The 48,443-nt window shown below is 72.6% G+C and carries 41 protein-coding genes; 28 read left to right on the top strand and 13 right to left on the bottom strand.

Annotation, left to right across the window (positions count from 1 at the left end):
* Window positions 1–39: 39 nt before the first annotated feature.
* Both greA and ACZ6ZR_RS29720 read right to left on the bottom strand, forming a co-directional pair.
* Window positions 40–540, bottom strand: a complete 501-nt coding sequence (gene greA, locus ACZ6ZR_RS29725) for a transcription elongation factor GreA (RefSeq protein WP_465647526.1) — start codon at window positions 538–540, stop codon at window positions 40–42.
* A 151-nt stretch (window positions 541–691) separates the two neighbouring features.
* Window positions 692–1,135, bottom strand: coding sequence for a DUF4307 domain-containing protein (locus ACZ6ZR_RS29720; RefSeq protein ID WP_465647524.1), 444 nt, complete (start codon window positions 1,133–1,135; stop codon window positions 692–694).
* Window positions 1,136–1,285: 150 nt separating this feature from the next.
* On the opposite strand from ACZ6ZR_RS29720, the gene mca reads away from it, so the two are divergent.
* Together mca and ACZ6ZR_RS29710 are read left to right on the top strand one after the other, a co-directional pair.
* Window positions 1,286–2,176, top strand: coding sequence for a mycothiol conjugate amidase Mca (mca, locus tag ACZ6ZR_RS29715; protein ID WP_465647522.1), 891 nt, complete (start codon window positions 1,286–1,288; stop codon window positions 2,174–2,176).
* 61 nt (window positions 2,177–2,237) lie between these two features.
* Complete coding sequence (locus tag ACZ6ZR_RS29710) at window positions 2,238–2,471, top strand: hypothetical protein (protein ID WP_465647520.1); 234 nt, start codon at window positions 2,238–2,240, stop codon at window positions 2,469–2,471.
* A 7-nt stretch (window positions 2,472–2,478) separates the two neighbouring features.
* Here ACZ6ZR_RS29710 and ACZ6ZR_RS29705 read toward each other — a convergent pair whose 3' ends face one another.
* Entirely contained in the window at window positions 2,479–3,519 is a 1,041-nt protein-coding gene (locus ACZ6ZR_RS29705) for an FAD-dependent oxidoreductase (RefSeq protein WP_465647518.1), read from the bottom strand.
* A gap of 97 nt (window positions 3,520–3,616) precedes the next feature.
* On the opposite strand from ACZ6ZR_RS29705, the gene ACZ6ZR_RS29700 reads away from it, so the two are divergent.
* The 11 genes from ACZ6ZR_RS29700 (at window position 3,617) to ACZ6ZR_RS29650 (ending at window position 18,719) form a co-directional block, all read left to right on the top strand.
* Window positions 3,617–4,198, top strand: a complete 582-nt coding sequence (locus tag ACZ6ZR_RS29700) for a TetR/AcrR family transcriptional regulator (RefSeq protein ID WP_465647516.1) — start codon at window positions 3,617–3,619, stop codon at window positions 4,196–4,198.
* 427 nt (window positions 4,199–4,625) lie between these two features.
* Window positions 4,626–5,819: a sedoheptulose 7-phosphate cyclase gene (locus ACZ6ZR_RS29695; RefSeq protein WP_465647514.1), complete on the top strand. Its 1,194-nt coding sequence runs from the start codon at window positions 4,626–4,628 to the stop codon at window positions 5,817–5,819.
* Window positions 5,816–6,634, top strand: a complete 819-nt coding sequence (locus tag ACZ6ZR_RS29690; RefSeq protein ID WP_465647512.1) for an SDR family NAD(P)-dependent oxidoreductase — start codon at window positions 5,816–5,818, stop codon at window positions 6,632–6,634. The genes ACZ6ZR_RS29695 and ACZ6ZR_RS29690 overlap by 4 nt, the downstream gene beginning before the upstream one ends.
* Window positions 6,635–6,681: 47 nt before the next feature.
* The gene (locus ACZ6ZR_RS29685) at window positions 6,682–8,214 is read left to right on the top strand and encodes a GMC family oxidoreductase (RefSeq protein WP_465647510.1); all 1,533 of its coding nucleotides are present in this window, start codon (window positions 6,682–6,684) and stop codon (window positions 8,212–8,214) included.
* The gene (locus ACZ6ZR_RS29680) at window positions 8,211–9,278 is read left to right on the top strand and encodes a Gfo/Idh/MocA family protein (RefSeq protein WP_465647508.1); all 1,068 of its coding nucleotides are present in this window, start codon (window positions 8,211–8,213) and stop codon (window positions 9,276–9,278) included. The genes ACZ6ZR_RS29685 and ACZ6ZR_RS29680 overlap by 4 nt, the downstream gene beginning before the upstream one ends.
* A complete protein-coding gene (locus tag ACZ6ZR_RS29675; RefSeq protein ID WP_465647506.1) occupies window positions 9,275–10,657 on the top strand; it encodes a sugar porter family MFS transporter in 1,383 nt (460 codons plus the stop codon). Before ACZ6ZR_RS29680 ends, ACZ6ZR_RS29675 begins: the two co-directional genes overlap by 4 nt.
* A gap of 46 nt (window positions 10,658–10,703) precedes the next feature.
* Window positions 10,704–11,306, top strand: a complete 603-nt coding sequence (locus ACZ6ZR_RS29670) for an HAD family hydrolase (RefSeq protein WP_465647504.1) — start codon at window positions 10,704–10,706, stop codon at window positions 11,304–11,306.
* Window positions 11,307–11,433: 127 nt separating this feature from the next.
* Window positions 11,434–12,996, top strand: a complete 1,563-nt coding sequence (locus ACZ6ZR_RS29665; protein ID WP_465647502.1) for a sigma-70 family RNA polymerase sigma factor — start codon at window positions 11,434–11,436, stop codon at window positions 12,994–12,996.
* Between the two features lie 213 nt (window positions 12,997–13,209).
* A complete protein-coding gene (locus ACZ6ZR_RS29660; RefSeq protein ID WP_465647500.1) occupies window positions 13,210–15,675 on the top strand; it encodes a non-reducing end alpha-L-arabinofuranosidase family hydrolase in 2,466 nt (821 codons plus the stop codon).
* Between the two features lie 98 nt (window positions 15,676–15,773).
* A complete protein-coding gene (locus ACZ6ZR_RS29655; RefSeq protein ID WP_465647498.1) occupies window positions 15,774–17,837 on the top strand; it encodes a thioredoxin domain-containing protein in 2,064 nt (687 codons plus the stop codon).
* A gap of 27 nt (window positions 17,838–17,864) precedes the next feature.
* Window positions 17,865–18,719, top strand: coding sequence for a GNAT family N-acetyltransferase (locus tag ACZ6ZR_RS29650; RefSeq protein WP_465647496.1), 855 nt, complete (start codon window positions 17,865–17,867; stop codon window positions 18,717–18,719).
* Window positions 18,720–18,919: 200 nt separating this feature from the next.
* On the opposite strand, the gene ACZ6ZR_RS29645 is transcribed toward ACZ6ZR_RS29650, so the two are convergent.
* Window positions 18,920–19,849, bottom strand: coding sequence for a hypothetical protein (locus ACZ6ZR_RS29645; RefSeq protein WP_465647494.1), 930 nt, complete (start codon window positions 19,847–19,849; stop codon window positions 18,920–18,922).
* A gap of 251 nt (window positions 19,850–20,100) precedes the next feature.
* Between ACZ6ZR_RS29645 and ACZ6ZR_RS29640 the strand changes: the two genes are divergently transcribed.
* From ACZ6ZR_RS29640 to ACZ6ZR_RS29630, 3 genes are all read left to right on the top strand, one after another.
* Entirely contained in the window at window positions 20,101–20,754 is a 654-nt protein-coding gene (locus tag ACZ6ZR_RS29640; RefSeq protein ID WP_465647492.1) for a papain-like cysteine protease family protein, read from the top strand.
* Window positions 20,755–20,764: 10 nt separating this feature from the next.
* On the top strand, window positions 20,765–21,607 hold the full coding sequence (locus ACZ6ZR_RS29635) for a hypothetical protein (protein WP_465647490.1): 843 nt from the start codon (window positions 20,765–20,767) through the stop codon (window positions 21,605–21,607).
* A gap of 164 nt (window positions 21,608–21,771) precedes the next feature.
* The gene (locus ACZ6ZR_RS29630) at window positions 21,772–22,023 is read left to right on the top strand and encodes a hypothetical protein (RefSeq protein ID WP_465647489.1); all 252 of its coding nucleotides are present in this window, start codon (window positions 21,772–21,774) and stop codon (window positions 22,021–22,023) included.
* A 24-nt stretch (window positions 22,024–22,047) separates the two neighbouring features.
* On the opposite strand, the gene trhA is transcribed toward ACZ6ZR_RS29630, so the two are convergent.
* On the bottom strand, window positions 22,048–22,716 hold the full coding sequence (trhA, locus tag ACZ6ZR_RS29625; protein ID WP_465647487.1) for a PAQR family membrane homeostasis protein TrhA: 669 nt from the start codon (window positions 22,714–22,716) through the stop codon (window positions 22,048–22,050).
* A gap of 275 nt (window positions 22,717–22,991) precedes the next feature.
* On the opposite strand from trhA, the gene ACZ6ZR_RS29620 reads away from it, so the two are divergent.
* Window positions 22,992–24,821 (top strand): phosphoenolpyruvate carboxykinase (GTP), encoded by a 1,830-nt coding sequence (locus ACZ6ZR_RS29620; RefSeq protein ID WP_465647485.1) that lies wholly within the window; start codon window positions 22,992–22,994, stop codon window positions 24,819–24,821.
* A 109-nt stretch (window positions 24,822–24,930) separates the two neighbouring features.
* Here ACZ6ZR_RS29620 and ACZ6ZR_RS29615 read toward each other — a convergent pair whose 3' ends face one another.
* A complete protein-coding gene (locus tag ACZ6ZR_RS29615) occupies window positions 24,931–26,145 on the bottom strand; it encodes a pyridoxal phosphate-dependent aminotransferase (RefSeq protein ID WP_465647483.1) in 1,215 nt (404 codons plus the stop codon).
* An 82-nt stretch (window positions 26,146–26,227) separates the two neighbouring features.
* Between ACZ6ZR_RS29615 and ACZ6ZR_RS29610 the strand changes: the two genes are divergently transcribed.
* Window positions 26,228–26,839 carry a prepilin peptidase gene (locus tag ACZ6ZR_RS29610; RefSeq protein ID WP_465647481.1) on the top strand — a complete coding sequence of 204 codons (612 nt, stop codon included), beginning with the start codon at window positions 26,228–26,230 and terminating at the stop codon, window positions 26,837–26,839.
* Window positions 26,840–26,945: 106 nt separating this feature from the next.
* Here ACZ6ZR_RS29610 and ACZ6ZR_RS29605 read toward each other — a convergent pair whose 3' ends face one another.
* A complete protein-coding gene (locus ACZ6ZR_RS29605; RefSeq protein WP_465647479.1) occupies window positions 26,946–28,541 on the bottom strand; it encodes a chitinase in 1,596 nt (531 codons plus the stop codon).
* A gap of 354 nt (window positions 28,542–28,895) precedes the next feature.
* Here ACZ6ZR_RS29605 and ACZ6ZR_RS29600 point away from each other — a divergent pair, with 354 nt between their 5' ends.
* The 4 genes from ACZ6ZR_RS29600 to ACZ6ZR_RS29585 all read left to right on the top strand — a co-directional run bounded on the left by ACZ6ZR_RS29600 (window position 28,896) and on the right by ACZ6ZR_RS29585 (window position 34,033).
* Window positions 28,896–29,690 (top strand): isoprenyl transferase, encoded by a 795-nt coding sequence (locus ACZ6ZR_RS29600; RefSeq protein WP_465647477.1) that lies wholly within the window; start codon window positions 28,896–28,898, stop codon window positions 29,688–29,690.
* A 171-nt stretch (window positions 29,691–29,861) separates the two neighbouring features.
* Complete coding sequence (locus ACZ6ZR_RS29595) at window positions 29,862–31,196, top strand: PhoH family protein (RefSeq protein WP_465647475.1); 1,335 nt, start codon at window positions 29,862–29,864, stop codon at window positions 31,194–31,196.
* Between the two features lie 424 nt (window positions 31,197–31,620).
* On the top strand, window positions 31,621–32,313 hold the full coding sequence (locus ACZ6ZR_RS29590; protein ID WP_465647473.1) for an aggregation-promoting factor C-terminal-like domain-containing protein: 693 nt from the start codon (window positions 31,621–31,623) through the stop codon (window positions 32,311–32,313).
* A gap of 394 nt (window positions 32,314–32,707) precedes the next feature.
* A complete protein-coding gene (locus tag ACZ6ZR_RS29585) occupies window positions 32,708–34,033 on the top strand; it encodes an AI-2E family transporter (protein ID WP_465647471.1) in 1,326 nt (441 codons plus the stop codon).
* Between the two features lie 66 nt (window positions 34,034–34,099).
* On the opposite strand, the gene ahpD is transcribed toward ACZ6ZR_RS29585, so the two are convergent.
* On the bottom strand, window positions 34,100–34,645 hold the full coding sequence (gene ahpD / locus ACZ6ZR_RS29580; RefSeq protein WP_465647469.1) for an alkylhydroperoxidase, AhpD family: 546 nt from the start codon (window positions 34,643–34,645) through the stop codon (window positions 34,100–34,102).
* Between the two features lie 3 nt (window positions 34,646–34,648).
* Window positions 34,649–35,200, bottom strand: coding sequence for a peroxiredoxin (locus ACZ6ZR_RS29575; RefSeq protein WP_465647467.1), 552 nt, complete (start codon window positions 35,198–35,200; stop codon window positions 34,649–34,651).
* Window positions 35,201–35,329: 129 nt separating this feature from the next.
* On the opposite strand from ACZ6ZR_RS29575, the gene ACZ6ZR_RS29570 reads away from it, so the two are divergent.
* From ACZ6ZR_RS29570 to ACZ6ZR_RS29560, 3 genes are all read left to right on the top strand, one after another.
* Window positions 35,330–36,274 carry a LysR substrate-binding domain-containing protein gene (locus ACZ6ZR_RS29570; RefSeq protein WP_465647466.1) on the top strand — a complete coding sequence of 315 codons (945 nt, stop codon included), beginning with the start codon at window positions 35,330–35,332 and terminating at the stop codon, window positions 36,272–36,274.
* Window positions 36,275–36,465: 191 nt separating this feature from the next.
* A complete protein-coding gene (locus ACZ6ZR_RS29565; RefSeq protein ID WP_465647464.1) occupies window positions 36,466–37,563 on the top strand; it encodes an AAA family ATPase in 1,098 nt (365 codons plus the stop codon).
* Window positions 37,560–38,288, top strand: a complete 729-nt coding sequence (locus tag ACZ6ZR_RS29560) for an HNH endonuclease (protein WP_465647462.1) — start codon at window positions 37,560–37,562, stop codon at window positions 38,286–38,288. The genes ACZ6ZR_RS29565 and ACZ6ZR_RS29560 overlap by 4 nt, the downstream gene beginning before the upstream one ends.
* A gap of 133 nt (window positions 38,289–38,421) precedes the next feature.
* On the opposite strand, the gene ACZ6ZR_RS29555 is transcribed toward ACZ6ZR_RS29560, so the two are convergent.
* The 3 genes from ACZ6ZR_RS29555 to ACZ6ZR_RS29545 form a co-directional block, all read right to left on the bottom strand.
* Window positions 38,422–40,224: a SpoIIE family protein phosphatase gene (locus ACZ6ZR_RS29555; protein WP_465647460.1), complete on the bottom strand. Its 1,803-nt coding sequence runs from the start codon at window positions 40,222–40,224 to the stop codon at window positions 38,422–38,424.
* A gap of 169 nt (window positions 40,225–40,393) precedes the next feature.
* Window positions 40,394–41,107 carry a class I SAM-dependent methyltransferase gene (locus ACZ6ZR_RS29550; RefSeq protein WP_465647550.1) on the bottom strand — a complete coding sequence of 238 codons (714 nt, stop codon included), beginning with the start codon at window positions 41,105–41,107 and terminating at the stop codon, window positions 40,394–40,396.
* Window positions 41,108–41,791: 684 nt separating this feature from the next.
* A complete protein-coding gene (locus ACZ6ZR_RS29545) occupies window positions 41,792–44,755 on the bottom strand; it encodes an AfsR/SARP family transcriptional regulator (RefSeq protein ID WP_465647458.1) in 2,964 nt (987 codons plus the stop codon).
* A 178-nt stretch (window positions 44,756–44,933) separates the two neighbouring features.
* Here ACZ6ZR_RS29545 and ACZ6ZR_RS29540 point away from each other — a divergent pair, with 178 nt between their 5' ends.
* Entirely contained in the window at window positions 44,934–45,191 is a 258-nt protein-coding gene (locus ACZ6ZR_RS29540; RefSeq protein WP_465647456.1) for a hypothetical protein, read from the top strand.
* A 59-nt stretch (window positions 45,192–45,250) separates the two neighbouring features.
* Here ACZ6ZR_RS29540 and ACZ6ZR_RS29535 read toward each other — a convergent pair whose 3' ends face one another.
* Window positions 45,251–46,918 (bottom strand): fumarate hydratase, encoded by a 1,668-nt coding sequence (locus tag ACZ6ZR_RS29535; RefSeq protein WP_465647454.1) that lies wholly within the window; start codon window positions 46,916–46,918, stop codon window positions 45,251–45,253.
* Between the two features lie 161 nt (window positions 46,919–47,079).
* Here ACZ6ZR_RS29535 and ACZ6ZR_RS29530 point away from each other — a divergent pair, with 161 nt between their 5' ends.
* The gene (locus ACZ6ZR_RS29530; RefSeq protein ID WP_465647452.1) at window positions 47,080–47,802 is read left to right on the top strand and encodes a DUF1707 SHOCT-like domain-containing protein; all 723 of its coding nucleotides are present in this window, start codon (window positions 47,080–47,082) and stop codon (window positions 47,800–47,802) included.
* A gap of 305 nt (window positions 47,803–48,107) precedes the next feature.
* A partial coding sequence (locus ACZ6ZR_RS29525) for a WhiB family transcriptional regulator (RefSeq protein WP_465647548.1) occupies window positions 48,108–48,443 on the top strand: 336 nt, incomplete at its 3' end.

Here is a 48,443-nt window from a genome sequence, read left to right as displayed (position 1 = left end):
CAGGAGGGGGCGGCCGCTCTCGCGCGTGCTGAGGGTGCGTCAGCCGGTGTGGGCCTCGACCGCGATGATCTTCACCATGGCGCGCTTGCCGTTGGGCAGCTCGTAGTGCGCCTCGTCGCCGATCTTCTTGCCGTCGATCGCCAGGCCCAGCGGGGACTGCGGCGAGTAGACGTCGATGTCGGTGGTGCCCGCCATCTCGCGGGAGCCGATCAGGAACTTCATGGTGTCGTCCTCGTCGCCGTCGAACGCGACGGTGACCACGGTGCCGGGGGCCACGGCGTCGGTGCCGGCCGGGGCCTCGCCGACCTTGGCCCGCTCCAGCAGCTGGGTGAGCTGACGGATGCGCAGCTCGCCCTTGCCCTGGTCGTCGCGGGCGGCGTGGTAGCCCGCGTTCTCCTTGAGGTCACCCTCCTCGCGCGCGGCCTCGATCTTCTGCACGATCTCGGAACGCCAGGTGGTGGTCATGTACTCCAGCTCAGCCTGGAGCTTGTCGTAGCCGGCTTGGGTGAGCCAGGTCACGTTCTCGCTGGTCTGGGTCACGGGTGCTCCTCGCAGGTACAGGGGTAGCGCTGAGGGTTGGGTCAGCAGTCGAACGGTGTCGTACTACAAAGCAACGCCCGGCTTCCGGGCAGGCAGCGCGGAAGGGGCGAAACCACGAGCCTAACAAGTTCCGACCGCGAAGGGGAGGGCGTTACTTCGCAGGAGTGCAGCCCAGCAGTTGTGCGCTGGTGGCCCGGGCGGTGGTGCGCAGGGTGACCACCTCGTCGTAGGTCGACCCCGCGGCGGGCACCTGGAAGTCGTGCAGGCCGACCACGCCGCCGTCCTCGGCCTGGGCCCGCACGGTGCAGACCCCCGCCTTTCCGTCGCTCTTGTGCACGGAGAGCTGGAGCTGCACGGCGCTGTCGGAGACCACCTGGAAGCCGGGCAGCAGTCCGTTCATCTCCGACCCCTTGGAGACGTACGAGTAGCCCAGCCAGCCCACCAGGGCCAGCCCCAGCGCGCCGCAGACCACCCCGAGGGTCCGCAGCCTGCGGTCGGCCTCCCGGTCGGAGGTGCGGCCGTAGCGGCCCTGCGGCACGGCGGCCGCAGCGGGGGCGGAGGTGGCGTCGGGGGTGGTCGTACGTCCGGAGTCCATGGCGGCTCGGTCCTTTCGCGCAGGGGCCGCCGGTCTGCGGGGGGAATGGACGAGCCCTTCGGTCAGTCACTATAGGAGTGGTACGTCCGCGCCGGAGGCGGCGGGGGGAGCGGCCCGATGAACCGGATGAATCCCGGAAGGAACCAGGCGTTGACTGAGCAGTTGCGACTGATGGCGGTGCACGCGCACCCGGACGACGAGTCCAGCAAGGGTGCCGCCACCATGGCGATGTACGTGTCGCAGGGGGTGGACGTCCTGGTCGCCACCTGCACCGGGGGTGAGCGCGGCTCGATCCTCAACCCCAAGCTCCAGGGCGACCCGTGGATCGAGGAGAACATCCACGAGGTGCGCAGCAAGGAGATGGACGCGGCGCGGGAGATCCTCGGCGTCAAGCAGGCCTGGCTCGGCTTCGTCGACTCCGGTCTCCCGGAGGGCGACCCGCTGCCGCCGCTGCCGGAGGGCTGCTTCGGCCTCCAGGACGTGGCCGAGGCCGCCGCGCCGCTGGTCAAGCTGATCCGCGAGTTCCGCCCGCACGTGATCACCACGTACGACGAGAACGGCGGCTACCCGCACCCCGACCACATCATGACCCACAAGATCACCATGGCGGCCTGGGACGCGGCCGGTGACCCGGAGGCCTACCCGGGCCTCGGCGAGCCCTGGCAGCCCTCGAAGCTCTACTACAACGGCTTCAGCATGGGCCGGATCAAGGCCATGCACACCTACCTGACCGAGCACGGCATCGAGTCCCCGTACGGCGAGTGGATCGCCGGCTGGGAGAAGAGCGGCCGCAAGGACCGCGAGGTCACCACCCGGGTGCGCTGCGACGACTGGTTCGAGACCCGGGACCGCGCGCTGATCGCGCACGCCACCCAGATCGACCCGGACGGCCCGTGGTTCCGGGTGCCGCTGGAGATCCAGAAGACGGTCTGGCCGACCGAGGACTACGAGCTGGCCCGCTCCCTGGTCGACACCGACCTGCCGGAGGACGACCTGTTCGCCGGCCTGCGCACCCCGGCCGGCACCGCCGCCTCGGCCTGACGGCGCGACACATTCCACCCCGGTGGCCCGGTCCGTGTAGGGCCGGGCCACCATTGGAGACATGAGCACCCCGATGAGCTACACCGACCTCGCCACCGCGGCCCTCGCCTTCGACAAGGCCAAGGTCACCCCCGGCCTGCTCGGCTTCGTGGTCTTCGCCGCCCTGGGCGTGGCCACCTGGTTCCTGGTCAAGTCCATGAACAAGCAGTTCGGCAGGGTGAACTTCGTCGAGGAGCCCGAGCCCACCGCTGCTCCCGCCGCGTCGGCCGCCCCCGCCGAGCCGGCCAACGGCTGACGGCCGGTCAGCCCGGCAGCAGCCGGGCCAGACCGTCGCGGAGCCAGGTGCGCTCGGTGGAGACGAAGCGGTGCAGGGTGCGGGAGGCGAAGGCGGTGCGCTGGGCGGTGCGCCGCCGTTCGCGGTCGTAGGCGCGCAGCGCCTCCGGTACGCGTCCGGCCCCGTGCCGGACCACCGCCCGGGTCAGCGCCTCGGCGTCCAGGACGGCGGTGCAGGCGCCCTGGCCCAGGTTGGGCGTCATGGCGTGCGCGGCGTCGCCGACCAGGGCCGTCCGGTCGCCGTGGACGAAGCTCGGCAGGGCCGGGTACAGGTGCCGCATCTCGTACCGGAGCCAGCCGGCCGGGTCGGTCCCGGTGAGGATGCGGGGGATCGGGTCGTGCCAGCCTTCGAAGAGCCCGGGCAGGTTGGCGGCGGTGGTGCCCTCGGGGACGGCCGCGTACCAGTTGGTCCGGCCGGGCTCGACCGGGGTCAGACCGAAGAAGCGGCCCCGGCCCCAGGTCTCGCCGTGCAGCTCGCTCTCGAAGTCGGCGATGCCGATCCAGGCCACCGAGCCGATGTTCCGCGGGCCGCTCGCGGCGCCGAAGTCCCTGCGCACCACGCTGCGGATGCCGTCGGCGCCGACCACCAGGTCGTTGGCCGCCCGCAGCTCGGCGGTGTCGGTGACGGCCTCGCCCGCCTTGACCGGCACGTCCCCGAAGTCCTCCAGGGCGGCCAGCAGGGCGTCGATCAAGTACGGGCGGGAGAGCAGCAGTTCGGGCTTGCCCGCCTTCTTCTCGACCCGGTCCAGCGGGAGCCTGGCCAGCACCCGCCCGTCCGGGGTGCGGATCTGCGCGGAGCGGTACGGCACCGCGCGGCGGCGCACCGCCTCGCCCACCCCGAGCCGGTCGAGCGCGTCCTGCGCGGCGGGGTGGAGCGCGAAGGCGGTGCCGTACCGCTCGATCCCGGCGCGGCGCTCCAGCACCGTCACCCGCCAGCCCGCCCCGCGCAGCCCGATCGCGGTCGCCAGCCCGCCGACTCCCGCACCCACCACCACGGCCGTACCCGTCATCGCGCCCCCCGGCGTCGTGTCCGTATGACCCACCACACCTGTGGTACCACGCCTGGGGTAGTTTGGGCAACGCACCGAGGAACGAGGAGAACTGACGGTGAGTGAGAACCGCAGGGGCGCGCTGCGCGACGCCGCGATCCGGGTGCTGGCCGAGGCCGGCGGGCGCGGGCTGACGCACCGTGCGGTGGACGCCGCCGCCGGGCTGCCGCTGGGCACCGCCAAGAACTACTACCCGAGCCGGGACGCCCTGCTCCGCGCCACCGCCGAGCGGATCGTCGAGCAGTACGAGCGCACCACCGCCGAGGTGATGGCCTCCGGCGCCCGCCCCGTCGACCGCGACGGCCTGGCCGCCCTGATGGCCGGACTGCTGCGCAACGTGGCCGGGCCCGGCGCCCCCCGGATGCTCGCCTACCTGGAGCTCCAGGCCGAGGCCGCCCGCCGCCCCTGGCTGGCCGACATCCTGGCCCCGGTCGTCGCCGCCGACTTCGCCGGCTTCGAGCATGCCCAGCGGGCCGCCGGACTCCCCGTCACCCCCCGTCGCGCCGCCACCGTCACCCTCGCCCTGCACGCCGCCATCCCCCAGCTCCTCGGCGGCAATCCCCGGGCGCTGACCGCGGCCGGCCTCGATGACCTGGATCGCTTCGTCCACGGCCTGTTGGAGGCGGTCTACGGGGCCTGAGGGCGGGGCGGGGGCGCCGGGAAACGTGGTCGTTGCCCGCTGGCCACCGGCTCGAAACGGGTCAAGCGGCGCGTCATGTGAACTGTGTCACATTATTTTCTGACGCCGCGTCAGGTCACGCGCGACGCAAGGGAGTCGGTGCTCACATCCGGGCAGGTCCGGATGGTGGTGTGTCAACTCCGGCCGCGCGTCGGGGTATTTGCGGAGTGAAGTCCTCCGCAAGCGAACTCGTTGATAGTCGGCGGGCCTCGTGCCTATGTTGGCTTCACTGCTTGAGGGGCGGCGGGGACGGCCGGAGTCGTCCTCCCCGCGGGCCCCTCGCTCTCCTCCGATGACGCCCTGACCACGGCACCCCCGTGGTTCCTCCGCCGTGCCGCGGCACACCCTGCCGACCGGCGCTGCCCGCTCACCAGGTGAGGAACAAGCCTTGAACACCGAACCCATGCGCTGGACGATCCGGACCCAGCTGCCCGTCGCCTACGAGATCATCGAGACGCCCGGCCTGCTCGACCCCGCCAACCCCGAACTGCTGAGCCTGCCCGGGGGAGCCACCAGCACGGCCACCCGCCTGGTGGTGCTGGACCACTCGATCGACGAGCTGTACGGCGAGCGCATCCGCGCGTACTTCGACGCCAACGACGCACCGGTCAGCTACCTCTCGATGCCGGGCGACGAGGAGAGCAAGTCGATCGGCAACGTCCTCGACGTGGTGGCGAAGCTCAACGAAGTCGGCACCAACCGCCTGAGCAGCCCGCCGGTCGTGATCGGCGGCGGGGTGCTCGCCGACGTGGTCGGGCTGGCCGCGAGCCTGTACCGGCGGGGCATCCCGTACATCCGGGTGCCCACCACCCTGCTCGGCCAGGTCGACGTCAGCGTGGCGGCCAAGACCGGCATCAACTTCGGCGGGTACCGCAACCGGCTGGGCAGCTACAGCCCGCCGCCCCGCACGCTGATCGACCGTGAGTTCCTCGCCACCGTGCCGCACCGTCAGATCCGCAACGGCATGGGCGAGATCTTCAAGATGGCCCTGATCAAGGACCTGCGGCTGTTCGAGCTGCTCGAGGAGTACGGTGCCGACCTGGTCGGGGCGCGGTTCCAGGAGCAGGCGGCCGGCCCGCTCCCGGCGGGGGTGGCGGGCGAGGTGATCGGCCGCGCCATCGCCGGCATGGCGGAGGAGCTCCAGCCCAACCTCTGGGAGAAGGACCTGCGGCGCAGCGTCGACTACGGGCACTCCTTCTCGCCGCTGGTCGAGATGCGCGCGCTGCCCGAGCTGCTGCACGGCGAGGCGGTCGCCATGGACTGCGTCTTCTCCGCCGTGCTGGCCGAGCGGCGCGGCCTGATCGGTACCGCCGACCTGGAGCGGATCACCGCCGCCGCGCTCCGGCTCGGCCTGGCCCCGACCCACCCGCTGTTCTGCGACACCGAGTTGCTCTCCGAGGCGCTGGCCGACACCGTCCGGCACCGGGACGGGAAGCAGAACCTCCCGGCGCTGACCCGGATCGGGGCGGTGACCTTCCTCAACGACCTGACCGAGGCCGAGATCGCGGCCGCCGCCGGGTACATGGGCCGGCTGCTCGACCCGGCCTCCCGGCCCGCCACCGCTGCCGCGGTCGCCGGATGACGGAGGGCGGCGGCCCGGGGCACGACGGGGCGGGGCACGCCGGCCCGTCCGCCGCCGGCCCGGACGGCCTGGCCGGGCGGGTGGTGGTGGTCACCGGCGGCAGCACCGGCATCGGGCGGGCCGCGGGGGCGGCCTTCGCCCGGGCCGGGATGCGCGTGGTGCTGGCCTCCCGGCGCGCCGGGCCGGGCGAGGCGGCGGCGGCCGAGATCACGGCGGCGGGCGGCGAGGCGGGCTTCGTGCCCTGCGACGTCACCGACCCGGCGAGCGTCCGGGAGCTGTTCGCCACCGTCTCCGAGCGGTACGGAGCGGTCCACCACGCCTTCAACAACGCGGGGATCCCGGGCGACGGACGGCTGGTCGACCTGACGCCGGAGCAGTTCGACGCCACCTTCGCGGTCAACACCCGCGGCCTCTGGCTCTGCCTGCGCGAGGAGCTGCGGCTGATGGCGGCCCAGGGGTTCGGCAGCATCGTCAACAACGGTTCGGTGCACGGCTCCCGGACCGTCTTCCCCGGGATCGGCGCCTACGTCACCTCCAAGCACGCGGTGAACGCGCTCACCCGGGTCGCCGCCCTGGAACACGCCCGGGACGGGGTGCGGGTGAACGCGGTCGCGCCGGGCCCGATCGAGACCGAGATGCTGGCCGCCTCCGAGGCGGCGGTCGGCGGGGCCACCACCTGGCGGGGACTGATCCCGTCCGGGGTGATCGGCACCCCGGAGCAGGTCGCCGACGTGGTGCGGTGGCTGTTCTCCGACGCCTCGTCCTACGTCAACGGCCAGGTGATCGCCGTGGACGGCGGGTTCCTGGCGGTCTGACCGTCTTGCCGCCACCGACCTGACGCCGACTCAGAGGAGAGATGCTCATGCAGAATCCGGTGCGGACGTACGACTACGTGGTGGTCGGCGCGGGTGCCGCGGGGTGCGTCCTGGCGGCCCGGCTCAGTGACCGGCCCGAGCGGAGCGTGCTGCTGCTGGAGGCCGGCCCGGCCGACCACGATCCGCGCATCGCCCGGCCGGTGGCCTGGCCGGGCCTGCTCGGCGGTGACCTTGACTGGGGCTACCGCACCGTGCCGCAGGCGGCCCTGAACGACCGTCGGCTCGCCTGGCCGCGCGGACGGGTGCTGGGCGGCTCCGGCGCGATCAACGCCATGGTGCACATTCGCGGCGCCGCCTCCGACTTCGACGCCTGGAGCCGCTGGGGCGGGGCCACCTGGACCGCGGCCGCCTTCCAGCCGTACCTGGAACGGCTGGAGACCGACGCCCGGTCGCCGCGGCCCGGGGCGATCCCGGTCTCCGAGAACACCGCACCGCACCCGTTCACGGCCGACTTCGTGGCCGCCGCCCAGAAGGCGGGGCTGGCCGCCAACCGGGACTTCAACGCCGGCTCCCAGGAAGGCGTCGGCCTGTACCGCACCACCGTCACCGCCGGTGGCGAGCGGCTGCCCGCCCGGCGGGCCAACACCGCCTTCACCCACCTGCGCCCGGTGCTGGACCGGCCCAACCTGACGGTGCTGACCGGCGCCGAGGTGCTGCGGATCGAGGTGCTGGGCGGCCGGGCCCGGAGCATCCGGGTCCGGCAGGGCGGGCAGGTCCGGTCCATCGGCGCGAACACCGAAGTGGTGCTCTGCGCCGGGACGGTGGCCACCCCGCAGCTGTTGCTGCTCAGCGGCATCGGCCCGGCCGACGGCCTGGCCCGGCTGGGGATCGCCGGGACGGTCGACCTGCCGGGCGTCGGCGAGAACCTGCACGACCACGTCCAGGTGTCGCTGGCCTACGACACCGTCACCGGCCACCCGGTCGCCGACCGGTCGAACCTCGGCGAGGCCGGGGGCTTCGTCACCGTGCTGCCGGACTCGCCGGCGCCGGACATCCAGCTCTCCTTCGCCCCGATGAAGGACCTCAACAACGCGTCCCGGCTCGGCTGGGGCTTCACCATCGGCCCGGGCCTCACCCGGCCGCTCAGCCGCGGGCGGCTCACCCTCGACCCCGCCGACCTGTACGGCCATCCACTGATCGATCCCGCCTACCTGGCCGATCCCGCCGACCTGCGCACCCTGGTCCTCGGGGTGCGGCTGGCCCAGGAGATCGCCGCCACCGACCCGCTCGGCTCGCTGCGCGCCGCCCCGGTACCCGAGCCGATGGGCACCCGGGCCGAACTGGAGGAGTTCGTACGGGCCTCCGCACAGACCCAGTTCCACCCGGTCGGGACCTGTCGGTTCGGCCCGGACGACGACCGACTCGCCGTCACCGACCCGGAGTTGAGGGTGCGCGGGGTGGACGGGCTGCGGATCGCCGACGCCTCCGTCATCCCGAGCATGATCACCGGGAACATCCACGCCGCGGTCGCGGCGATCGCCGAACGCGCCGCCGAGTTCATCCAGGAGTCCGCCGCATGAGCCCGTCCGACCCGACACTGCGCTGGGGTGTGCTCGGCGCGACCGCCTACATCAGCGGCCACCTGCTCCCGGCGATCGCCGCCACCCCCGGGTGCCGGGTGGCGGCGGTCGCCAGCCGCCCGGAGCGGCACCGGGAGGCGAAGGAGGTCGCGGCCCGGTACGGCGTGACGGCCCATCAGGACTACGCCGCCCTGGTCGCCGACCCCGGGATCGACGCGGTGTACGTCGCGCTGCCCAACACGGACCACGTCGAGTGGACCGTGCGGGCGCTGGAGGCGGGCAAGCACGTCCTGGTCGAGAAGCCGATGGCGATGACCGAGGACGGGGTGCGCCGGATCGAGCGGGCCGCCGAGGCCGCCTCGCGCACCGCGATGGAGGCCTTCATGTACCGCTTCCATCCGCAGCAGCGCCGCGCCGCCGAACTGCTGGACTCCGGGGAGATCGGCGAACTCCGGCTGGTCCGGGCCGCGTTCGCCTTCGAGATCCCCACCGGCAGCGGCAACATCCGGCTGGACGCCGCGCTCGGCGGCGGCGCCACCTGGGACGTCGGCTGCTACGCGGTCGACGTGCCGCAGCTCTTCTTCGGCCGGGCGCCGGAGCGGGTCGGGGCCCGGTTCGCCGCCCGCGCCGGGCTGGCGGTGGAGACCAGCGCCACCGGCTGGATGGACTTCGGCGACGGCCGGTCCGCGGTGGTGGACTACAGCATCGACTACGGACCGCGGGCCTGGTACGAGTTGCAGGGCACCCGGGGCACCGTCACCGTCCACAACGCCTGGGCGATGGCGGGGGAGGACGGCGCGGTCACCGTGCGGACCGCCGACGGCGTGCGGACCGAGACCGTCCCGGCCGCGAACCACTACCAGCTCCAGGTCGGGGCCTTCGCCCGGGCGGTGGCCGAGGGGCGCCCGGCACCCGTGCCGCTCACGGCCTCGCGCCGGGCCGCCCGGGTCGGGGAGGCACTGGCCCGCTCGGCCGCGGCGGGCGGGCGTGAGGTGGCGACGGCCGACCTGCGCGACGCCCCCGTCCCGGCGGCTGCGGAGTCAGCGCTTGCGGGGCCGAGGTGACGGGCGCGCGCGGCCGGGTGCTCGCCGTACTGGTGCCGGCCTCCGGCGGGCTGCTCTTCGGGTACGGCACCGCCGGGATCGCCGGGGTGCTGCCGCTGGTCTCCGAGCGGTACGGGCTCTCCGCCTGGCTGCAGGGCGTGGTGGTCTCGGCGGCCTTGCTCGGCGCCGCGCTGACCGCGCCCACCAGCGGGCGCTTGGCCGACCGCTTCGGCCGCCGCCCCGTGATCACCGCGGCGGCCTCGGCGTTCGCCCTCGGCACGGTGGTCTCGGCGGGGGCGGACGGCCCGGCCGTCCTGGTGCTCGGCCGCTTCCTGGTCGGCCTCGCGCTCGGGGCGCTCTCCTTCGCGGTGCCGCTCTACCTCGCCGAGATCGCCCCGCCGGCCCGCCGGGGCGCCATGGTGACGGTCAATCAGTTGATGATCACCCTGGGGATGCTGGCCGCCTACCTGGTGCCTTACGTGCTCTCGCCCGACGGCTCCTGGTGGTTGGTGCTGGCGCTCGGGCTGGTCCCGACGGTGGTCCTGCTGGCCGGCATGACGATGGTGCCGGAGTCGCCCTCCTGGCTGGCCGCCGCCGGGCGGGCCGGACCGGCCCGGGCCGCGGCCACCGCCCTCGGCCTGCCGGTCGCCGACCTCCGCCTGCCGGCCACTGCCCTCGGCCTGACGGCCACCGACCTCCGCCTGACGGCCGCTCCGGAGCAGCCGACGGTGCGTCAGGCACCCGCCGTCGGATTCCGCGCGGCGCTCGCCGAGGCGGGGCGCCGACGGGTGGTCCTGGGCCTGGGCGTCGCCGTCCTGGTCCACCTCACCGGCCTCAACACCGCGATCTACTACGCCCCGACGATCCTGGCCGCCGGCGGGCTCACCCACTCCGGTTCGGTGCTCGGCTCGGTGCTGGTCGGCGTCTGCAACCTGGTCGCCTGCCTGGTGACGATGGCGCTGCTCGACCGCAGCGGCCGCCGGCCGCTGATGATCGGCGGGCTCGCCGTGATGGCGGCCACCGCGGCGGCGGTGGCCGCCGCCCAGCTGCTCGGCGCGGGCGGTGCCACCACCGCGCTGCTGCTGTGCGTGTTCATCCTGGCCGGTGCGGTCGGCCCCGCGCCGGTCTTCTGGGTGTTCGCCGCGGAGATCTACCCGCGGCGGGCCCGAGGGGCGCTGATGAGCCTGGCGACGGCGGCCCACTGGGCGGCCGACTTCGTCGTCGCCTCGACCTTCCTGCCGCTGGTCCGGGCGCTGTCGCTGGGCGGGGCCTTCGTCGTCTACGCCGCGGTCACGCTGACCGCGGCGCTGCTGCTGGCCCGGTGGATGCCCGAGACCAAGGGCATCAGCCTGGACGACGTCGACGACGTCGATCTGCGGGCGCAGCCGGTCCGGGTGTGACAGCGTCGGTCCTCTCGTACCGCCTCCAGGAAGGTGACCACCTCTGATGCTCGCCGAACTCCACCCGGGCGGGGCCCGCGCCCTGCTCTTCGACTGGGACGGCACCCTGGTCGACAGTCAGGAAGCCAACTACCGGGCGATGCGCGCGGCGCTGGCCCCGCAGGGGGTGACGCTGGCTCAGGACTGGTTCGACGCCCGGACCGGCCTCTCCTCCGCCGACATGATCCAGACCCTGGCGGCGGAGACCGGCGCCCGGCTCACCGTCCCGGTCGAGGACCTGGTCGCGGACCGCGACCGGCACTTCCTGGCGAACGCGGACCTGATCCGCACGCACGGCCCGGTGGCCGAGGTGGCGCTGGCCTGCCACGGCACGATCCCGTTGGCGGTGGCCTCGGGCGGCGCCCGCCGGATCATCGAGACCACCATGCGGCACCTCGCCCTGGAGCGGCTGTTCAGCACCGTGGTCACCCGTGACGAGGTCTCCCGCGGCAAGCCCGCCCCGGACATCTTCCTCCGGGCCGCCGAGGCCCTGCGGACCGCACCGGCCGACTGCCTGGTGTACGAGGACAGCGACGAGGGCATCGAGGCCGCCCACGCCGCGGGCATGCCGGTCATCGACGTCCGACCGGTGACCCGACCGCGGAGCTGAGCTCCCGCGCGTTCCCGTCCTGAGCACCGCCGGGCTTTGGCCGGGCGCCGCCGCCGACGCTAGGGTGTGGCGCCTCGGCACCGGACTCGGCGGCCGACTCCCCTGGAGCGAGGTGGGGACGGTGCTCATGGACACGGACCGCACGGAGCTGGTGGTCGCCGCGCAGACCGGGGACGGGCGGGCGCGCGAGGCGCTGGTCGCCGCCCACCTGCCGCTGGTCTACAACATCGTCGGGCGGGCGCTGAGCGGTCACGCCGACGTGGACGACGTCGTCCAGGAGACCCTGCTGCGGGTGGTGCGCGACCTGCCCGCCCTGCGCACCCCGGAGAGCTTCCGGTCCTGGCTGGTGGCGATCACGATCCGTCAGATCAGCACCCACCGGCACCGGCAGCGGGTCCTGGCCGACCGGACCGCGGTCATCGAGGAGGCGGAGCGGATACCGGACGCCGCCGCCGTCTCCGAGGACCTGACGGTCCTGCGGCTGCACGTGTCGGACGAGCGCCGCCAGGTCCTCGACGCCGCCCGGTGGCTCGACCGGGACCACCGGGTGCTGCTGGCGCTCTGGTGGCAGGAGGGCACCGGCGGGCTGAGCCGGGCCGAGCTGTCCGCCGCGACCGGGCTGACGACCGCTCACGTCGGGGTCCGCCTGCAGCGCATGCGCGAGCAGCTGGACCTGAGCCGGACGATCGTCGCCGCGCTGGACGCCGACCCGCGCTGCCCGCGGCTGGACCGGACGGTGGCCGGCTGGGACGGGCTGCCCGCGTCGGTGTGGCGCAAGCGGATCGCGCGGCACGTCCGGGACTGCCCGGTCTGCCTGCCGTCGGCGGCGGCGGAGCGGATCCCGGCCGAGCGGCTGCTGCTCGGGGTCGCGCCGCTGGTGGTCCCGGCCGGGCTGGTCACCGCGCTGGTCCTCAAGGGGCTGCTGCCGGGGGCGGCCGCGAGCGCGGCCGGGGTGGCCGCCGGGTCGGTCGTGGCGCCTGCAGCAGCAGGTGGCGGTGCGTCCGGCGTGCTGGCGGCCAAGTTCTCCGCGGTGACCGCGCATCCGCTGGTCGCCCTCGCCACCGGCGCGGTGCTGGTCACCGGGACCGCCACCACCTACGCGCTCTGGCCGGAACCGGCGCCCCCTCGCCCGCCCGTCGTCGCGGCCGCTCCTACGGTCGCCCCTACGGCCGCGCCCACGGCCGGTGCTCCGGCACCGTCCCCGGCGGGTCCGTCCGCCGCGCCGTCTACCGTGCCGTCCGCCGATCCGGCCGTCGTCCCGTTGGGCCTCCAGTCGCTGGAGTCGGCGGACGAGCCCGGCCAGTTCCTCACGTACACCGGCGACTTCGCGGCGCTCGGCCGCCCCGACGCGGCCGGCGGCGCGCAGACCCGGCAGCGCACCGCCTTCACGGTGGTGGCCGGGCTGGCCGACCGAGGGTGCGTCACCTTCCGTGCCGCCGACGGCCGTTACCTGCGCCACCGCGAGCTGCGGCTGCGGCTGAGCACCGACGACGGCAGTGAACTGTTCCGCGAGGACGCCACCTTCTGCCCGCAGCCCGGCGCGGTCCCCGGGTCGGTGACCCTGCGGGCGCACAACTACCCCGGTTCGGTCCTGCGTCACCGCGACGGCGGCGTCTGGCTCGACGGCCCCAACGGCACCCAGGCCTTCGCCGGCCAGGCCTCCTTCCTGGTGCGCGGAGCCCGGGGCTGACGGGTGCGACCGGGGCGGGAGGCCCGGCGTAACGCTTTTCCGCTGCGAGATGCGTCACCGGGAAATCCCGTGTGGGACGCCGTATTTCCGTTACGGGTCCGGTCGCGCGGACGCCTCCCAGGTGTGGGGCGCACCGCGTACCGCTCGGCAGGACGAGCCGGTGCGGCCGGTGCCCCGACTACCCCGAGGTATCCCCGGAAGAAAGCCTTTCCCATGACGCGACACACCCACGAACCCCCGGCCGAGGCGACCGCGCTCGCGGCGCCCAGCAAGGGACGGCACCGGCTCAGCCGGCGTAACCGAATCGTGGCGATAGGAACGTCCGCAGCCGCCGTGGTGGCCGGAGTCGTGGCAATCCTCCCCGAATCCGCCGGAGCCGCCGCCCTGGGCACCCAGGCGGCACCGTCCGGCCGGTACTTCGGCACCGCGGTGGCCGCCGGCCGGCTCGGCGACTCGACCTACGCCGGCATCCTCGGCCGTGAGTTCACCATGGTCACCCCGGAGAACGAGATGAAGTGGGACGCCGTCGAGCCGTCCCGCGGCAACTTCAACTTCAGCGGGGGCGACCGGATCGTCAGCCAGGCCACCGCGAACGGCCAGCGGATGCGCGGCCACACCCTGGTCTGGCACTCCCAACTCCCCAACTGGGTCAGCTCGATCCGCGACGCGAACACCCTGCGCAGTGTGATGAACAACCACATCACCACCGAGGCGGCCCACTACAAGGGCAAGATCTACGCCTGGGACGTGGTCAACGAGGCGTTCGAGGACGGCCCCAGCGGCCGGCACCGCAGCTCGGTCTTCCAGGACGTGCTGGGCGACGGCTTCATCGAGGAGGCGTTCCGGACCGCCCGGACCGCCGACCCGGCGGCCAAGCTCTGCTACAACGACTACAACATCGACAACTGGACCGACGCCAAGACCCAGGGCGTCTACCGGATGGTCAAGGACTTCAAGTCCCGTGGCGTGCCGATCGACTGCGTCGGCCTGCAGAGCCACTTCGGCGCCGGCGGCCCGCCGTCCAACTACCAGACCACCATCTCGAGCTTCGCCGAGCTCGGCGTGGACGTCCAGATCACCGAGCTGGACATCGCCCAGGCCGGCGCCAACCAGTACGCCAGTGCGGTCAACTCCTGCCTGGCGGTGGCCCGTTGCACCGGCATCACGGTCTGGGGCATCCGGGACAGCGACTCCTGGCGCGGCGGTGAGAACCCGCTGCTGTTCGACGGCAAGGGCAACCCCAAGGCCGCCCACACCGCCGTCATCAACGCCTTCAAGTCCGCCTCCGGCGCTGGTGGCGGCGGCGGCAGCACCGGCGGCACGGGCGGTGGGACCACCACCACCGGGGCGATCAAGGGCGTGGCCTCCGGGCGGTGCCTCGACATCAACGGCTCCAGCACCGCCGACAACACCCAGGCCCAGCTGTGGGACTGCCACGGGCAGACCAACCAGCGCTGGACGTACACCTCCGGCAAGCAGCTGATGGTCTACGGCAAGAAGTGCCTGGCCGCCAAGGGCAAGGGCACCGCCAACGGCACCGCGGCGGTCATCCTGGACTGCGACGGCGGCGCCGACCAGCAGTGGAACGCCAACGCCGACGGTTCGATCTCCGGCGTCCGCTCCGGGCTCTGCCTCGACGCCGTGGGCGCGGGCACCGCCAACGGCACCAAGATCCAGCTGCACGCCTGCTGGTCCGGCGGCGGCAACCAGAAGTGGACCGGCCTGGCCGGGGGTTCGACCCCGACCCCGACGCCCACCCCGACCTCGACCGGTACGTGCGCCCTCCCGTCGAGCTACCGCTGGTCCTCCAGCGGCGCGCTGGCGCAGCCGGGCAACGGCTGGGCCGCGGTGAAGGACTTCACCAGCGTCGTGGTGAACGGCAAGCACCTGGTCTACGCGTCGAACGTCAACGGGTCCAAGTACGGTTCGATGATGTTCAGCCCGTTCACCAACTGGTCGGACATGGCCTCGGCCGGCCAGAGCGGGATGAACCAGGCCGCCGTCGCCCCCACCCTGTTCTACTTCGCGCCGAAGAACATCTGGGTGCTGGCCTACCAGTGGGGTCAGTGGCCGTTCATCTACCGCACCTCCAGCGACCCGACCAACCCCAACGGCTGGTCCGCCCCGCAGCCCCTGTTCACCGGCAGCATCACCGGCTCCGGCACCGGCCCGATCGACCAGACGCTGATCGCCGACGACCAGAACATGTACCTGTTCTTCGCCGGTGACAACGGCAAGATCTACCGGGCGAGCATGCCGATCGGGAACTTCCCGGGCAACTTCGGCTCCTCCTACACCACTGTCATGAGCGACACGGACAAGAACCTGTTCGAGGCCCCGCAGGTCTACAAGGTCAAGGGCCAGAACCAGTACCTCATGATCGTCGAGGCCCAGGGTGCGAGCGGGCGTTACTTCCGCTCCTTCACCGCCACCAGCCTGAACGGCACCTGGACCCCGCAGGCCGCCACCGAGAGCAACCCCTTCGCGGGCAAGGCCAACAGCGGCGCCACCTGGACCAACGACATCAGCCACGGCGACCTGATCCGCTCCAACCCCGACCAGACCATGACCATCGACCCCTGCAACCTCCAACTCCTCTACCAGGGCAAGAACCCCTCCGCGACCGGCCCCTACGACCAACTCCCGTACCGCCCCGGCATCCTGACCCTCCAGCACTGACGCCGAGGTGACGAGCACGCGCCGCAGACCCACCGGGCCTGCGGCGCGTCGCTGCGTGCGACGGCGAGGCGGGCACCCGATGCGCGAGGATGGGCGCCATGCCGAACCGTCTCGCGGACGCGACCTCCCCGTACCTGCTGCAGCACGCCGACAACCCGGTCGACTGGTGGCCCTGGGGCCCTGAGGCCTTCGCGGAGGCGGAGCGGCGCGGGGTGCCGGTGCTGCTGAGCGTGGGGTACGCAGCCTGCCACTGGTGTCATGTGATGGCCCATGAGTCCTTCGAGGACGAGGGGGTGGCGGCGTACGCCAACGAGCACTTCGTGGCCGTGAAGGTGGACCGCGAGGAGCGGCCGGACGTGGACGCGGTGTACATGGAGGCGGTGCAGGCGGCGACCGGGCAGGGTGGGTGGCCGATGACGGTGTTCCTGACGCCGGAGAAGGATCCGTTCTACTTCGGGACGTACTTCCCGCCGCAGCCGCGGCACGGCCTGCCGGGCTTCCGGCAGGTGTTGGAGGGGGTGAACTCGGCCTGGCGGGACCGTCGGGACGAGGTCGGCGAGGTGGCCACCCGGATCAGGGCGGACCTGGCGGAGCGGGCCTCGGTGTACGGGGTCGGCAGCGGGGTGCACGAGGCGCCGGGGGCGGAGGAACTGGCGGCCGCGGTGGCCGAGTTGGGGCGGACGTACGACGGGAAGTGGGGCGGGTTCGGCGGGGCGCCGAAGTTCCCGCCGTCGATGGTGGTGGAGTTCCTGCTGCGGCACCACGCCAGGACCGGTTCGGCCGAGGCGCTGGCGATGGCGGAGCGCAGCTGCGAGGCGATGGCGCGCGGCGGGATCTACGACCAGTTGGGCGGCGGCTTCGCCCGGTACGCGGTGGACAACCGCTGGGTGGTGCCGCACTTCGAGAAGATGCTCTACGACAACGCCCTGCTGCTCCGCGCCTACCTGCACCTGTGGCGGACCACCGGCGCCGACCTGCCGCGCCGGATCGCGCTGGAGACCGCCGACTTCCTGCTGCGCGAACTGCGCACCCCCGAGGGCGGGTTCGCCTCCGCGCTGGACGCGGACAGCCTGGACGAGGAGAGCGGGAAGAGCGTTGAGGGGGCGTACTACGCCTGGACGCCGCAGCAGTTGGCCGAGGTGCTGGGGGAGCGGGACGCGGCGGTGGCCGCGACGCTCTTCGAGGTCACCGCGGCGGGCACCTTCGAGCACGGCAGCTCGGTGCTCCAGCTGCTCTCCGACCCGGTGGACGACGTCGCCCACGACCGGATCCGGACGGCGCTGTACGAGGCCCGGCTGAAGCGGCCGGCCCCGGCCCGGGACGACAAGGTGGTGGCGGCCTGGAACGGCCTGGCCGTCGCCGCGCTGGCCGAGACCGGCGCCCTGCTCGACCGCCCCGACCTGGTCGAGGCCGCCGAGCGCGCCGCCGACCTGCTGATCACCGTGCACCTCGGCGAGGACGGCCGGCTGCTGCGCACCTCCCGGGACGGCCGGGCCGGGGCCAACGCGGGCGTGCTGGAGGACTACGCGGACACCGCCGAGGGCTTCCTCGCGCTGTACGCGGTGACCGGCGGGGCCGAGTGGCTCGGGCTGGCCGGCGGGCTGCTGGAGACCGTGCTGACGCACTTCCGTGACGAGGCGTCAGGCGCGCTCTACGACACCGCCGACGACGCCGAGGAGCTGATCCGCCGCCCGCAGGACCCGACCGACAACGCCACCCCCTCCGGCTGGACGGCCGCCGCCCAGGCGCTGCTGACCTACGCCGCGTACACCGGCTCCGACCGCCACCGGACGGCGGCCGAGGGGGCGCTGGGCATCGTCGGCGCACTGGGCGGCCGGGCGCCGCGGTTCGTCGGCTGGGGCCTGGCCGCTGCCGAGGCGCTGGCCGACGGGCCGCGCGAGGTGGCCGTGGTCGGCCCGGACGGCGACGCCGGGCGCGCGCTGCTGCACCGGACGGCGCTGCTCGGTACCGCGCCGGGCGCCGTGGTCGCGGTCGGGGAGCCCGGCTCCTCCGAGGTGCCGCTGCTGGCCGGCCGGCCGCTGGTGGGCGGGGCGGCGGGGGCGTACGTCTGCCACCACTTCGTCTGCGAGGCGCCGGTGGCGGAGGCGGCCGGGCTGGCGGCGAAGGTCGGGGCGCGGACCTCCGGTAATGAGGATGCGTGAAGCCCGGTTGATCAGGCAGGATGCGGCATGACCTGGACCCTCTCCTCCTCCCTGGACGACTTCCGGACAAACGCGGGTGACTTCCTGGCGGCCCATCCCGCCGAGAACACCGTCCTGCTGACGCTGGTGCACAACCTCACCCAGAGCGGCCTGCACGTCTTCGGCGAGGCCGACCCGTGGTTCGGCTGGTGGCGGCCGGAACCGGACGCACCGGTGGCCGGCGTCTTCTGCCGGACGCCGCCGTTCCCGGTCCGGCTCAGCACCATGCCGCCCGAGGCGGCGGCCGAGCTGGCGACGGCGCTCGCCCGGGCCGGGCGGGAGGTGCCGGCCGTCGGCGGCGGGCTCGTCGCGGCGCGGGCCTTCGCCGAGGCCTGGGAGCGGGAGACCGGGATCGAGAGTCTGGTCAAGACCAACGAACGGCTGTACCGGCTGGGTGAGTTGACCGATCCCTCGCCACTGCCGCAGGGCTCCGTCCGGCTCGCCGCCCCGGACGAGACCGACCTGCTGGTGGACTGGTTCACCGCCTTCGTGGCCGAGGCCGAGGTCGGCATCCCGGGCGAGAACCACCGGCCCACCGTGGAGCGGCGGATCGCCCGCGGCGGCCTGCACGTCTGGGAGCACGAGGGCCAGGTGGTCTCCTTCGCGGGCGTCAGCGACGTCATCGCCGGGATGTCCCGGATCGGGCCCGTCTACACCCCGCCGCAGCACCGCGGCCACGGCTACGCCAGCGGCGTGGTCGCGGCCGGCTCCGCCCACGCGCTCGCCGCCGGCGCGGCGGAGGTGCTGCTCTACACGGACCTGGCCAACCCCACCAGCAACTCGATCTACCAGAAGCTCGGCTACCGCCCGGTCGAGGACTGCGTCTCCATCGACTTCGCCTGACGCGGGGCGCCCTTGGCAGGTGGCTACCCCGGGGGCGCGGGGCACTGCGCAAATCGGAAGGCGGCTCACGTGCAACTGACCCACTGTGAGCCAGTTGCAGGTGCTGCCGCTCCCCTGCGCGCCCCGCGGCGGAGCCGCAGATCAGCAGAGCCTCGCGCCCCCGGGGCGCTGCCCTGCCGGCCCGCCGCCCTGCGGGCCGGCTACTCCCAGTCCCAGCGGATGCCCAGCAGGCAGGGGCCGAGCGGGCCGGCCACCAGGTGGACGCAGTGGTGGCCGTCGAGGGTCAACTCCTCGGTTTCGTACGGTGGTTCGCCGGGTGCCCGGCTGGCGAAGCGATGGCAGCGGACGGGCAGTGCGGCCGGGTGGAAGGTGACCTGGAGGACGTACTGCCCCGCGCCGGAGTTGAAGCCGCGGACGTACTCGGTGGAGGGCACCGCCGCCGGGGCGTCGTCGAATCCGTACCCCAGCAGATGGGTGTCCCCGGTCCGCAGGCGGCGGTCCAACAGCAGTTCCGCGACCAGTAGTTCGGCCTCGGGGTCGCGCCGTACCCGCCCGGGGCGGCAGTTCTCCTCGCCCCGGACCCGCACCGCGCCGATGTCGCACCCCGGATCCCCCTGGTAGAGCGCCAGGTAGCGGTCGATCCCGTCGCGGTGCGCCCGCAGGGCGTGCTGCGAGTCGCGGCGGACCATCTGCCGGTCGGCGCCGATCCGCACCCGTTCGATGTGGGTGATGGTGTGCAGGCCGGTGTCGGGCGGCGAGGCGATGGTGGCTAGCAGGCCGTCCACGGCCAGGGCCGGTGCGATCAGGTCGCGGTACGGCCGGGTGGCGGGCCCGGCGGACTCGACGGGGGCCTGGCGGGGGCCGAGCAGCCGGGTCAGGGAGTGCTCGGGGAGTTCCAGCACCTCCTCCAACACCCGTACCGCGCGCAGGGATTCGGGCCGCTCGGGGCGGCGGCGGCCCTGTTGCCAGTAGCTCAGGCTGGTCACCCCGACCTGGACGCCGCGCTGCGCCAGGTGCAGCCGTAGGCGGTGCAGGGCGAGGCCGCGGGCGGTGATGGCGGCGCGGAGGGCGAGGTGGAACGGGCCGGTGCGGAGGGCGGTGGCGAGCTCGGGTTGGACGGTCTGCTGCACGGCGGGCTCCCGTCTGTCGGGTTGACCGTGAATATTCACACGCCGGTGGCGAGTTGTCACCGGTCCGGACGTGTTGACGTGCGGAGGGCGCCGGCCGTGTTCACAGCGCGCGGGGCCTCGTTCACAGCCCCTCCGGGGCCCTGACGAGGTGCGTTGACCGGCTCCCGTCATGGGCCGATGCTCACTGCACCGCGCCCCATCGCGGTGCCCCCACATCCCCTCTCCTGCGGGAACGCAAGGAGGAGAAGCCCATGCAGATCTCCAGTACCCGCCTGCGCCGTGCGGTCGCCGCACTCGCGCTGGGCGTCCTCGCCCCCACCCTGGTGGCCGCCACCGGCACGCCGGCCCAGGCCGCCACCACCCCGCAAGCCGCGCCCCAGGCCCGGTCGGCCACCGCCCAGGCTCCCGGTGCCGTCACGGCGCTCGGGGTGCGCAAGCTCAACCTCACCATGCAGCAACAGCAGCAGGACAACTGGTGCTGGGCGGCGAGCGGCAACACCATCGCCACCTACTTCGGCTACACCTACAGCCAGAACCAGTTCTGCAACGCCGCGTTCAACCGCTCGATCAACTCCAGCTGCCCCAACAACCAGGCCAACCTCGCGAACGTGCAGACGGCGCTGCGCTACATCGGCATCAACTCCGGTTCGTACGTGACGGGTTACCTGCGCTACAGCACGGTGCAGACCGAGATCGACGCCAACCGGCCGATCGAGACCCGCATCCAGTGGTCCTCCGGCGGCGGCCACATGCACGTGCTCTACGGCTACGACACCGGCAACAACTGGGTCTACTGGGGCGACCCGTGGCCCTCCAACTACCGCTACAACTGGGCGGACTACAACTACTACGTCAACAACAACACGTTCTCCTGGACCCACTCCCTCTACCGGATCGGCGCCTGAGGAGACGACCATGACCGACACCATCCGTAAGCAAGCCTCCCGGCTCGCGGCCGCCACCGTGCTGGCCGCCACCCTCGGCCTGGCCGCCGCCCCGCTCGCCCAGGCGGCCGATCCCGGTGCCGCTCCCGCCCAGCTCGCCCCCACCGAGCTGAGCGCGGCCCGCGGCGCGGCCCAGTCCCCGTCCGTGCTCGACCAGTTGGGCCGGTTCTTCGCCCGCAAGGGCGTCCCGCCGAACCAGTCGCTGGCGCTCTCCCCGGCCGACGAGGCCAAGGCCGCCGCCGAGGCCGCACCCCGGCTGAGCGGTGACACCGTCCCGGTCTACCTGCTGGACCCGGGCTTCGTGGCCGGCACGCCGGGCGCCCCGGTGGCCCGGGCGGAGTACACCGCCAGCAAGGCCGTGGCGGCCGACGGCCAGGTGGCCTCGGTCTGGACGGCCAAGCAGGGCGCGAACTGGCGGGTCGTCAACATCGCCACCGGCGGCGACGAGACCGACTACGCGGCCCAGGCCGTGGCGGGCGGTGGCGGCACCGCCTTCCGCGAGCCGCAGATCGATGCCTGGTACGTGCTGCGCGGGGGCAGGGTGCTCCCGCTGGACGAGGACGCCCGCAAGGCGGTCGGCGCCGGGGTCTCGCTGGCCGACTACCAGCGCCAGGTGAAGCAGCGCTACGGCGACAAGCTGCCCGGCTCGGTCTACGACCGGGACGGCAGGGGCGGCGGCTACCAGGCCGCTCCGGTGGCGGAGCCGGGCGGCCCGTCGCTGCTGACGGCGGGCACGGCGGGCGCGGCCCTGCTGGCCACCGCCCTGACCGGCCTCGGTCTGCGCAGCAGGGCACGGCGCAGGGCCCGCGGGTAGCGGGGGCCGGACGGGAACGAGGACGCGGCGCCGGGAGACCGGCACCGCGTCCTCGGTCTTTTTTGACGAAGCGTTGACCCCTCGTTCGCCTTCCTGCCGGTCCGGCATGTCACCGTGTGTGCCGTCGGAGTCCCGTTGGGTGTCAGGAGAGGAGCGGGGAGCAGATGGCGGTGAGGTACACGGGGACGCTGGTCGCGGTCGCGGCGGCGTTGGCCGTCGTGCTGGCCTACGTGCTGGGCGGACCGAGGATGGTCTGGATCGTGGCGGCGGCCGAGGTGGCGCTGGTGATGATGGACGTGGCCCGCCGGTTCAAGGTGCGGTCGATGCACCGCAGAGCGGCCGTCCGGCCGGAGGCCGACCACTGCGAGCAGTGCGCCCGGGCCCGGCGGCGGTTGGAGGGCCGCACGGCCCGTTGAGCGGACCCCGGGACTGACGGGGCCTCAGTGGGCGACGCTGTACGCGACGAGGGAGACCCCGACGTACTGCGTGATGAACGCCCCCAGGGTGAAGGCGTGGAAGACCTCGTGGAAGCCGAACCAGCGTGGTGAGGGGTTCGGCTTCTTGAGTCCGTACACCACGCCGCCCACGCTGTAGAGCACGCCGCCGACGAGCATCAGGACCAGCACCGCGACTCCGCCGGTGCGCAGGAAGTCGGGCAGGAAGAAGACCGCCGCCCACCCCAGGGCCAGGTAGCACGGGGTGTAGAGCCAGCGTGGCGCGCCGACCCAGAAGACCCGGAAGGCGATCCCGGCCAGGGCTCCGCCCCAGACCAGCCAGAGCAGCACCTGCTGCCGGCCGCCGTCCAGCAGCAGGATGGTGAACGGGGTGTACGAGCCCGCGATGATCAGGAAGATGTTCGCGTGGTCGAGCCGGCGCAGGATCGCGTCGCCGCGCGGGCCCCAGTCGAAGCGGTGGTAGACCGCGCTCACCCCGAAGAGCATCCAGGCGCTGATCGAGTACACGGTGCAGGCGATCCGGGCCGGGGTCGAGCCCGCCAGACAGATCAGCACGATGCCGGCGGCCACCGAGGCCGGGAACATCCCCGCGTGCAGCCATCCGCGCCACTTGGGCTTGATCTCGGCCAGGGCCTGGGTCAGAACGTCCGTCATGGCCAGATCGTACCTACGGTCCCGTAGGTTACCAACACGTAGGAAGTGATGATCGCCACCTTTGTACGTTCTGGAGTGTTCGAGGGTGGCACTCGAAGGTTCGAGGAGGGACGGCGGAGCCTTGTTACCCGTCAGTACTTAGACAAGGAGGCGTAAAAATTGCGCCAATGACGCCTCTGTGCCGTGTTACGGCCTTGAGGGCGGAGCTACGGTGTAGACACCCTCAACCACCGCGACGCCGTCTCCCCGACGAGATGGCGTGAAACGGAGCGATCGTGTCGAACGAGATCTCTGCGCTCAGCGCAACCGCGCCGACCCGTCACAAGCGCCTGCTCGCCTGGGTGAGCGAGATCGCGGAGCTGACCCAGCCGGACGCCGTCGTCTGGTGCGACGGCTCGGAGGAGGAGTACCAGCGCCTCGCCGACCAGCTGGTGGCCCAGGGCACCTTCACCAAGCTCAACCAGGAGAAGCGGCCCAACTCCTACTACGCCGCGTCCGACCCGACCGACGTCGCCCGGGTCGAGGACCGCACCTACATCTGCTCCGAGCAGGAGAAGGACGCCGGCCCGACCAACAACTGGAAGGCCCCCGCCGAGATGCGGGAGCTGTTCACCGGCGCCGAGGGCCTCTTCAAGGGCGCGATGAAGGGCCGCACGATGTACGTCGTGCCGTTCTCCATGGGCCCGGTCGGCTCCCCGCTGGCCGCGTACGGCGTCGAGATCACCGACTCCGCCTACGTCGCCGTCTCCATGCGCGTGATGACCCGGATGGGCCAGGCCGTGCTCGACCAGCTCGGCGAGGACGGCGAGTTCGTCAAGGCCGTGCACACCGTCGGCGCCCCGCTGGCCGAGGGCCAGGCGGACGTCCCGTGGCCGTGCAACAGCACCAAGTACATCTCGCACTTCCCGGAGACCCGCGAGATCTGGTCCTACGGCTCCGGCTACGGCGGCAACGCCCTGCTCGGCAAGAAGTGCTACGCGCTGCGGATCGCCTCCACCATGGCCCGCGACGAGGGCTGGCTGGCCGAGCACATGCTCGTCCTCAAGCTCACCCCGCCGACCGGCGCCGAGCCCAAGTACATCGCGGCCGCCTTCCCGTCCGCGTGCGGCAAGACCAACCTGGCGATGCTCCAGCCGACCATCCCGGGCTGGAAGGTCGAGACCATCGGCGACGACATCGCCTGGATGCGGTTCGGCGCCGACGGCCAGCTCTACGCCATCAACCCGGAGGCCGGCTTCTTCGGCGTCGCCCCGGGCACCGGCACCGACACCAACGCCAACGCGATCGACACCCTCTGGGGCAACACGGTCTTCACCAACGTCGCGCTGACCGACGACGGCGACGTCTGGTGGGAGGGCCTGACCGACGAGCCGCCGGCCCACCTGACCGACTGGCGCGGCAACGACTGGACCCCCGAGTCCGGCACCCCCGCCGCCCACCCCAACGCCCGCTTCGCCGTCCCGGCCGCGCAGTGCCCGACCATCGCGCCGGAGTGGGAGGACCAGGGCGGCGTGCCGATCTCGGCCATCCTGTTCGGCGGCCGCCGGGCCACCGCCGTCCCGCTGGTCACCGAGTCCTTCGACTGGCAGCACGGCGTCTTCCTGGGCGCCAACATCGCCTCCGAGAAGACCGCCGCCCAGGAGGGCACCGTCGGCGAGCTGCGCCGCGACCCGTTCGCGATGCTGCCGTTCTGCGGCTACAACATGGGCGACTACTTCGCCCACTGGCTGAAGCTCGGCGCCGAGGCCGACGCCGCGAAGCTGCCGAAGATCTACTACGTCAACTGGTTCCGCAAGAACGCCGGTGGCGACTTCGTCTGGCCCGGTTACGGCGAGAACGCCCGGGTGCTGAAGTGGATCGTCGAGCGCCTGGAGGGCACCGGCGCCGGCGTCGAGACCCCGATCGGCGTGCTGCCGACCGTCGAGGGCTTCGACCTCAAGGGCCTGGAGATCGCCGACGCCGACCTCGACCTGCTGTTCTCGGTCGACAAGGACATCTGGCGCCAGGAGGCCGCGCTGGTCCCCGCCCACCTGGAGCTGTTCGGCGAGCACACGCCGAAGGCGCTCTGGGACGAGTACGAGGCGCTGGTCGACCGCCTGGGCTGAGCCCGGGTGAGCTGACGCGGCGTCACAGAACGGCCGGAGCCCCGACCGTACGATCCCAACCCTCTGGGGATCGTCCGGTGCGGGGCTCCGGCCGTTCGGCGTACCGGGACTACGGCTGGGCGTAGCCGGAGAGGAAGTCGCCGATCCGGGTGACGGCGTCGGTGATCTCCTCCGGTCGGGGCAGGGTGACCAGCCGGAAGTGGTCCGGTTCGGGCCAGTTGAAGCCGGTGCCCTGGACGATCAGCATGTGCTTGGCCCGGAGCAGGTCCAGCACCATCTGCGCGTCGTCCTTGATCTTGTAGACCTGCGGGTCCAGCCGGGGGAAGGCGTAGAGCGCGCCCTTGGGCTTGACGCAGCTGACCCCCGGGATCTGGTTGAGCAGCTCGTACGCCGCGTCCCGGGACTCCAGCAGCCGGCCGCCGGGCAGCAGCAGGTCCTTGATCGACTGCCGGCCGCCGAGCGCCGCGGCCACCGCGTGCTGGGCGGGCATGTTGGCGCACAGCCGCATGCTGGCCAGCACGGTCAGGCCCTCGATGTAGCTGGCCGCCCGGTGCCGGTCGCCGGAGAGCACCATCCAGCCGGAGCGGAAACCGGCCACCCGGTAGGACTTGGACATGCCGTTGAAGGTCACGCAGAACAGATCCGGCGCCAGGGTGGCCAGCGGGACGTGCACCGCGTCGTCGTAGAGGATCTTGTCGTAGATCTCGTCCGCGTAGAGCACCAGCTTGTGCCGGCGGGCGATCTCGACGATCCCCTCCAGCACCTCCTGGGGGTACACCGCACCGGTCGGGTTGTTCGGGTTGATCACCACGATGGCCCTGGTCCGGTCGGTCACCTTGGCCTCGATGTCCGCCAGGTCCGGGTACCACTCGGACTGCTCGTCGCAGCGGTAGTGCACGGCCGTGCCGCCGGCCAGCGAGACCGAGGCGGTCCACAGCGGGTAATCCGGGGCGGGTACGAGCACCTCGTCGCCGTCGTCCAGCAGGGCCGTCATGGCGAGCTGGATCAGCTCCGAGACGCCGTTGCCGAGGAAGACGTCCTCCACCGTGAGGCCGTGCAGGCCGCGCTCCTCGTAGTGCATCACGATGGCGCGGCGGGCCGAGAGCAGGCCCTTGGAGTCGCCGTAGCCGTGCGCGGAGGAGAGGTTCTTCAGGATGTCCTGGAGGATCTCGGGGGGCGCCTCGAAGCCGAAGGCGGCGGGGTTGCCGGTGTTCAGCTTGAGGATGCGATGGCCCTGGTCCTCCAGTCGCATCGCCTCGTCGAGTACCGGGCCGCGGATGTCGTAACAGACATTGGCGAGCTTGCTGGACTGGATGACCTGCATGCTCGGTAATGCTACGGCCGGGAGGCCCCGGTTCCGCAGTGGCCTTGCCCACAGCGTCAGGTGTTCTGGGAGGCTGTGGCCCATGACGGCGATTCTGGGCGGGGCGCTGGCGGGGCTGGTCGCGGTGGTGTGGGTGCGGTGGGCGGTGGCCCGCTGGGCGGTGCCCTACGAGGGGGAGACGGCGCGGCCGGTGCCGCTGTGGGCGCAGGCCGCCGTGACGGTGGCGGTGGGCGCCGCGGTCGGGTACGGGTACGGGGCGCCCGGCTGGCCGGTGCTGGTCTGGCTGGCCCTGCTCGGGGTGCCGCTCGGCCTGATCGACGCCTCGGTGCACCGGCTGCCCGATGTGCTCACCCTCCCGCTGGCCCTCGGCACCGCCGCCCTGCTGGCCCTGACGGAACGTCAGTCCCTGCTCCGCTGCCTGCTCGCGGCCCTGGCCCTGGGCCTCGGCTTCGCCGTCCTGGCCCTGCTGGTCCCGATCGGCCTCGGCGACGCCAAGCTGGCCCCCAGCCTGGGCGCCCTGCTGGCCGTCACCGGCTGGTCCACCGTGCTGGCCGGGCTGCTGTACACCGTCCTGCTGGCGGGAGTCTGGGCGGTCACCCTGCTGGCCACCCGCCGGGCCGGGCGCCAGGACGACCTGGCCTTCGGCCCGCCGCTGCTGCTCGGCACGCTGCTCGCCGTCCTGCTGACCGGTTGACGGGCCGTCAGGAGCGAAATGGGAGGAGGCCCGCCACGCCTGGAGCGGCGTGACGGGCCTCGGTGGTGTGCGACCCCACCCTCATAGGGCGCGCACCGGGGAGGTGTTACGGCATGGAGTGGACGAACGGGCCCACGGTGTTGGAGAAGGCGTTGCCGTTGTTGGCGTCCCAGTTGGTCGACCAGGTCATCGCGCCGCGGATGGTCGGCCACTTGGCCGGCGGGACGAAGGAGCCGCAGTTGGTGCCGGTGGCCAGGCAGCTGAGCGCGTTGTTGACCACGCTCGGGGCCACGTAGCCGCCGCCGGCCGCCTTGGCCGAGGCCGGGACGCCGATGCCGACCTGGTCGGGCCGCAGGCCGCCCTGGATCTGGGTGCAGACCTGGGAAGTGATGAAGTCGATGGTGCCCTGGTTGTAGACCTTGCCGTCGCAGCCGTTCATGCCACCGGAGTTGTAGAACTGGGTGTTCATCACGGTGAGGATGGACTTGGTCTTGAGCGCCAGCTTGAAGTACGCGCCCTCGGTGGAGTAGACGCCGATGGTCTCCGGCGCCATGGTGAGGACGAACTTGGAGCCGACCTTCGCCTGCAGGTTGAGCAGGGCGTTGCCCAGCTGCTCCGGGTTGACCCCGTTCTCCAGGTCCACGTCGATGCCGTCGAAGCCGTAGTCCTTCAGCACCGAGTAGGCGCTGTCGGTGAACGCGGCGGCGGCGGTCGCGTCGTTGACCGTGATGGCGCCGTTCTGGCCGCCGATGGAGAGGACGACCTTCTTGCCGGCCGCCTGCTTGGCCTTCACGTCGGCGCGGAACTGCGCGTCGGTGTAGCCGCCGAGCTTGCTGGACAGGCCCGGGTCGAGCTGGAAGGTGATCGCCCCGGTCCTCGTCGGGACGGAGTCCGCGAACGACACCTCGATGATGTCGTAGGCGCTCTGCACCTCGCTCAGCTTCTGGACGGTCGCGCCGTTGTCGAAGTTGTGCCAGTAGCCGGTGAGCACGTGCTTCGGCAGGTCGGTGACCGGGCCGGTCGGGGTCGCCGTGGGGGTCGGGGTCGGAGTCGGAGTGGGCGTCGGCGTCGGGGTCGGGGTCGGGGTCGGCGTGGCCGTGGGGGTGACCGTCGGCGTGGGGGTCGGGGTCGGGGTGGGCGTCACGGTCGACGTCGGCGAGGCGGTGCCGCCCGGGCCGGTCAGGGTGAGGTCGTCCGCCTGGTAGGCGGCCTGGCCGTACCAGCCGTGCACGTACAGCGTGACGCTGTTGACGCCCGCGCCGGTGGTGAAGTTGGTGGAGAGCTGGTTCCAGCTGGACTGGCTGGACCAGACCGACGGGTCGGTGCCGCCGGTGCCGCGGACCCCGAGGTAGGTGTACGGGCCCTGCACCCAACCGGCCAGCGCGTAGCTGGTGTTGGGCAGCACGCTGACGGTCTGCTGGCACTCGGCGGTGTCCGAGCTGCTCGGCGCCGCGTTCAGCGCGTACGAGCCGGAGTGCGCCGGGGAGGCGACGGCCGAGGCGGTGCCGGTGCAGGTCCAGCCGGAGAGGTTTCCGGCCTCGAAGCCGCCGTTGGCCACCAGGTTGCCGACGGCGGCGTTGGCGCCCCCGGCGAACAGGGCCAGGCCGGTGGCGGCCAGCGCGAGCGCGGTGCCGCCGGCCGCGAGGACGGGGACGGGGCTGCGACGGCGCCGGTGGGACGGCTGCGTCAGCGTACGAGCCATGGAGACGCTCCTGTGGGGAGGAGGGAGGAGCCGCCGCGGTGGGGGGCGCGGCGGCTCCGTGTGGGGGAGGGGAGGTCCGCTGTGGTTCCGGTGAGTGCGGCGGCCGGTGGGGCGTCCGCTGCTCTCGGTCAAAAGCTGGACTAGACCAATGGCAAGCGTCAAGGAGTCGGCGGTCGGCTTACGCCATATTTAAGGAACAGGAGACCGTTCCGTGTCCGTGGTCACGGCGGCGGCGTCAGGTCGTGACACGGTCGGTACCTGCGGCTTTACCGTGCGGACCGGTGCCGGAGTAGGCTGCGCAGGGTATTTTTCGGTACCCGTCCCGGGGGCCGAGCACGGAGGGACCGAACTACATTGGGTCTGCGCGACGTCGTCGAGCGCACGCCGGGTCTCCGCACCCTGCTGGACAACGCCTACCGGCTGTACGGCCGCCGGGTCGAGGTCTACCTGGAGAACACCCCGCACCACATCGGCGTGATCCTGGACGGCAACCGCCGCTGGGCCAAGGCGACCGGTGGCACCACCGTGGACGGCCACCAGCGCGGAGCCGACAAGATCAGCGAGTTCCTGGGCTGGTGCGAGGAGACGCACGTCCAGGTGGTCACCCTCTGGATGCTCTCCACCGACAACCTCTCCCGCCCGCCGGCCGAACTGCTGCCGCTGCTCGGCATCATCGAGGACACCGTCCGCCGGCTCGCCGCCGACGGCCGCTGGAAGGTCCACCCGGTGGGCGCGCTCGACCTGCTCCCCGAGCGCACCTCCTCCACCCTCAAGGAGGCCGCCGAGGCCACCGCCCACGTCAACGGGATCACCGTCAACGTCGCGGTCGGGTACGGCGGCCGGCACGAGATCACCGACGCGGTCCGCTCGCTGCTCCAGGAGCACGCCGAGCGCGGCACCTCCATCGAGGAGCTCGCCGAACACCTCGATGTCGAGCACATCGCCGAACACCTCTACACCAAGGGCCAGCCCGACCCGGACCTGGTCATCCGCACCTCCGGCGAGCAGCGCCTGTCGGGCTTCCTGCTCTGGCAGAGCGCCCACTCGGAGTTCTACTTCTGCGAGGCGTACTGGCCGGCCTTCCGGAAGGTGGACTTCCTGCGGGCGCTGCGGGACTTCCAGTTGAGGAACCGTCGGCTGGGGCTGTAGCCCCTGGGTGTCCCGGGCGGCCAGGACCGGTGGCCCACGGACGGTCTGACGCACCGAAAGTTAACCAAGAGGATGATCTCCAGGTGGGTTCGTCAGGTCTCGGGTGAGGGAATAGACCCACCATGACCGGTACCCGGCCGCCCGGGTCGGGGGACCGGCTCTGGAGGCCTAGTGGTCAGTACCAAGAGCCGCCGGACACCAGACCGGCGCACGTACGTTCTCGACACCAGCGTGCTCCTGGCGGACCCACTCGCCATGACCCGTTTCGAGGAGCACGAGGTCGTCCTCCCCGTGGTCGTGGTCACCGAGTTGGAGGCCAAGCGGCACCACCCGGAGCTCGGCTACTTCGCCCGTCAGGCGCTGCGCCTGCTGGACGACTACCGGGTCCGCTTCGGCCGGCTCGACGAGCCGATCCCGGTGGGGGAGGTGGGCGGCTCCATCAGGGTGGAGCTCAACCACTCCGACACCTCGGTGCTCCCGGCCGGCTACCGCATCGGCGGTGGTGAGGCCGACACCCGGATCCTCGCGGTCGCGCGCAACCTCCAGGCCGAGGGGTACGACGTCACCGTCGTCTCCAAGGACCTGCCGATGCGGATCAAGGCCAGTGCGGTCGGTCTGCTCGCGGAGGAGTACCGCGCGGAGCTGGCGATCACCTCGGGCTACACCGGGATGTCCGAACTCCACGTCGCCGGCGACCAGGTGGACGCGCTGTTCGGCGCCGGCCACGACGCCGCGGTGGACGTGGAGGGCGCGGAGGAGCTCCCGGTGCACACCGGGCTGGTGCTCACCTCCGAGCGCGGCCGGGCCCTGGGCCGGGTCACCGCGGACGGCCGGGTGCGGCTGGTCCGGGGGGACCGGGAGGCCTTCGGGCTCCGCGGCCGCAGCGCCGAACAGCGGGTCGCCCTCGACCTGTTGCTCGACCAGGAGGTCGGCATCATCTCGATGGGCGGCCGGGCCGGCACCGGAAAGTCCGCGTTGGCGCTCTGCGCCGGCCTGGAGGCGGTGCTGGAGCGGAGGCAGCACCGCAAGGTGATGGTCTTCCGTCCCCTCTACGCGGTCGGCGGCCAGGAGTTGGGCTACCTGCCGGGCAGCGAGGCGGAGAAGATGGGCCCGTGGGCCCAGGCGGTCTTCGACACGCTGTCGGCGGTGACCACCCCTGACGTGATCGAGGAAGTCATCTCCCGGGGGATGCTGGAGGTGCTCCCGCTCACCCACATCCGGGGCCGTTCGCTGCACGACGCCTTCGTGATCGTGGACGAGGCCCAGTCGTTGGAGCGGAACGTCCTGCTCACCGTGCTGTCCCGGATCGGCCAGGGCTCGCGGGTGGTCCTCACCCACGACGTGGCCCAGCGGGACAACCTGCGGGTGGGCCGGTACGACGGCGTGGTCGCGGTGGTGGAGAAGCTGAAGGGCCATCCGCTGTTCGCCCACATCACGCTGACCCGCTCGGAGCGTTCGCCGATCGCGGCACTGGTGACCGAGATGCTGGAGGACGTCGGCCCGTAGCGGGTGCTCGGCGCCCGGGCATACCGGGGCACAACGGGGCAACGGGACCTGGTACGAAGTATCAGGTCCCGTTGCTGTCAGCTGATCTGACTGTCGGTCGGGCGGTGTTCAGCCAAACTCCCTGGTGGTGGAGGTTGTGACATCTGCCACGCGAAGGGGAATTGCGTTGACCCGTCCCCGTGCGGCATGGTGAGGGTTCTGTCAGGCCCCGCGTACGGCACATATCACCCGACAACTCCGGTCGCCGGGTGGACAACTGAACAACCATGAGCCGTACGCCGCCCGAACGAACCGCCGATCCGGCCTGCCGGAGAGGTGCCGGGCCCGAGTCTCCCGTGACCAGAGCACCACCATGGAGGCCAGCGACCAGGGGCATGGTGCACCCGGACGGTCACGGCTGTGGGTGCTGCTGGAAGGAAACCATGTGACTCGGATCTCGGTCCGGGGAGTTGCCGTGGCCTCCGCCACCGCCGTCACCGCTGTCGGTGCGGTCGTGGGTGTGGCCTCGGGCAGCGAGGGCAAGCCGACTCAGACGGTCGACGTCGCCGGAGCCACCCTGCTCCAGGACGTCCCGGTGGGCGCCCACGCCCAGACGGTCAGCGACCACATCGCCGCCCAGGCGACCGCTCAGCAGGCTTCGGCCGACGCCGCCGCCAAGAAGGCCGCCGAGGAGGCGGCCCGTCAGAAGGCGGCCGCCGACGCGCAGGCCAAGGCTGACGCGGAGAAGGCGGCCCAGGCCGCCGCGAAGGCCGCGGAGACCAAGCGCAAGGCCGACGAGGAGGCCGCGAACCGCGCCAAGGCGCGTTCCGTGATGGCCACCGTCAGCCCCGGCTCGGTCCAGGAGATGGCCCTCCAGATCGTCGGCAACGACTCCCAGTTCCAGTGCTTCAGCCAGATCGTGAAGCGCGAGAGCGGCTGGGACTACACCGCCAGCAACCCGAGCTCCGGCGCCTACGGCCTGGTCCAGGCGCTGCCCGGCTCCAAGATGGCCTCGGCCGGCGCGGACTGGCGGACCAACCCCGCGACCCAGATCAAGTGGGGCCTCAACTACATGAACAACCGCTACGGCTCGCCCTGCGGCGCCTGGTCGTTCTGGCAGTCCCACCACTGGTACTAGACACCACGTCAGACCACGCGCACGGCCCCGACCTGTGATCAGGCCGGGGCCGTCGTCGTTCCGGGCCGTCGGTCCGGGGCCGGCAGCGGTGGGCCGCGCCGCCCGGATGCGCTGACCGTGCGCGCGGGCGGTGCGGCCGGGTGCGGACGCGGCGGCCGGAGGGGGTCCTGGTGCCTCCGGGCCGGTCCGCGGACAGTTGGTCCGTGTACCTTCGCCCCTCCCCGCGATCGTGCCGTCCGAAACCTCCCGTTTCCGGACGGTCTGTCAGGAGCGGTCCGGGATACCCGTGGATGCCACCCGTCCCGGCCCGGTAGCGTCGTCCCCGGACGGACGGCCGGGGCGGGACCCACGGCACGAGCGGGGAGCGGTGGTCGAGGTGTCACAGGGCCTCTGGATGTCCCGGGCAGCGGCCCGGTTGAGCACGGCGCTGCGGCGGCGGGCGGAGCGGGCCGCTGCGGCCGCGCGGTCGGCGGGACCGGGGGCCACCGGCCTGCCGGCGCCGCGGGAGCCGCAGGCCGTGCCGCAGGTGCGGGTCTTCGTCGAGGCCCCGGCACCGGTGGAGCCGCTCCGGGCGGAGCCGGTCCGCGAGCCGTACCCGGCCCGCCCGGCCACCCCGGCCGAGGCGGTGCCGTGGGGGCTGCGGGTGGCGGCCGAGTCGACCTGGCGGCTGCTGCTGCTGGCCGGGGCGCTCTACCTGGTCTTCCGGGTGGTGGACATGCTCCGGCTGGTGGCCTTCGCGGTGCTGGCGGCGCTGCTGGTCTCGGCCCTGCTGGAGCCGGTGGTCTCCTGGCAGAAGCGGCACGGCGTCCCGCGTTCGCTCGCGGCGGCCAGCAGCTTCCTGGCCGGCATAGGCGGGATCGCCCTGGTCGGCTGGTTCGTGGTCTGGCAGGTGAGCACCAACCTGCACGACGTCACCGACCAGGTGCAGGCCGGGGTCGAGCGGCTCCGGGGCTGGCTGGTCACCGGGCCGCTGCACCTGACGGAGCAGCAGATCACCGACTTCGCCAAGCAGATCTCCACCGCCATCGGCACCAACTCGGAGCAGATCACCTCGGCCGGCTTCACCGGCGTGACGGTGGCGGTCGAGGTGCTGACGGGTGTGGTGCTGGCCTTCTTCACCACCTTCTTCCTGCTCTACGACGGGGCCAGGATCTGGAGCTGGCTGCTCGGCGTGCTGCCCCGGCAGTCCCGCTACGCGATGGCCGGGGCCGGCCCGAAGGCCTGGAGCACCCTGACCGCGTACGTGCGCGGCACCGTCTGCGTGGCCTTCATCGACGCGCTCTGCATCGGGATCGGCATCCAGCTGCTGGGGGTTCCGCTGGCGATGCCGCTGGCGGTGATCGTCTTCCTGGGCGCCTTCGTGCCGCTGGTCGGCGCGCTGGTGACGGGCGCCATCGCGGTGCTGATCGCGCTGGTGACGGTGGGTCCGTTCACCGCGCTGATGGTGCTGGTGGTGCTGGTCGCGGTGCAGCAGGTGGAGGGCCACCTGCTCCAGCCGCTGATCCTCGGCCGGGCGGTGCGGGTCCACCCGCTCGCGGTGGTGCTCGGGGTCGCGGCCGGCACCATCGTCGGCGGGATCGGCGGGGCGGTGGTGGCGGTGCCGCTGATCGCGGTGACCAACACGGTGGTCTCCCACCTGCGCCGACGGGCGGCGGCCGGGCAGCAGGTCTTCGAGGCGCTGGAGGCGGCCCAGGCCGCGCAGGCGGCCGAGCGGGCCTGAGCTCCGCAACGCGACGAGGGCCCCTTCCGAATCACTCGGGAGGGGCCCTCGGAGGTTGACGGACCGTCAGACCAGCGCGTCGGTGGCCAGGGCGGCCTCGGCGTCCAGCACCGAGGCGACCGCCTGCACCACGGCGGCGATCTTGATGGAGGCCTGGATGGTCTCCTGGTCGACGCCCGCCTTGCGCAGCACGCCCTCGTGCGAGTCGAGGCACTGGCCGCAGCCGTTGATCGCGGAGACCGCGAAGCACCACAGCTCGAAGTCGGCCTTCTCGACGCCCGGGGTGCCGATGATGTTCATCCGCAGACCGGCCCGCATGCCCGCGTAGTCCTTGTCGGACAGCAGGTGGGTGGTCCGGTAGTAGACGTTGTTCATGCCCATGATCGCGGCCGCGCCCTTGGCGGCGTTGTACGCCGCCGGGCTCAGCTCGGCCTTGGCCACCGGCTCCAGCTCACGCAGTACGGAGGCCGAGCGGGTCGCCATGGCGCAGGAGAGCACGGTGCCCCAGAGCTGCTGGGAGGGCAGCTCGGAGTTGCCTATCACGGCGCTCAGGTTGAGCTTCAGGTCCTTCGCGTACTCGGGAAGGGCCGCCTTCAGTTCGTCGAGCGCCACGGGTCAGCCCGCCAGCAGGGACTGGGCGTCGAGGGTGTCCTCGCCCTTGGTCCAGTTGCACGGGCACAGCTCGTCGGTCTGCAGGGCGTCCAGCACCCGCAGGACCTCCTTGGGGTTACGGCCGACGGAGCCGGCGGTCACCATGACGAACTGGATCTCGTTGTTCGGGTCCACGATGAAGACCGCGCGCTGGGCGGTGCCGTCCGCACCCTCGACGCCGCAGGCCCGCATCAGGTCGTGCTTGACGTCGGCCAGCATCGGGAAGGGCAGGTCGCGCAGGTCCTTGTGGTCCTTGCGCCAGGCGTGGTGCACGAACTCGGAGTCGCCGGAGACGCCGAGGATCTGGGCGTCGCGGTCCGCGAACTCCTCGTTCAGCTTGCCGAACGCGGCGATCTCGGTCGGGCAGACGAAGGTGAAGTCCATCGGCCAGAAGAAGACGATCTTCCACTTGCCCTCGTAGGACTTGTGGTTGATCTCGGCGAAGGCGTTCGCGGCGTCGAGGTCGACACAGGCGTTGAGTTCGAACTCCGGGAACTTGTCACCGATCGTAAGCACGTTCGCTTCTCCAGGCTTGGAAACTGAGGGATTTGTCCGGTATCCGGACAACATCCACAGTCGCACACCGGGACTGATAGGGGAAATCGTTAGACTCGATCCATCTGATCGGAGAGAGCTATCAGTTCCATGAGCACCAGGCCCCGCACCTCCCGCACGCCCACCGTCGCCCAGCTGAAGGCCTTCCTGGCCGTCGCCGAACACCGCCACTTCCGCGAGGCGGCCGCCGCCACCGGCACCAGCCAGCCCGCCCTCTCCGGGGCGGTCGCCGCCCTGGAGGAGACCCTCGGCGCGCAGCTGGTCGAGCGGACCACCCGGAAGGTCATCATCACCCCGCTGGGGGAGCGGGTCGCCGCTCACGCGCGCCGGGTGCTCGCCTCCCTGCACGCCCTCACCGAGGAGGTCGAGGCGGCCCGCCGGCCCTTCACCGGACCGCTGCACCTCGGGGTGATCCCGACCGTGGCACCGTACCTGCTGCCCGACGTGCTCCGGCTGGTCCGGGACTCCTTCCCCGACCTCGAGCTGCACGTCCACGAGGAGCGCACCCCCTCGCTGCTCGACGGGCTGGCCCTCGGGCGGCTCGACCTGCTGCTGCTCGCCCTCCCGGCGGGTGGCTCCGCGCCGACCAGGGACATCCCGCTCTTCGACGAGGACTTCGTGCTCGTGGTGCCGCCCGAGCACGAGCTCGCCGGGCGGACCGACGTGCCGCGGGACGTCCTGCTCGACCTGGACGTGCTGCTCCTGGAGGAGGGGCACTGCCTGCGGGACCAGGCGCTCGACCTCTGCCGCGAGGTGGGCGCCGACGCCGGCGGCTCCACCCGGGCGGCCGGCCTCTCCACCCTGGTCCAACTCGTCGCCGGCGGTCTCGGGGTGACCCTCCTCCCGGCCACCGCCCTCGACGTCGAGACCGGCCGCACCGACCGCCTCTCCGCCGTCCACTTCGCCGACCCCGCCCCCGGCCGCCGCATCGGCCTCGCCACCCGCCCCGGCTCCGCCCGAGCCCCGGAATACGAACGCTTCGCGGTCGCGCTGCGTGAGGTTCTGGCCGAACTCCCGGTCCACCTGGTCGCCTGAAGCCCGGCAGGGCACGTGCTCAGGGCGCGAGGACTGCGCGAATCGGAAGGCGGACCAGATTGAGATCGGGGCAAGCGAGTCAGCTGCACGTGGTGCCGTTCCCCAAGGTTCTCGTGGAGTTGCCGGTCCGGATCATGTCCTGACGGGTACTCAACTCCTAGGCTGATCGCACTGGACATGGGGGTGGGCGGATGTACGTCGCCAGGGTCGAGGTGGAGAACCTGCGCGGTTTCCGGGGCGCGAGGACGGTCGATCTCGACCTGACCAGGCCGGACGGGTCGCACGCCGGGTGGACAGTGCTGGCCGGCCCCAACGGGGCGGGGAAGACGACCCTGCTGGCCGCCGTCGCGGCGGCGCTCGGCGAGCCCACCGACCCGCTGGGCTGGCTGCCGGAGGGGGTGGAGGAGGGCGGCGTCCGGCTGGACGGCGCGCACTGGCGGGTGACCAGGGGTGAGACCGGCGGGCTGCTCTGCCGCCGCAACGGCCCGGTCGGATTCCTGGCGCACTACCCGGCCCGCCGCCACCTCACCGAGGGCGTCGCCTGGCTGACGGGCCAGCAGCTGCTGGCCCTGGAGCGCCAGCCCGGCTCCGTCGAACTGGTCGGCGGGGTGCGGGCGCTGCTCGACGACGGTCTGCTCCCCGAGGGCAGCGGCCTCGGCCGGATCGACTGCGAAGGCGTCCGGATCGTCGAGGCCGGGCGGGAGACCCCGCTCGGTGACGGCGGCACCGGCGAGCTGGTCGGGCTGGTCCTGGACCTGCTGGCCAAGGTCCACCGGGCCCACCCCGACGAGGAGTTGGTGGTGGCCGGCACCCCGCCGACGGTGCCGGTCACCGGGGTGGTGCTGATCGACGAGGCGGAGGCCCACCTCCACCCGGAGGGCCAGCAGCGCCTCGGCGAGTGGCTGGTCACGCACTTCCCGGGCCTGCAGTTCATCGTCTCCACCCACAGCCCGTACGTCTGCCAGGCCGCCGACCCGGGCGGGCTGGTGCGGGTGCCGGGCCCGGCCGAGGGCCGCGGTCCGTACGTGCTGGACGAGGACCTGCACCAGCGGGTGGTCTACGGGAGCGGCGACGACACCGCGCTGACCGAGCTGTTCGCGATGCCGAGCGTGTACTCGCCGCAGGCGGAGGCGGAGCGGCGGCTGCTGATCGGGCTGGAGCAGAAGCTGTACGCCGGGCGGGCCTCGGCCGCCGAGCTGGCCGAGTACCGGGAGCTGGGCGCCAAGTTGAACGCCTCGCTGGCGGCCCGGGTGGACGAGGCGCGGGACAGACTGGGCGGTGGGCGGTGATCCCGCTGCAGCGGCCGCCGCTGAACGACCGGCTGGCGGCCGAGCTGACGCAGCGGACGGAGGCGATCCGGCGGGCCGGGGTGACCACCGCCAGCGGGCGGGCGGCCTGGCGGACCGCCCGGCTGCCGAAGGCCCGGCTGCGCGCGCTGCTGCACGAGATGTCCCCGGGGCTGCTGCGCTGCATGTACTGCGGGGACAACCTGGGCACCGACATCGACCACTTCGAGCCGATAGCCCGGGCCCCGCTGCGCACCTTCGACTGGCACAACCACCTGCTGGCCTGTGCCTACTGCAACTCCAACCAGAAGCGCGACCGCTTCCCCTGCGACCCGGCCGGCGACCCGCTGCTGATCGACCCGGCCACCGAGGATCCGGCCGACCACCTGCTGCTCTACCTGGAGTCCGGTGCCTACCGGGGTCTGACCGCCAAGGGCGAGGCCACCATCGAGGTGTTCGCGCTCAACTCCCGCGCCGAGCTGGTCCGGGGGCGGCGGCTGGCCTTCGCGGTGGTCAAGGCGCTGCTGCGGGACTGGCTGACCCGCACCGAGGCCGGGGACCACGCCACCGCCGCCGAGGTGGCCGACGCCCTGGACCAGCTCTGGCAGGCCGACGTGGTCCGCGCCGTGCACCGGCTCGCCGCCGCCCCGCCGCTGGCCGAGGCCGTCCTCGGCCCGGAGGCGGCCGGGGCCCTGTTCAGCCTGAGCACCCGCCCGTACCGGGGCTGATGGTCCTACCCGAGCCGGCGGCCCTGCCCGAGCCGGCGGCCCTGCCCGAGCCGGCGGCCCTGCCCGAGCCGGCGGCCCTGCCCGAGCCGGCGGTCCTACCCGAGCCGGCGGCCCTGCCGGAGCTGACGGCTGCTCAGGCCACCGGCCGGGCCGCCGGGAGGCGCTGCTCGAACCAGACCACCTTGCCCGCGCCGAGCCGGGTGGCGCCCCAGCGCTCCGCGCAGCGCGCGACTATCTGCAGCCCCCGGCCGCGCTCGTCCTCGGGCCCGGCCCGGCGGGCCCGGGGGAGCAGGGCGCTGTCGTCGCCGACCTCGCAGCGCAGCACGGAGGTGCGCACCAGACGGAGGGTGACCGGCCGGGTGGCGTGCTGGATCGCGTTGGTGACCAGCTCACTGACCATCAGTTCGGTGTTGTCCACCAGGGACTCCAGGCCCCAGCGGCGCAGCGCGTGCCCGGCCAAGCGGCGGGCCCGGCCGGGGGTCTCGTGCCGGGGCTGGAGGTACCAGTAGGCGACGTCCTCGGCCGGGATGCCGTCGAAGGTGGCGGCCAGCAGGGCGATGTCGTCGGCCCGGTCGCCCGGCGGAAGGATCCGCAGCGCCTCCTGGCAGAGCTGGTCGGGGGTGCGCGGCTCGGCGTGGCCGAGCCGGCTGCGGAGCAGCTCCAGGCCGGTGGCCAGCGGACGGCGGCGGGTCTCCACCAGGCCGTCGGTGAAGAGCAGCAGCGCCGAGCCGGGCGGCGCGGGCAGCTCGACCGAGGTGAAGTCCACCCCGCCGACGCCGATCGGTGCCCCGGCCGGGAGCTCCAACAGCTCGGCGGTGCCGTCGGGTTGGACCAGCACCGGCGGCACGTGGCCGGCGTTGGCCAGCACCACCCGGTTGGCGATCGGGTCGTAGACCGCGTACACGCAGGTGGCCAGGTGCTGCTCCCGGCCGAGCCGCTGGGCCTGCTCGTCCAGGTGGTAGAGCACCTCGTGCGGCGGCAGGTCGAGGGCGGCCAGGGTCTGGGCGCTGGTGCGGAGCTGGCCCATGATGGCGGCCGAGGTGAGCGAGTGGCCCATCACGTCGCCGACGATCAGGGCGACCCGGTTCCCCGGCAGCGGGACGGAGTCGTACCAGTCCCCGCCGACCTGGGCGCCGCGCTCGCAGGGCAGGTAGCGGTGGGCCAGCCGGACGCCGTGCCGCTGCGGCAGGTGGGTGGGCAGCATGGAGCGCTGGAGCTCGTCGGCGATCTCCCACTCGCGGGAGTAGCGCAGCGCGGTGTCCACCGCCAGGCCGGCCTGGGTGGCCAGGTGGGCGGCGGTCGCGGTGTCGGTGGCGTCGAAGGCCAGTGCGGCGTCGTAGGCGGCGGTCAGCGCGAAGGCGTCCGGGGCGCCCGGGCCGCTGAACTGCCGCTCCGGCTGCGGTAGTTCACCGGCCGGGGCGGCGGTCTTGCCGGGCCGCCGGATCAGCAGGAGCAGGCCCAGCACGGTCTTCCGCCCGCGCAGCGGCAGCGCCAGCAGTGACGTCCCGGTGGCCAGCCGCCCGAGCGTGCGGGCCCCGTACAGCTCCTCCAGCATCGGCCGCAGCCGGGCCGCCGAGGGGGTGCCCAGCACCACCGGGCCGGTCGGGAACTGCTGGTTCAGCGCCCGAGCCACCGCCCCGCCCGGCACCAGCCGCCTGGTCCTGGAGCGGCGGCCGAGCCGGGTGCCGTGCAGGTGGTGGATGGTCAGCGCGGCCGGGCTGCCGGAGAAGCGCTCCATGTCGGGCAGCGGGTCCCGCAGGTGCACCACGGCCGCGTCGGCCAGCGCCGGGACCAGCACCTTGCCGAGGTTGCGCAGGGTGGCGGCGAGGTCGAGCGAACTGTTGATCCGCCGGGTGGCGTTGTCGAGGTACGCCAGGCGCTCGGCGGTGCGGGCCCGGCCGCCGGGCAGCAGCGGAGGACGCCGCTGCGGCGGCACGACGGGTGACTGCCCCGTCCGGGGCTCGGGAAGGTCGCGCACAGGCTGCCGTTCTGCGAGGGTTGGCGTCGCTGGGGGGCTGGCGGGTGGTCGGTCTCGGTCTCGGTGCGGTCCGGCGGGCGTGCGGGTACGGGTGCGGGTGGTGCCGGCCGCCGGCGGTGACGGGGTGTCAGCCCGTCCGGCGACAGCGGAGGAAGAGCTGCTCCTCCGGCGGCAGCGTGGTGCAGGCTGGGGCGTACGGGTGGCCGTCGTGGGACTCCACGGTGAAGCCGGCCCGGTGCAGGGTCTGCTCCAGCTCCTCCCGCAGGTACCCGCTGATCCTTATCTCGTGGCCGAGGAAGGGCAGCGGGGCGTGGTCCAGGTCGGCCTCGACCATGCCGAGCGCCAGCAGGCCACCGGGCCTGAGCAGCGTACGGATCCGGCCGAGCACCTCGGGGATCTCCGCCTGCGGCAGCAGGATGAGGGAGAAGAAGGCGGTCGCGGCGGCGTACCGCCCGGCCGCCTCCGGGCCCAGCTCCGGCGTGGCCCAGGCCCGGACCGCCCTCGGCGTGGCCAGGTCGTACATGTCGATCCGGTGGTACTCGGCCGCCGGTACCGCGCGGCGGGCCAGCCGGAGCATGCCGTCCGCGAGGTCCACGGCCGTCACCCGCAGGCCGCCCTCGGTGAGCTGACGGACCGTCGGATCGCCCGTGCCGCAGCCCACGTCCAGCACCCGGGCACCCGGCTCCAGCTCGTCCAGCACCCAGCGGCCCGCGTCCAGCTGGCCGGCCTTGGCCGGGAAGGCCTCCATGTACCGGGCGCCGATCGCGTCGAAGGCCACCGCCTGGAGCGCCCGCTCGGCGCGGCGGCGGCACTGGTGGTGCGGGCCGTACGGGCCGGCCAGGTCGGTCGGTGCGGGCGTGGTGGCCGGGGCGGTCGATCCCGCCGGAGCGTCGTCGGGCCCCTGGGCGCCGTGGCCGGGCTGCTGCCGGGAGGGTTGCGAAGGCTGGGAGCCGTGACCCTGGGCGGGATCGGATATCTGTCCGGTCGTCACGATTGAGAGGCACCTTTCACCCTGGCCGCCGGCCGGCGGTGCCCGGAGGTCTCCATCGCCCCCGCCCACCACTCGTGACGGTCCGTCACGCTCCCGCGTCACACCCTGCTCCGCGCCGCCGTCCTGCCGCTCCCTCTGCTTCTGTCGGCTCGCCGTCAATACGTCGCTGGCCTCCGAGAATAGGCGCGATCAACCGACCGTAGGGTCCATTTCAGGCCAACTCGTGCCGGTCGGGACGAATTTGGCCGGGATGACGGGAGCACTCAGGGGTAGGACGGGGTGGTGCGGGAGCCACCTGCGCGCCGCGTGGCGCGACCGGGTGGCGCAGCGGGGTGGCACCACCGGCCGCCCGGCCCAGGAGGTGCGGTCGGGGTCCGCGCCCGGACCTGACGGAGCCCGGCGGGCGACGTTTATTGGTTGTCAATCGGGGCCTGCCAGAGTGGTCTCAGCGCCGGGGAAGCGTCGAGGCGCTCCCGCAGCCGGGGGGCTGCGGGAGCGCTGACGCACGACGGGGGACCTGCTGGGGGGCAGGCGTCACGGCGCGGGGGGTGCGGTTGGCTCGGTGTGCTGTTGCTGCCGGATGAGGTCCTGCACGGGGAGGACCTCGGGCACACCGAGCCGCGTGAACACCACGAGCGCCTCCTGGAGACAGGCCAGGCCACGAGCCGGCTGACCGAGCTTCAGCAGGGCCTCGCCGAGCGCCGCGTTGGCCAGGCCCTGGCAGTAGGCGGCGTCCAGTTCCTTGGCGATGACGAGGGACTCGTCCGCCGCCTCGACGGCTTCGGAGTGCTGGCCGTCGGCGAGCAGGCAGGCGGCGAGCCGCGCCAACGAGTAGCCCTCCCAGATCCGGCGCTGCTCCGACTGGTACAGCTTGTGCGCCTCACGAAGGTGGGGCGCGGCCTCCCCGGGGGCGCCGGCGGAGTGCAGAACCACGCCCAGCTGGTACACGGTGTCGGCCAGGCAGGGAACGTTGCTGGAGGCACGAGCTGCGGCCACGGCGGCCTGGGCGGACCGGACGGCGTCCTCGGGCTGGCCGATGCCCAGGTAGGCGCGGGCCATGTTGCCCAGCAGCCGGGCCTCGCTGATGGTGGCGCCGAGACTGCTGCTGATCGCGCTGGCCTGTTCGAAGAACGGCAGCGCCTCGGCCGGGCGGTCCGCCATGGTGAGCACCACCGCGAGCGTGTTGGCCGCGTTCGCCCGCAGGTGCGTGCAGTCGTCGGGACCTTGGAGCGCGAGACTCTGCCGGAGCGAGGACTCGGCCTCGTGGATGTCCCCCGCCACATGCTGGAGGTAGCCCAGACCCAGGCGGACCCGGGCCAGGGTGGCCGCGTCAGCGTTGGGGTGTGCCGCGGCGTGCAGGGCCACCCGGATGCGCTGAGCGTGCGTCGGGTCCTCGACCAGGCTGTTCAACACCATCAACAGGTCGACGGTCGGACGCAGCAGGGTCAGCGGTTCCTGGATGGCGGCCTCGATGGTGCTGAGCAGCAGGGCGAGTTCGGATCGGAGCCAGTCGTGCGCAGCCGTGCTGTCCCGGAGCTGCCGTCCGAGCGAGACCGGCTGGTGCAGGGTTTCGGGCAGGATGTCGTCCGGCTCCAGCGCGTGGGCGGCGTTGCGCATGGTGGCCAGCAACTGGTCCAGCAACCGCAGCACGGCGGCCTGTTGCTCGTCGGTGTCCTTGAGCTTCTCGTTCTGCCGCTGCGCGAACAGCCTCAGCAGGTCGTGGTACCGATAGCGCCCCGGGGTGAAGCACTCCAGCATGTTGGCCTCGACCAGTGACTCGGCCAACGCCTCGGCGTCGTCCTCGTCGGTGCCGAGCAGCGCGGCGACCGCCTCCAACGGCAGGTCGGGCGAGTCGATCAGGGAGAGCAGGCGGAAGGCACGGGCCTCCTCCGGCTGGAGCTGCCCGTAGCCGAGTCCGATGGTGGTCTCCACGGCCAGGTTGCCGAGCTGGAGCTCGTGCAGCCTGCGCCGCTGGTCCGCTAACCGCCTCGCGAGGTCCGAGACGCTCCAGCGCGGACGGCTGGCCAGCCGGGCGGCCGCGATCCGGACTGCCAGCGGCAGGAACCCACAGGCCGTCACCACCGCGAGCGCGGCCTCCGGTTCGGCGGCCACCCGCTGTTCGCCGACGATCGCCGAGAACAGAGCCAGCGCCTCCTCGGGGGTCAGCTCCTCGACGTCCACCAGGTGCGCGCCGGGCAGCTCGGCCAGTCGCGAGCGGCTGGTGACCAGCACCGCGCTGCCCGAGACGCCGGGGATCAGCGGCAGCAACTGCCGGGCGTCCTTGGCGTTGTCGAGCAGGATCAGCATCCGCCGGTCGGCCAGCAGGGAGCGGTAGAGCGCGGCGCGTTGCTCCAGGGTGTCCGGGGTCTCGGGCGCGCCGAGCGCGTAGAGGAAGTCGCCGAGCACCACGGCCGGGTCGGCGGGGGAGGCGCTGGGACCCCGCAGGTCCACGTACAGCTGGCCGTCCGGGAACTCCGACCGGATGCTGTGTGCCAGGTGGACGGCCAGCGTGGTCTTGCCGACGCCGCCGATGCCCGCCAGCGAGGTGACCACCACGGCCTGCCCTGAGCCGCTGCGCAGGACGTCGCGCAGCTCCGTGACCAGCTCCGAGCGGCCACTGAAGTCGGAGACGTCAGCAGGGAGTTGGGCCGGCGGGACGAAGGCCGGAGCGTCCTCCTGCGGGTCCGGTCGGCCGACCGTACCGGGGGAGGGCATCAGGGTCGGGTCACCGGCCAGGATGCGCGCGTGCATCGAGGCCAGCCCGGCGCCCGGCTCGACGCCGAGCTCCTCGATCAGCAGCTTGCGGGTGTCGGTGTAGACGCCGAGCGCCTCGGCCTGCCGACCGCAGCGGTAGAGCGCCAGCATCAGCAGTTCGCGCAGGCGCTCCCGGAGCGGGTGCTCGGCCGAGAGCGAGCTCAGCTCGGAGACCGTCTCGGCGTGCAGCCCGATCTCCAGCGCGACCGAGCAGCGCTCCTCCCAGGCGGCGACCTGACGCTCCGACAGTCGGTGCCGGTGTGCCTCGGCGTGCGGGCCGGGGATGCCGGCCAGCGGGCGGCCGCTCCACAGCTCCAGCGCGGAGGCGAGCAGCCGGTGCGCCTCGCGGTAGTCGCCGCCGGCCTTGGCCATCGCGGCGTGGGTGAACTCGCGTTCGAAGACCGAGAGGTCGAGCGCCCCGGCCGGGATGCGGAGCGCGTACCCGTCGCTGACCGAAATCAGTAGCTCGGCAGGGGCTCGTACCTCGCGGTTGGGCTCGATCAGCGAGCGCAGCCGGGAGACGTACGTGCGCAGCGCCGCGACCGCCTGTGGCGGCGGCCGGTCTCCCCAGAGCCCGTCGACCAGGTCCTGGGTGGTGACCGGGCGGCCCTGGTTGAGCAGCAGTGCGACCAGTACGGCCTGCTGTTGAGGTGAGCCGAGAGGCAGGGGTTGTTCCCCGCGCCAGGCTTGGACGGGGCCGAGCACTTGGAAGCGCAGCGTGGATGGCTGCTGCTCAAGCTCCATGGAATTCCCCCGATGATGGCCAAGGTGAGGCGCCAGCTTATGAGCAAGCGGGCAAACGTTGGAGAAGCGGACGGGCCTCGGGATGTTTATAAGACATTTAGCGGGCCCTACGATACTGGGCACCTGCCCTGGCCCGTCCGTCCGGGCTGACTGATCTGATTACCTGAAAGGCGGCGTCATGGCCGAGACCGAGACCACCACCGCGACCCCGAACGAGGCCCAGCCGGTGGCCGAGGCCGCACCCGTCGAGCAGAACCCCAGCGCCGTCGAGCAGAACCTCGGCGCCGTCGAGCCCGAGCGCCAGCTCCTGGAGGTCATGGAGATACTGGCCGACCCGGAGGCCGAGACGAAGCTCAAGGAGAAGCTCAAGGGGGCCGAGGCCCCGAAGCAGGACGGTCCCTTCGAGCCGCTCGGAAACATCATCAACCTCCCGTAAGAGGTGTATTCGCGTCAAATGCCCCGCCCCACCTCGCAGGTGGGGCGGGGCACTCGCCGTTATTCCGCCGAACGCACCCGCAGGTTCGTGATCAACGGACCGTCGGTGACCTCGGCGAAGAAGTCGTTGCCCTTGTCGTCGACCACGATGAAGGCCGGGAAGTCCTCGACCTCGATCCGCCAGACCGCCTCCATGCCGAGCTCGGGGTACTCCAGGACCTCGACCTTCTTGATGCAGTCCAGCGCCAGCCGCGCCGCCGGCCCGCCGATCGAGCCCAGGTAGAAGCCGCCGTGCTCGCCGCAGGCCTTGGTGACCTGCTTGGAGCGGTTGCCCTTGGCCAGCATCACCATCGAACCGCCCGCCGCCTGGAACTGGTCGACGTAACTGTCCATCCGCCCGGCGGTGGTGGGGCCGAAGGAACCCGAGGCGTAGCCCTCCGGGGTCTTGGCCGGGCCGGCGTAGTAGACCGGGTGGTCCTTCATGTACTGCGGCATGCCCTCGCCCGCGTCCAGCCGCTCCTTGATCTTGGCGTGCGCGATGTCGCGGGCCACCACCAGGGTGCCGGTGAGCGAGAGCCGGGTCTTGACCGGGTACTTGGAGAGCTCCGAACGGACCTCGGACATCGGGCGGTTGAGGTCGATCCGGACCACCTCGTCGTCCAGGTGCTCGTCCGTGGTGTCCGGCAGGTACTTGGCCGGGTCGGTCTCCAGCTGCTCCAGGAAGACGCCCTCGGCGGTGATCTTGCCCAGCGCCTGGCGGTCGGCCGAGCAGGAGACGGCCATCGCGACCGGCAGCGAGGCGCCGTGCCGCGGCAGGCGGATCACCCGGACGTCGTGGCAGAAGTACTTGCCGCCGAACTGCGCGCCGATGCCGATCTTCTGGGTCAGCTCGGTGACCTTGGCCTCCAGCTCCAGGTCCCGGAAGCCGTGGCCGGTGGCCGCGTCACCGCTGGTGGGCAGGGAGTCCAGGTAGTGCGCGGAGGCGTACTTGGCGGTCTTCAGCGCGAACTCGGCGCTGGTGCCGCCGACCACGATCGCCAGGTGGTACGGCGGGCAGGCCGCCGTGCCGAGCGAGCGGATCTTCTGCTCCAGGAAGGCGAGCATCGAGGCCTCGTTGAGGATGGCCTTGGTCTCCTGGTACAGGTACGACTTGTTGGCGCTGCCGCCGCCCTTGGCCATGAAGAGGAACTTGTACGCGTCCCCGTCGGTGGCGTACAGCTCGATCTGGGCCGGCAGGTTGTTGCCGGTGTTCTTCTCGTCCCACATCGTCACCGGGGCCATCTGCGAGTAGCGCAGGTTCAGCTTGGTGTACGCGTCGAACACGCCCTGGGCGATGGCGGACTCGTCGCCGCCGGAGGTCAGCACGTTCTGGCCGCGCTTGCCCATCACGATCGCGGTGCCGGTGTCCTGGCACATCGGCAGGATGCCGCCGGCCGAGATGTTGACGTTCTTGAGCAGGTCCAGCGCCACGAAGCGGTCGTTCGGGCTGGCCTCCGGGTCGTCCAGGATGCGGCGCAGCTGGGCCAGGTGGTCCGGGCGCAGGTAGTGCGAGATGTCGTGCATCGCCTCGGCGGTGAGCAGGCGCAGGGCCTCGGGCTCTACCTGGAGGAAGCGGCGCCCGGCGGCCTCGACGACGCTGACGCCCTCGGAGGTGAGCTTGCGGTACGGGGTCGGGTCCGCACCGAGGGGGAGGAGGTCGGAGTAGGCGAACTCTGGCGTGGGAGCCATGCGTGGAGGTCCTTAACTGATCCGGCTGCGTCGACGAAGCACCCTCAAGGTTAGGTGCCGCCGCGGGGGAGGGTGCGCGCAGGTGAGCCTGCGTGACGGGAGTCACTACGACTTGGTCATAACCGCGGTTCGAACAGACCTCCGGTGACTAGGCTTGGAGGGTGGAGAACTCCGAGCCGTCGAAGGCCGATCTGACCAAGCGTCCGCAGGACGCCGCCCCCGTGGCAGCCCCCGTGGCCGTCCCCTCGGCCGCGCCCGTCCCGGAGGCCGAGCTGCGCGCCTCCGACGCCGACCGCGAGCGGGTCGCCGAACTGCTGCGGGACGCCTACGCGGAGGGCCGGCTGACCGTCGAGGAGCACTCCGAGCGGATCGAACTCGCCTACGGGGCCAAGACCTTGGGCGAACTGGCGCCGCTCACCCGGGACTTGCCGGCGGCCGGCACGCCGGTCTCCACGGTCAAGTCGCAGCCCGCCGCCGAGCGCCCGCCGGTGCTCCCGGCCCGGGCCGAGGCGCCGACCGTGGTGGCGGTCTTCGGCGGCGCGGCCCGGAAGGGCCGCTGGCGGGTCGGCTCGCACATCCGCGCGGTCGCGCTGTTCGGCGGGGTGGAGATCGACCTCACCGACGCGGTCTTCGAGTCCCCCGAGGTGGAGATCGAGGTCTTCGCGATGTTCGGCGGGGTGGACGTGAAGGTCCCGGAGAACGTCTCGCTGCACGGCAGCGGGCTCGGTCTGTTCGGCGGCTTCGACGTCAAGGAGCAGACCGTGGCCGACCCGTACGCCCCGGTGGTCCGGGTCAAGGGGGCGGCGATCTTCGGCGGGTGCAGCGCCAAGCCGCGCCGGGGCAAGAAGCTCAAGGAGTGGGTGCGCAAGCAACTCGAGGGCTGAGCACGGCAGTTGGCCGGTGCCGGCCCGACGGGGCGTCACCCGTGGGGTCGGCACCCGGGGGCGGGGCGAGTGCAGTCCGTAGTCATGCGCATGCGGTGTGCATGAACCGGGTTACGGCGGGGTAGTTCCAGACGCACATCGTTTCTTGTACGGCTGTGACCCCGGGGGCGGCTGAGGTTCGACCCGACGCGTGCGCGGGGTCGCTACGGGGCAGCCGGGCAGGGAGCCCTATTACCCCGAGTCTTGAGCCTCGTCAGGAGTAAGCCGTGCTGCATCCGATCGAGTCCAGCCCCCGAGCCGTCTCCGTGGCGGCCCACGCCGCCTCCTCCCCCGTGGTGGTGGTGCAGCGGCTCGACTCCCAGGACGACAACCCCTGGCACACCGGCGCGGCCTGCCGCCGGGACGAGGCGGTGCTGTTCTTCGCCCCGTCCAAGGAGCCCACGGCGGCCCGGCTCGCCCGGGAGGAGGAGGCCAAGCAGGTCTGCGCCCGCTGCCCGGTGCTGCTGGAGTGCCGCGAGCACGCCCTCAACCAGCCGGAGCCGTACGGGGTCTGGGGCGGCCTGACCGCCGCCGAGCGCCGGGTGGTGCTGGCCCGGCGCCGCCGCCGGGACACCGAGCGCCGGATCCCGGCCGCCCGCCGG

This window comes from Kitasatospora sp. NPDC088742, from assembly GCF_055584905.1.
Note: the sequence above shows the minus strand (reverse complement) of the source record. Positions and strands in the feature narration are given on the sequence as shown.

Bases quoted from the DNA above. Each gene is read 5' to 3' on its own strand.
- ACZ6ZR_RS29670 (WP_465647504.1), top strand. From the start codon at position 10,704: ATGCTCGCCGAACTCCACCCGGGCGGGGCCCGCGCCCTGCTCTTCGAC.
- ACZ6ZR_RS29640 (WP_465647492.1), top strand. From the start codon at position 20,101: ATGCAGATCTCCAGTACCCGCCTGCGCCGTGCGGTCGCCGCACTCGCG.
- trhA (WP_465647487.1), bottom strand. From the start codon at position 22,716: ATGACGGACGTTCTGACCCAGGCCCTGGCCGAGATCAAGCCCAAGTGG.
- ACZ6ZR_RS29710 (WP_465647520.1), top strand. From the start codon at position 2,238: ATGAGCACCCCGATGAGCTACACCGACCTCGCCACCGCGGCCCTCGCC.
- ACZ6ZR_RS29635 (WP_465647490.1), top strand. From the start codon at position 20,765: ATGACCGACACCATCCGTAAGCAAGCCTCCCGGCTCGCGGCCGCCACC.
- ACZ6ZR_RS29540 (WP_465647456.1), top strand. From the start codon at position 44,934: ATGGCCGAGACCGAGACCACCACCGCGACCCCGAACGAGGCCCAGCCG.
- ACZ6ZR_RS29660 (WP_465647500.1), top strand. From the start codon at position 13,210: ATGACGCGACACACCCACGAACCCCCGGCCGAGGCGACCGCGCTCGCG.
- ACZ6ZR_RS29585 (WP_465647471.1), top strand. From the start codon at position 32,708: ATGTCCCGGGCAGCGGCCCGGTTGAGCACGGCGCTGCGGCGGCGGGCG.
- ACZ6ZR_RS29690 (WP_465647512.1), top strand. From the start codon at position 5,816: ATGACGGAGGGCGGCGGCCCGGGGCACGACGGGGCGGGGCACGCCGGC.
- ACZ6ZR_RS29615 (WP_465647483.1), bottom strand. From the start codon at position 26,145: ATGCAGGTCATCCAGTCCAGCAAGCTCGCCAATGTCTGTTACGACATC.
- ACZ6ZR_RS29605 (WP_465647479.1), bottom strand. From the start codon at position 28,541: ATGGCTCGTACGCTGACGCAGCCGTCCCACCGGCGCCGTCGCAGCCCC.
- ACZ6ZR_RS29720 (WP_465647524.1), bottom strand. From the start codon at position 1,135: ATGGACTCCGGACGTACGACCACCCCCGACGCCACCTCCGCCCCCGCT.
- ACZ6ZR_RS29610 (WP_465647481.1), top strand. From the start codon at position 26,228: ATGACGGCGATTCTGGGCGGGGCGCTGGCGGGGCTGGTCGCGGTGGTG.
- ACZ6ZR_RS29565 (WP_465647464.1), top strand. From the start codon at position 36,466: ATGTACGTCGCCAGGGTCGAGGTGGAGAACCTGCGCGGTTTCCGGGGC.
- ACZ6ZR_RS29545 (WP_465647458.1), bottom strand. From the start codon at position 44,755: ATGGAGCTTGAGCAGCAGCCATCCACGCTGCGCTTCCAAGTGCTCGGC.
- ACZ6ZR_RS29655 (WP_465647498.1), top strand. From the start codon at position 15,774: ATGCCGAACCGTCTCGCGGACGCGACCTCCCCGTACCTGCTGCAGCAC.
- ACZ6ZR_RS29570 (WP_465647466.1), top strand. From the start codon at position 35,330: ATGAGCACCAGGCCCCGCACCTCCCGCACGCCCACCGTCGCCCAGCTG.
- ACZ6ZR_RS29650 (WP_465647496.1), top strand. From the start codon at position 17,865: ATGACCTGGACCCTCTCCTCCTCCCTGGACGACTTCCGGACAAACGCG.
- ACZ6ZR_RS29705 (WP_465647518.1), bottom strand. From the start codon at position 3,519: ATGACGGGTACGGCCGTGGTGGTGGGTGCGGGAGTCGGCGGGCTGGCG.
- ACZ6ZR_RS29665 (WP_465647502.1), top strand. From the start codon at position 11,434: ATGGACACGGACCGCACGGAGCTGGTGGTCGCCGCGCAGACCGGGGAC.
- ACZ6ZR_RS29535 (WP_465647454.1), bottom strand. From the start codon at position 46,918: ATGGCTCCCACGCCAGAGTTCGCCTACTCCGACCTCCTCCCCCTCGGT.
- ACZ6ZR_RS29630 (WP_465647489.1), top strand. From the start codon at position 21,772: ATGGCGGTGAGGTACACGGGGACGCTGGTCGCGGTCGCGGCGGCGTTG.
- ACZ6ZR_RS29685 (WP_465647510.1), top strand. From the start codon at position 6,682: ATGCAGAATCCGGTGCGGACGTACGACTACGTGGTGGTCGGCGCGGGT.
- ACZ6ZR_RS29680 (WP_465647508.1), top strand. From the start codon at position 8,211: ATGAGCCCGTCCGACCCGACACTGCGCTGGGGTGTGCTCGGCGCGACC.